Origin of the sequence: Streptomyces sp. NPDC058008, assembly GCF_042886395.1 — a bacterium.
In the GTDB taxonomy this organism is placed as follows: domain Bacteria; phylum Actinomycetota; class Actinomycetes; order Streptomycetales; family Streptomycetaceae; genus Streptomyces.
This window is the reverse complement of record NZ_JBHVQX010000022.1, coordinates 56,365-112,550: the sequence shown is the minus strand read 5'-3', so window position 1 is coordinate 112,550 and position 56,186 is coordinate 56,365. Positions and strand designations below refer to the sequence as shown.

Annotated in this window: 50 protein-coding genes and 1 pseudogene (1 of these 51 running past the window's edge); 23 read left to right on the top strand and 28 right to left on the bottom strand. The window is 72.3% G+C overall.

The window, feature by feature from the left end:
- The first annotated feature begins 181 nt into the window (after positions 1–181).
- The 4 genes from ACFVS9_RS22830 (at position 182) to ACFVS9_RS22815 (ending at position 4,162) form a co-directional block, all read left to right on the top strand.
- Positions 182–1,588, top strand: a complete 1,407-nt coding sequence (locus ACFVS9_RS22830; RefSeq protein ID WP_383114374.1) for a family 2B encapsulin nanocompartment shell protein — start codon at positions 182–184, stop codon at positions 1,586–1,588.
- Positions 1,589–1,685: 97 nt separating this feature from the next.
- Positions 1,686–2,729: a family 2 encapsulin nanocompartment cargo protein polyprenyl transferase gene (locus tag ACFVS9_RS22825; protein WP_383114373.1), complete on the top strand. Its 1,044-nt coding sequence runs from the start codon at positions 1,686–1,688 to the stop codon at positions 2,727–2,729.
- A 90-nt stretch (positions 2,730–2,819) separates the two neighbouring features.
- Positions 2,820–3,416, top strand: a complete 597-nt coding sequence (locus ACFVS9_RS22820) for a GNAT family N-acetyltransferase (RefSeq protein WP_383114372.1) — start codon at positions 2,820–2,822, stop codon at positions 3,414–3,416.
- Positions 3,417–3,493: 77 nt separating this feature from the next.
- Positions 3,494–4,162 (top strand): DUF6304 family protein, encoded by a 669-nt coding sequence (locus ACFVS9_RS22815; protein WP_383114371.1) that lies wholly within the window; start codon positions 3,494–3,496, stop codon positions 4,160–4,162.
- Positions 4,163–4,245: 83 nt separating this feature from the next.
- Here ACFVS9_RS22815 and snpA read toward each other — a convergent pair whose 3' ends face one another.
- Positions 4,246–4,923: a snapalysin gene (snpA, locus tag ACFVS9_RS22810; RefSeq protein ID WP_389934904.1), complete on the bottom strand. Its 678-nt coding sequence runs from the start codon at positions 4,921–4,923 to the stop codon at positions 4,246–4,248.
- 250 nt (positions 4,924–5,173) lie between these two features.
- Between snpA and ACFVS9_RS22805 the strand changes: the two genes are divergently transcribed.
- The 5 genes from ACFVS9_RS22805 (at position 5,174) to ACFVS9_RS22785 (ending at position 8,441) form a co-directional block, all read left to right on the top strand.
- Positions 5,174–6,127, top strand: coding sequence for a LysR substrate-binding domain-containing protein (locus tag ACFVS9_RS22805; protein WP_389934901.1), 954 nt, complete (start codon positions 5,174–5,176; stop codon positions 6,125–6,127).
- 304 nt (positions 6,128–6,431) lie between these two features.
- The gene (locus ACFVS9_RS22800; protein ID WP_389934898.1) at positions 6,432–6,815 is read left to right on the top strand and encodes a DUF952 domain-containing protein; all 384 of its coding nucleotides are present in this window, start codon (positions 6,432–6,434) and stop codon (positions 6,813–6,815) included.
- Positions 6,812–7,693 carry an SDR family oxidoreductase gene (locus ACFVS9_RS22795; RefSeq protein WP_389934895.1) on the top strand — a complete coding sequence of 294 codons (882 nt, stop codon included), beginning with the start codon at positions 6,812–6,814 and terminating at the stop codon, positions 7,691–7,693. The genes ACFVS9_RS22800 and ACFVS9_RS22795 overlap by 4 nt, the downstream gene beginning before the upstream one ends.
- A 203-nt stretch (positions 7,694–7,896) precedes the next feature.
- The gene (locus tag ACFVS9_RS22790; protein WP_389934892.1) at positions 7,897–8,145 is read left to right on the top strand and encodes an alpha/beta fold hydrolase; all 249 of its coding nucleotides are present in this window, start codon (positions 7,897–7,899) and stop codon (positions 8,143–8,145) included.
- 86 nt (positions 8,146–8,231) lie between these two features.
- Positions 8,232–8,441: a hypothetical protein gene (locus ACFVS9_RS22785; protein WP_389934889.1), complete on the top strand. Its 210-nt coding sequence runs from the start codon at positions 8,232–8,234 to the stop codon at positions 8,439–8,441.
- A gap of 374 nt (positions 8,442–8,815) precedes the next feature.
- Here ACFVS9_RS22785 and ACFVS9_RS22780 read toward each other — a convergent pair whose 3' ends face one another.
- On the bottom strand, positions 8,816–9,319 hold the full coding sequence (locus ACFVS9_RS22780) for a DUF2716 domain-containing protein (protein WP_389934887.1): 504 nt from the start codon (positions 9,317–9,319) through the stop codon (positions 8,816–8,818).
- A gap of 184 nt (positions 9,320–9,503) precedes the next feature.
- Here ACFVS9_RS22780 and ACFVS9_RS22775 point away from each other — a divergent pair.
- Positions 9,504–10,317, top strand: a pseudogene (locus ACFVS9_RS22775) (tyrosine-type recombinase/integrase); the annotation flags it as partial.
- Between the two features lie 7 nt (positions 10,318–10,324).
- On the opposite strand, the gene sodN reads toward ACFVS9_RS22775, so the two are convergent.
- Positions 10,325–10,720 (bottom strand): superoxide dismutase, Ni, encoded by a 396-nt coding sequence (gene sodN, locus ACFVS9_RS22770; protein WP_014154121.1) that lies wholly within the window; start codon positions 10,718–10,720, stop codon positions 10,325–10,327.
- Between the two features lie 180 nt (positions 10,721–10,900).
- Between sodN and sodX the strand changes: the two genes are divergently transcribed.
- Positions 10,901–11,338 carry a nickel-type superoxide dismutase maturation protease gene (sodX, locus tag ACFVS9_RS22765; protein WP_383114360.1) on the top strand — a complete coding sequence of 146 codons (438 nt, stop codon included), beginning with the start codon at positions 10,901–10,903 and terminating at the stop codon, positions 11,336–11,338.
- On the opposite strand, the gene ACFVS9_RS22760 is transcribed toward sodX, so the two are convergent.
- The gene (locus ACFVS9_RS22760; RefSeq protein ID WP_383114359.1) at positions 11,242–11,871 is read right to left on the bottom strand and encodes a CGNR zinc finger domain-containing protein; all 630 of its coding nucleotides are present in this window, start codon (positions 11,869–11,871) and stop codon (positions 11,242–11,244) included. The genes sodX and ACFVS9_RS22760 overlap by 97 nt on opposite strands.
- Positions 11,872–11,949: 78 nt before the next feature.
- Here ACFVS9_RS22760 and ACFVS9_RS22755 point away from each other — a divergent pair, with 78 nt between their 5' ends.
- Entirely contained in the window at positions 11,950–12,729 is a 780-nt protein-coding gene (locus tag ACFVS9_RS22755; RefSeq protein ID WP_389934882.1) for a class I SAM-dependent methyltransferase, read from the top strand.
- A gap of 103 nt (positions 12,730–12,832) precedes the next feature.
- Here the strand turns inward: ACFVS9_RS22755 and ACFVS9_RS22750 are convergent, their stop codons facing one another.
- From ACFVS9_RS22750 to ACFVS9_RS22740, 3 genes are read right to left on the bottom strand one after another with little or no spacing between them, the layout of a single operon-like run.
- A complete protein-coding gene (locus tag ACFVS9_RS22750) occupies positions 12,833–13,585 on the bottom strand; it encodes an amino acid ABC transporter ATP-binding protein (protein WP_383114387.1) in 753 nt (250 codons plus the stop codon).
- A 5-nt stretch (positions 13,586–13,590) separates the two neighbouring features.
- Positions 13,591–14,559 (bottom strand): amino acid ABC transporter permease, encoded by a 969-nt coding sequence (locus tag ACFVS9_RS22745; RefSeq protein WP_383114357.1) that lies wholly within the window; start codon positions 14,557–14,559, stop codon positions 13,591–13,593.
- A 27-nt stretch (positions 14,560–14,586) separates the two neighbouring features.
- Positions 14,587–15,546, bottom strand: coding sequence for an ABC transporter substrate-binding protein (locus ACFVS9_RS22740; RefSeq protein WP_383114356.1), 960 nt, complete (start codon positions 15,544–15,546; stop codon positions 14,587–14,589).
- Positions 15,547–16,067: 521 nt separating this feature from the next.
- Here ACFVS9_RS22740 and ACFVS9_RS22735 point away from each other — a divergent pair.
- On the top strand, positions 16,068–17,300 hold the full coding sequence (locus ACFVS9_RS22735; RefSeq protein WP_383114355.1) for an NADP-dependent malic enzyme: 1,233 nt from the start codon (positions 16,068–16,070) through the stop codon (positions 17,298–17,300).
- A 536-nt stretch (positions 17,301–17,836) separates the two neighbouring features.
- Positions 17,837–18,802, top strand: coding sequence for a zinc-binding dehydrogenase (locus ACFVS9_RS22730; protein ID WP_383114354.1), 966 nt, complete (start codon positions 17,837–17,839; stop codon positions 18,800–18,802).
- Between the two features lie 392 nt (positions 18,803–19,194).
- On the opposite strand, the gene ACFVS9_RS22725 is transcribed toward ACFVS9_RS22730, so the two are convergent.
- Positions 19,195–20,172: a PadR family transcriptional regulator gene (locus ACFVS9_RS22725; protein ID WP_389934877.1), complete on the bottom strand. Its 978-nt coding sequence runs from the start codon at positions 20,170–20,172 to the stop codon at positions 19,195–19,197.
- A gap of 1 nt (position 20,173) precedes the next feature.
- The gene (locus tag ACFVS9_RS22720) at positions 20,174–21,031 is read right to left on the bottom strand and encodes a DUF4097 family beta strand repeat-containing protein (protein WP_383114352.1); all 858 of its coding nucleotides are present in this window, start codon (positions 21,029–21,031) and stop codon (positions 20,174–20,176) included.
- A 166-nt stretch (positions 21,032–21,197) separates the two neighbouring features.
- On the opposite strand from ACFVS9_RS22720, the gene ACFVS9_RS22715 reads away from it, so the two are divergent.
- Positions 21,198–22,100 carry a hypothetical protein gene (locus ACFVS9_RS22715; RefSeq protein ID WP_389934873.1) on the top strand — a complete coding sequence of 301 codons (903 nt, stop codon included), beginning with the start codon at positions 21,198–21,200 and terminating at the stop codon, positions 22,098–22,100.
- Here ACFVS9_RS22715 and ACFVS9_RS22710 read toward each other — a convergent pair whose 3' ends face one another.
- The 6 genes from ACFVS9_RS22710 to ACFVS9_RS22685 all read right to left on the bottom strand — a co-directional run bounded on the left by ACFVS9_RS22710 (position 22,101) and on the right by ACFVS9_RS22685 (position 30,119).
- A complete protein-coding gene (locus ACFVS9_RS22710) occupies positions 22,101–22,283 on the bottom strand; it encodes a DUF6104 family protein (RefSeq protein WP_351167062.1) in 183 nt (60 codons plus the stop codon). It lies immediately after the preceding gene.
- A gap of 90 nt (positions 22,284–22,373) precedes the next feature.
- Positions 22,374–26,192, bottom strand: a complete 3,819-nt coding sequence (locus tag ACFVS9_RS22705) for a multifunctional oxoglutarate decarboxylase/oxoglutarate dehydrogenase thiamine pyrophosphate-binding subunit/dihydrolipoyllysine-residue succinyltransferase subunit (RefSeq protein WP_383114350.1) — start codon at positions 26,190–26,192, stop codon at positions 22,374–22,376.
- A gap of 258 nt (positions 26,193–26,450) precedes the next feature.
- The gene (locus ACFVS9_RS22700; RefSeq protein WP_383114349.1) at positions 26,451–27,527 is read right to left on the bottom strand and encodes an ATP-binding protein; all 1,077 of its coding nucleotides are present in this window, start codon (positions 27,525–27,527) and stop codon (positions 26,451–26,453) included.
- Positions 27,524–28,261, bottom strand: a complete 738-nt coding sequence (locus ACFVS9_RS22695; RefSeq protein WP_030079431.1) for a response regulator transcription factor — start codon at positions 28,259–28,261, stop codon at positions 27,524–27,526. The genes ACFVS9_RS22700 and ACFVS9_RS22695 overlap by 4 nt, the downstream gene beginning before the upstream one ends.
- Before the next feature lie 232 nt (positions 28,262–28,493).
- Positions 28,494–29,180 (bottom strand): spermidine synthase, encoded by a 687-nt coding sequence (locus tag ACFVS9_RS22690; RefSeq protein WP_389934868.1) that lies wholly within the window; start codon positions 29,178–29,180, stop codon positions 28,494–28,496.
- A gap of 99 nt (positions 29,181–29,279) precedes the next feature.
- Positions 29,280–30,119 (bottom strand): nucleotidyltransferase domain-containing protein, encoded by an 840-nt coding sequence (locus ACFVS9_RS22685; protein WP_389934865.1) that lies wholly within the window; start codon positions 30,117–30,119, stop codon positions 29,280–29,282.
- Between the two features lie 129 nt (positions 30,120–30,248).
- Here ACFVS9_RS22685 and lon point away from each other — a divergent pair, with 129 nt between their 5' ends.
- Positions 30,249–32,678, top strand: a complete 2,430-nt coding sequence (lon, locus tag ACFVS9_RS22680) for an endopeptidase La (protein WP_383114346.1) — start codon at positions 30,249–30,251, stop codon at positions 32,676–32,678.
- Between the two features lie 95 nt (positions 32,679–32,773).
- On the opposite strand, the gene ACFVS9_RS22675 is transcribed toward lon, so the two are convergent.
- Together ACFVS9_RS22675 and ACFVS9_RS22670 are read right to left on the bottom strand one after the other, a co-directional pair.
- The gene (locus ACFVS9_RS22675; protein ID WP_383114386.1) at positions 32,774–33,454 is read right to left on the bottom strand and encodes a polysaccharide deacetylase family protein; all 681 of its coding nucleotides are present in this window, start codon (positions 33,452–33,454) and stop codon (positions 32,774–32,776) included.
- 252 nt (positions 33,455–33,706) lie between these two features.
- Positions 33,707–34,549: a lysozyme gene (locus tag ACFVS9_RS22670; RefSeq protein ID WP_383114345.1), complete on the bottom strand. Its 843-nt coding sequence runs from the start codon at positions 34,547–34,549 to the stop codon at positions 33,707–33,709.
- A gap of 236 nt (positions 34,550–34,785) precedes the next feature.
- Here ACFVS9_RS22670 and ACFVS9_RS22665 point away from each other — a divergent pair, with 236 nt between their 5' ends.
- Positions 34,786–35,283 carry a MarR family winged helix-turn-helix transcriptional regulator gene (locus ACFVS9_RS22665; RefSeq protein WP_389934861.1) on the top strand — a complete coding sequence of 166 codons (498 nt, stop codon included), beginning with the start codon at positions 34,786–34,788 and terminating at the stop codon, positions 35,281–35,283.
- A 39-nt stretch (positions 35,284–35,322) separates the two neighbouring features.
- Here ACFVS9_RS22665 and ACFVS9_RS22660 read toward each other — a convergent pair whose 3' ends face one another.
- A complete protein-coding gene (locus ACFVS9_RS22660) occupies positions 35,323–36,108 on the bottom strand; it encodes a hypothetical protein (protein WP_389934859.1) in 786 nt (261 codons plus the stop codon).
- A 370-nt stretch (positions 36,109–36,478) separates the two neighbouring features.
- Here ACFVS9_RS22660 and ACFVS9_RS22655 point away from each other — a divergent pair, with 370 nt between their 5' ends.
- Genes ACFVS9_RS22655 through ACFVS9_RS22635 form a run of 5 tightly spaced genes read left to right on the top strand, consistent with a single transcriptional unit; the run spans position 36,479 to position 42,217 of the window.
- Complete coding sequence (locus ACFVS9_RS22655) at positions 36,479–39,421, top strand: nitrate- and nitrite sensing domain-containing protein (RefSeq protein WP_389934856.1); 2,943 nt, start codon at positions 36,479–36,481, stop codon at positions 39,419–39,421.
- Entirely contained in the window at positions 39,418–39,897 is a 480-nt protein-coding gene (locus ACFVS9_RS22650; RefSeq protein WP_383114341.1) for a roadblock/LC7 domain-containing protein, read from the top strand. Before ACFVS9_RS22655 ends, ACFVS9_RS22650 begins: the two co-directional genes overlap by 4 nt.
- Positions 39,894–40,307, top strand: a complete 414-nt coding sequence (locus tag ACFVS9_RS22645) for a DUF742 domain-containing protein (protein ID WP_383114340.1) — start codon at positions 39,894–39,896, stop codon at positions 40,305–40,307. The genes ACFVS9_RS22650 and ACFVS9_RS22645 overlap by 4 nt, the downstream gene beginning before the upstream one ends.
- Complete coding sequence (locus ACFVS9_RS22640) at positions 40,288–40,938, top strand: ATP/GTP-binding protein (protein ID WP_389934852.1); 651 nt, start codon at positions 40,288–40,290, stop codon at positions 40,936–40,938. The genes ACFVS9_RS22645 and ACFVS9_RS22640 overlap by 20 nt, the downstream gene beginning before the upstream one ends.
- Positions 40,939–40,975: 37 nt before the next feature.
- A complete protein-coding gene (locus tag ACFVS9_RS22635) occupies positions 40,976–42,217 on the top strand; it encodes a styrene monooxygenase/indole monooxygenase family protein (RefSeq protein WP_389934849.1) in 1,242 nt (413 codons plus the stop codon).
- Positions 42,218–42,278: 61 nt separating this feature from the next.
- Here ACFVS9_RS22635 and ACFVS9_RS22630 read toward each other — a convergent pair whose 3' ends face one another.
- The 5 genes from ACFVS9_RS22630 to ACFVS9_RS22610 form a co-directional block, all read right to left on the bottom strand.
- The gene (locus tag ACFVS9_RS22630; RefSeq protein ID WP_389934846.1) at positions 42,279–43,433 is read right to left on the bottom strand and encodes an NlpC/P60 family protein; all 1,155 of its coding nucleotides are present in this window, start codon (positions 43,431–43,433) and stop codon (positions 42,279–42,281) included.
- Between the two features lie 160 nt (positions 43,434–43,593).
- On the bottom strand, positions 43,594–46,173 hold the full coding sequence (locus ACFVS9_RS22625) for a PQQ-binding-like beta-propeller repeat protein (protein ID WP_389934842.1): 2,580 nt from the start codon (positions 46,171–46,173) through the stop codon (positions 43,594–43,596).
- A 71-nt stretch (positions 46,174–46,244) separates the two neighbouring features.
- Positions 46,245–46,520, bottom strand: coding sequence for a hypothetical protein (locus tag ACFVS9_RS22620; RefSeq protein WP_383114335.1), 276 nt, complete (start codon positions 46,518–46,520; stop codon positions 46,245–46,247).
- Between the two features lie 226 nt (positions 46,521–46,746).
- Positions 46,747–47,508 (bottom strand): TetR/AcrR family transcriptional regulator, encoded by a 762-nt coding sequence (locus ACFVS9_RS22615; protein WP_383114334.1) that lies wholly within the window; start codon positions 47,506–47,508, stop codon positions 46,747–46,749.
- Between the two features lie 41 nt (positions 47,509–47,549).
- Positions 47,550–48,485 carry a diiron oxygenase gene (locus ACFVS9_RS22610; RefSeq protein ID WP_383114333.1) on the bottom strand — a complete coding sequence of 312 codons (936 nt, stop codon included), beginning with the start codon at positions 48,483–48,485 and terminating at the stop codon, positions 47,550–47,552.
- 189 nt (positions 48,486–48,674) lie between these two features.
- On the opposite strand from ACFVS9_RS22610, the gene ACFVS9_RS22605 reads away from it, so the two are divergent.
- A complete protein-coding gene (locus ACFVS9_RS22605) occupies positions 48,675–49,784 on the top strand; it encodes a ferritin-like domain-containing protein (RefSeq protein WP_383114332.1) in 1,110 nt (369 codons plus the stop codon).
- A 79-nt stretch (positions 49,785–49,863) separates the two neighbouring features.
- Here the strand turns inward: ACFVS9_RS22605 and ACFVS9_RS22600 are convergent, their stop codons facing one another.
- The 5 genes from ACFVS9_RS22600 to ligD form a co-directional block, all read right to left on the bottom strand.
- Positions 49,864–51,321 carry a penicillin-binding transpeptidase domain-containing protein gene (locus ACFVS9_RS22600; protein WP_383114331.1) on the bottom strand — a complete coding sequence of 486 codons (1,458 nt, stop codon included), beginning with the start codon at positions 51,319–51,321 and terminating at the stop codon, positions 49,864–49,866.
- Positions 51,318–52,682, bottom strand: a complete 1,365-nt coding sequence (locus ACFVS9_RS22595) for an FtsW/RodA/SpoVE family cell cycle protein (RefSeq protein ID WP_389934836.1) — start codon at positions 52,680–52,682, stop codon at positions 51,318–51,320. Before ACFVS9_RS22595 ends, ACFVS9_RS22600 begins: the two co-directional genes overlap by 4 nt.
- A gap of 82 nt (positions 52,683–52,764) precedes the next feature.
- Positions 52,765–53,085, bottom strand: coding sequence for a zinc-ribbon domain-containing protein (locus tag ACFVS9_RS22590; RefSeq protein WP_383114329.1), 321 nt, complete (start codon positions 53,083–53,085; stop codon positions 52,765–52,767).
- Positions 53,082–55,211 carry a PBS lyase gene (locus ACFVS9_RS22585; RefSeq protein WP_389934833.1) on the bottom strand — a complete coding sequence of 710 codons (2,130 nt, stop codon included), beginning with the start codon at positions 55,209–55,211 and terminating at the stop codon, positions 53,082–53,084. Before ACFVS9_RS22585 ends, ACFVS9_RS22590 begins: the two co-directional genes overlap by 4 nt.
- Before the next feature lie 181 nt (positions 55,212–55,392).
- Positions 55,393–56,186: the 3' portion of a non-homologous end-joining DNA ligase gene (gene ligD / locus ACFVS9_RS22580; protein WP_383114327.1), read on the bottom strand. Its footprint extends 100 nt past the window's final position; only the last 794 of its 894 coding nucleotides appear in the window; the start codon falls outside the window, past its right edge; its stop codon occupies positions 55,393–55,395.

Sequence of the window (56,186 nt, the reverse complement as noted above, 5' to 3'; positions counted from 1 at the left end):
GTCCGACCGGCCCGCGCGGTGTTCCGACTCCGACCGGTCCACCCGGTGTGCGGACGCCCTGGTGCGGGCAACGTTCCCGTCCCAAGCTCGAATAGTCACACTCTTTTGTGTAATAGCGTGCCGTGTCCTCCGGCTGCAAGTCTGCTCCTCGCAGGCCAGCACATGATCGAGAGGATGTCGGATGTCCGTTGGTGAAGAGGTTCGCGACACGCAGCCGCCGCAGCAGCAGAGTCTCGGCACAGCGGCTGCGCGGAACCTCGCGACGACGACCAAGTCCGCCCCGCAAATGCAGGAGATCACCTCCCGGTGGCTGCTGCGCATGCTGCCGTGGGTACAGGTGCAGGGCGGCACGTACCGGGTGAACCGCCGGCTGAGCTACTCGGTCGGGGACGGCAGGGTGACCTTCGTCCAGACCGGTGACCGGGTATCGGTCATCCCCGCCGAGCTGGGCGAGCTTCCCGCCCTGCGCGACTTCGGTGACGAGGAGGTCCTGGCCGAGCTGGCGCGCCGGTGCGAGCAGCGCGAGGTCGCGGCCGGTGAGGTGCTCGTCGCGTCGGGGGAGGCCGCGGACCGCGTCCACCTGCTGGCACACGGCAAGATCGAGAAGATCGGGACCGGGCCGTACGGCGACGAGACGGTGCTGGGCGTCCTCGCCGACGGCTCCTACTTCGGGGACAGCGTGCTGGTCGACGGCGACGCGACCTGGGAGTACACGGCCCGCGCGGTGACCGCCTGCACCCTGCTCACCCTGAGCCGGTCGGACGTGCTGAACCTCGCCGCCCGCGCCGACTCGCTCCGCGACCACCTCGCCGGGCTCCTCGCCATCCCGCAGCAGCGCACCAACCCCTACGGCGAGGCGGCGATCGACCTCTCGGCGGGGCATGTGGGCGAGGCCGTCGTCCCACACACCTTCGTGGACTACGAGTCGGCGCCCCGCGAGTACGAACTGAGCGTCGCCCAGACCGTGCTGAAGGTCCACAGCAGGGTGGCCGACCTCTACAACCAGCCGATGAACCAGACCGAGCAGCAGTTGCGGCTCACGGTCGAGGCGCTGCGTGAGCGCCAGGAGCACGAGCTCGTCAACAACCGGGAGTTCGGACTCCTCCACAACTGCGACTACGGGCAGCGGCTCCAGCCCCACGACGGGGCGCCCAGCCCCGACGACATGGACGAACTCCTCTCACGACGGCGCGGATCGAAGCTCTTCCTCGCGCATCCGCGGGCCATCGCCGCGTTCGGCCGCGAGTGCAACAAGCGCGGCCTGGTGCCGGAGAGCGTCGAGGTCGGCGGACAGCACGTGCCCGCGTGGCGCGGGGTCCCGATCTTCCCGTGCAACAAGATCCCGGTCACGGACGCCCGCACCACGTCGATCATCTGCATGAGGACCGGTGAGGCGGACCAGGGCGTCATCGGGCTCCAGCAGAGCGGCATCCCGGACGAGATCGAGCCGAGCCTCTCGGTCCGCTTCATGGGCATCGACGAGCAGGCGATCATCTCCTACCTCGTCACGGCGTACTACTCCGCCGCCGTCCTCGTGCCCGACGCCCTCGGCGTCCTGGAGAACGTCGAGGTCAGCCGCTGGCGGTGACGCTCCCCCGGGGCCCGGCCGCCGACGCGGCCGGGCCCCGGCAGGCCAAGGCCGCGACCAAGGTGCCCCGTGGCACCCGGAAGGAGTGACCGTGACCATGACCAGTACGGATGCCGCGACGGAGGGGCACAAGGCCGCCGCGCTCCTGGAGCACACCCGTGACGCGGTCGATCCGCATCTGCGGGCAGCCGTGGGGACGCTGCCCGGAGCGATCCGCAGGGTCGCCATGTACCACTTCGGCTGGCAGAACGCCGACGGCACCCCCGCCTCCGGACAGGCGGGCAAGGCCATCAGACCGGCGCTCGTCCTGGCCGCCGCCCAGGCGCTGGGAGGGGACCCCGGCGCGGCGATGCGGGCGGCCGTCGCCGTGGAACTCGCGCACAACTTCAGCCTGCTCCACGACGACGTCATCGACGAGGACACCACCCGGCGCCACCGGCCCACGGCCTGGGCGGTGTTCGGTGTGCCGGACGCCGTCATCACCGGCGACGCCCTGCTCTCCCTCGCCCTGCGCCTCCTGTCGGACGACCCGCACCCGGCGTCCGCCCACGCGGCGGTGCGGCTCTCCACCTGCGTCGTCGAGCTGTGCGCCGGACAGCAGGCCGACTGCGCCCTGGAGGGCCGCGGCCCCGAGGACGTCACCCTGGACGAGTGCCTCGCCATGGCGATGGCGAAGACGGGCGCCCTGCTGGGCTGTGCCTGCGCCATGGGCGCCCTCTACGCGGGAGCCGACGAGAGCTCCGTCCGGGCCATGGACGGCTTCGGGAGGGAAGCGGGTCTCGCCTTCCAGCTCATCGACGACATGATCGGCATCTGGGGGGACACGGACCGTACGGGCAAACCGGTCGGGGCGGACCTGGCGGCCCACAAGAAGTCGCTGCCGGTGGTCGCGGCCCTCACCTCGGGCACCCCGGCCGCCGCCGAACTCGCCGCGCTCTACAACGGTTCCATGAACACCCGGGTGGAGGTGAGGAAGGCCGCGGACGCGGTCGACCGGGCCGGCGGACGCGACTGGGCCCAGACCGCGGCAGCGGACCGGATGGCCCGGGCCGTCCACCAGCTGTCCCGTGCCGTGCCCGAACCGGGCGACGCCGGGGACCTGCTGGCCCTGGCCGAATTCGTGACCCGCAGAACCCACTGAACCGTCCCGTCCGTGGCCCGCTCCGCGCGCCGACCCTAGGATTCCGTCGTTCGGTCGGGATCACCACGGGACGAAGGGGCGGGGCCGGTCATGGGCGTACGCGTACGGCAGGCGGACCAGCGGGACAGGGATCAGGTCGTACGGATCCTGGAGGAGGCGTTCCACCACGACCCCGTGAGCAGCTGGGTCTTCCCGGACGAGGAGCACCGGCGTGCGGTGCACGGGAAGTTCCTCGGCGTCTTCGCCGACATCACCCTGCGGGGAGGCCGGATCGACCTGCTGGAGGACGGCACGGCGACGGCGCTCTGGCTGTCCGTGCCGGCAGGGGTCCCGGAGGGGGCCGACGACACCCCCGCGCTCATGAGGGAGACCGCGGATCCCGGCAACGAACGGGCCGAACTCGTGGGGAGGCTGACCGGCGCGGTCCACCCCCACGACCGGGCGCACGAATACCTGCTGATGATCGGCGTCTCGCCGGAGCGCCAGGGGGAGGGGCTGGGCGAGGAGCTGATGAGGGGGGTTCTGGAGCGGTGCGACCGGGAGGGGACCCCCGCCTACCTGGAGGCGAGCAGCGCACGCAGCCGCGGACTCTACGAGCGGCTCGGGTTCACCTTCACGGGACGGACGGTCGAGCTTCCCGAGGGCCCCTCGATGTGGCCCATGTGGCGTGAACCCCGGGGCGGATGAGCGGAAACCGCCCCCGCGGGCACGGAAGGGGAGGGGGCCACGGGGCGGGCCCGGGGCACGGACTACAGTCCCTGCTCATGACAGATGAGTCGTGGGCAGGCTGGTACCGGGACCGCCGTGGTTCCGAGGCCGTCATTCTCACCACGGACGGACAGCAGCTCCGTATCCGCGTCCGGGGCACGGACTTCGAGGGCGGAAGCTTCGACGGCCTGGGACCCGCGGCCGACGGACCCGCCCCGGACGGGCTGTTCGACCTGGTGGACGGCGTGCTCGACGACTGCGTCCTGGAGTGGGACCTCCCGCTCCCGGTGCTGGCGTCGGGCACGGTCCGCCAGGCCACCCTCAGCTGCCTGCTGTCCCTGCGCAGGGCCGACCCCGACCTGTTCCTCGCCCTCCACCTGGACGGAGCGGTGTACGAGTCGAACCGCGCCGAGGGCGACTTCGCCGCCGCGCTGGCCACGGTCCAGCGCATCCTGCCACCGGACATCCGCCTGCAGACGTGCATCGCCTGCGCCTTCTCGGACTACTTCCCGGCCCCCGTCCGCGGTCTGTCCGGCGGCCTCGCCTGCTTCCGCGGCGCGAAGGACGCCTACCGCGACGTGGCGGGCGGGGACGGTGTCGCGGGCCTCTGGGACCGGCGCACCGGATTCGTCCAGGAGATATGGAGCTGCCGGGAGTTCGAACCGCGCCCGGCCTACGGCGCCGGCACGGGCCACCGGGGCGCCTTCCCGCTCGAACTGGCCTGAGCCGCCGCCCGGCCCCGCCCCGCACGTCGCGAGGGGCCGCTCCGCACCGGCGGAACGGCCCCCGTGTCGGTGCTGCGGTGGCGTCAGGAGGCGGCGCGGGCCAGGGCGGCCGCGAACCCGTTCTGCCAGAGGGTGTTCACCCGCGAGCGCTCGGTCGCGTTGGGGTAGGCGTTCGTGCAGGAGGTGCCGGGACCGCCGCCCGACATCAGCTCGGTGCACGGCCCGGTGTAGTGGTCGGGGAGCCCCAGCACGTGCCCGGTCTCGTGGGCGGTGACCCGGGTCGAGTTGTACTGCCGGTTCTGCGCGTAGTCGAGGAAGATGTAGCCGCTGCCGTGCCCGTTGGTGCTGGCGTACGAGCCCCGGGAGTCGTTGCCCTCGTAGTAGGCGAAGTCGGCGTTCGACCCCTCCTGGAGCTTGACGTTGCTGACCGAGCTGTTCCAGATGCTGGTGCTGCTCGCTATCTGGCTGCGGAAGCTCGGGGCGTTGGTGGTGCTGTAGACCACGGTCACCGCGGCCGCGCCCGGGTTCGCGGCCCGCTTCTCGGCGACCGACTTCATGACGGCCTCGAAGAAAGCCTTGTTCGCGGCGGCGTTCTCGCTCGAACCCTCGTACGCGGCGTAGCCGGCCTGCGCCGTGCTCGCGGGGGCCGTCGAGGCGGGCGCCGGGGCGGCCGCGACCACGGGGGCGGTGCCGAGCACGGCGGCGAGGCCGAGCCCGAGACCGGCCACGGCCGACATGACAGCTGTCCTGGGGTGTCTCATGGGGGGTGTCTCCTACCTGTCCGGATGAACCCCGTCCGGAGGCCGGACGGGGAACGGGTGGGGGTACGGAGAGAGTGTCGGGGCAGCCGGGCCCGCGGCGGATGATGTCAACCGGCGATAGCGCCGCCCTATCCCCGGCCCCCGTGCACGGAATCAGCACGTCCGGTCGCCCCGACACCCCTGAATCGGCCGGTTGGTGGGGGTTGGGGCATCTGGTGCTCGACATGCGAACACCCATACCCTCGCCGTCATGGAGCTCGAGGTGAGACACCTCAGGGCGCTCTGCGCCATCGCCGACACGGGCAGCCTGCACCAGGCCGCACGGCGGCTGGGCGTCAGCCAGCCCTCCCTGACCACCCAGCTCCAGCGGATCGAGAGGAGCCTGGGCGCGGAGCTGTTCCGCCGCGGGAGGACGGGCTGCCGCCCGACGCTCCTGGGACGCGCCGTGCTCAGCCGCGCCCGCCCCCTCGTGGACGGGATGTCGGCCCTGGTCGGCGCCGCGATGGCGGAGGCCGAGGCCGCCCGGGCCGGCAGCCCGGGCCTGCGGATCGGGTCCACCGCGAGCCGGGTCATCGGCGGCTGGCTGCGCGGACTGCGGGGGAGGCTGCCCGGCACCGACATCTCGCTCCGGGTGGACGTCTCGGCGCGGGCGCTGCTGGAGGCCGTCGCGGCCGGACGCCTCGACGTCGCCTTCGTGCACGAGGTGGAGGGCTGCCCCCTCACCGTTCCGGACGGCCTGGTCCAGCGCGTACTCCTGGACCGTGAACCGCAGTTCATCTCCCTGGCGCGGGACCATCCGGCGGCGGGTCTGCCGGAGGTGGACCTGGACGACCTGGCGGGTGACCGGTGGATGGTCGACCCCTCGGTGGACGGCGAATGGGACGGGGTGCGCCGCGTCCTCGGCGCAGCGGGGCTCGATCCGCCCGTCCTGCACGGCGACTACCTCACGGCGGCCTCCCTCGTCGTGCTCGGCGAGGCGGTCGCCCCCTGCCAGCCCACCTCGGGCCCCCGCGACGACATGGCGATCCGGCCCCTGCGCGGCGACCCCCTGGCCGTACGGCTGCTGCTGGTCTCACGGCCGGGCGCGGACATGGACGCCGTGTACGGCGAACTGGAGGCGGCCTACCGCGACGCGGCACGGCGGGCCGAGGAGTACCACCGGTGGCTGCTGCGCCACCGCAGCCCCCTCGCGCAGACGTGCTGAGCCGCGGAGTTCCCCGTCCCGCCGGGGGCGAGGTCCTCCTGCCCGCCACCGCGCCCGCGGGCACGGTCACCGCGTGAGGCGCCCGGGCAGCGGGCGGCACGGAATCCGCCGGACGCGCGGTCACCGGTGCGGCGCCGGAACGGGGTTGGGCGGTCACGGCCTTCCACCACGGCCACCACCCTACGGACACCCACCGGTGACCGGGCGACGGGCGAGGACGGCCTCACGGCGTCCGGTCATCGGCCCCGACGCGCGGACCGGGGCGAAGCTCCTCCGCGCCCCCGGCAGCCCTTAGCGTGGCCCGATGACCGAACAGCTGCTGCACCTTGCCGAAGAGCCCCTGTGGGAGGCCGCCCGCGCCGCGGGGACGTACGAGATGTCCACCCGTGGCCGCACCCTGCGGGAGGAGGGGTTCATCCACTGCTCGCTGCCCCATCAGCTTCCCGCCGTGGCACAGGCGTTGTACGGGTCCGACGACGCGGACCTGGTGGTCCTGGTGATCGACACCGGCCGTCTCACCGTGCCCGTCCGTCACGAGGCGATGAAGCCCGGCGGCGAGGAGTTCCCGCACATCTACGGACCGCTGCCGGTGGACGCGGTCGTGGAGGTGCGCCCCTTGGCCGCGTACACCGGGCCGGCGGCCCGTGCCGCGCGGACCGCCGCACCGGAGGAGGGCGAGGCCCGGTGATCAGCCCCCTCATCGCGGTGACCGGTGCGAGCGGCGCGGTCGGCGGACGGGTGGCCGCGCGGCTGGCCCGGACCGGCGTCCCCGTCCGGCTCCTCGGCCGGGACCCCTCACGGCTGCCCCGGCTGCCCGGCACCGCCGCCGCGCCCCCGGCCGCCTACGGTGACGGCGAGGCCATGCGCCGCGCACTCGACGGCGCGCACACCCTGTTCCTCGTCTCGGCGCACGAGAGCTCCGGCCGGGTGCTGGAGCACACCACGGCGGTGGACGCGGCCCTCGCCGCGGGCGTCGAGCGCATCGTGTACGTGTCGTTCCTCGGCGCGGCCCCGGACGCGACGTTCACGTTCGCCCGCGACCACTGGCACACCGAGGCGCACCTGCGGATGACGGGCGTGCGCCACACCTTCCTGCGGGACAGCTGGTACCTCGCGGGGATCCCCGCGATGACGGCACCCGACGGAGTCCTGCGGGGCCCCGGCGGGGAGGGGCGGGTTTCGGCCGTCTCGCACGAGGACATCGCGGACTCGGCGTCGGCCGTCCTGCTGGACGAGGGGACCGGCCACGACGGTGCGACGTACGACCTCACGGGCCCCGAGGCGTTCACCCTGGCGGAGGCGGCGGACGAGCTGAGCCGGTGCACGGGACGCCGGGTCCGGTACGTCCCGGAGACCGAGGAGGAGGCGTACGCCTCCCGTGCCTCGTACGGCGCCGAGGACTGGGAGGTGGCCGGCTGGGTGACGTCGTACCAGGCCATCGCGGCCGGCGAGCTGGAGACGGTCTCGGACGCCGTACCCCGGCTCACGGGCCGGCCCGCCCGGAGCCTGGCCGTCTACCTCCAGGAGAACCCGGAGAGCTACCGCCACCTGCTGCCCGGCTCCTGACCTCCGGTCACGGCGGCCGGGCGGGAGGGGGGTTGCCACACCCCGGGCCACGTCGGCGGTACGACGAACTACGTACTGGTGGCGGGCGAGTGGCTCGGGGCGTGGGTGGGGGACGACGTCGTCCCCCACCTCCGTGCGGCCGGTCAAGCGCCCACCCCCTCACCCCCTCACCCTCTCCGGCCTCGGCGAGAAGAACGGCCTTCGTGGCGGGGCAGCGGACCCACGCCCAGGACGTCGTCGACGAGGTGACGCGCCTGGACCCGCGCGATGTCGTCCTCGTCGGGCACGGCTACTCGGGCATCCCCGTGGGACAGGCGGCCGAGCGGATCGGCGACCGGCCGACCCGTGTGGTCCTCGCCGACTCCGACGTCCCCGTGGACGGCCGGTTGCAGGGGGCGCGAGGCGTTCGCGTCGGCGCTCGGGGAGAACGGCGGCTTCCGGGCACCCCCTGACCGCGGGGGACCACGCGGGCCACGGACCGACCGACGACCGGACCGCACGGAGCGCATGGATCGTCGCCGGTTCGACACCGCGCCCGGTGGCCTCCCTCACGGAACCGGCGCTCCTGGCCCGCCCGGTGGCCGGACTTCCCGCGACCTACGTCACGTGCCTGCTGGACGGCCCGGAACCGTCCGAGGAGGTCGCGGCACTGCTGACCGCCGAGAGCCGGCGGTACGCCGAGCTGGACACCGGCCACCGGCCCCTGTTCTCCGAGCCGGAGCGGCCGGTATGCGTCCTGCTCGGCTGACACCGCGCCCGGACGTCGGCGGACCGGGTGCGGACGGGGGCGACCCGACCGGCGAGGTCCGCGTTCGTTCGGGGTGGCCCCTGCGATCCGGGCCCGGGAGGCTGACGTCGGCGAGGGCACCGACAGCTTGTGGAGACGCAGATGTCCGGGCGGCGGGGGAGGCGCCGGGCGGGCGCGACGAGCCCTCCTCGTTCAGCCCGACCCACATCTCGGTCTGCAACCCGAGCATCTGACCGAGGTGACGAACTGGGTCTCGCAGTTACCCGCGGCTCACGTCGTGTGACGACTGATGCCCTCGCCGCCACGAGTAGCGAGGGCATCAGGATGCGCTGTGAGGTCTGACTCTCTGGGTGCCTGGGAAGTCGGGACCCGACTCAGGCGGTGCCGACTGCCCTGCCTGACCTACGGATCGGCTGTCCGAGAAGCTTCTCCACCTCCGCGGATGCGGCGTCGAGGAATTCCTGACCGAACAGACAGAGTGACTGTTCCCAGGGGTGCCCAAAACTGCCCGTCCGGAAGTCTTCCGAAAGGTAGATGTAGTAATCCCCATCGGGGTACGGGCTCAATGGCCAGGCCGGCTGCCTCGGGCCGCCGACGCCCAGCGGTGCGAAGCGATACGACGTGTGCTGCCAGTCGAGCGCGAGCAGTGTTCCGCTCGGGCCCATGCAGGACTTCAGCCCCTGCTCGACCACCTCGACCAAGCGGTCCAACCGCTCGTATTCAGGGTCGTCGTCAAGCGCGGCAAGGCTCCAGGTAACCGATGCGACGGGCTCCTTGATGGCTGGCCACTTGAGAGAACTCGTACTCGGCCGGAACGTGAACTCGTCGTAGAAGCGGTCCCAAACGCGCCGGTACTCGGTCTCAAGCAGCTCGACCACGGGACTCTCCATCATGGCCCGACCCTACCGAGTTGCCCGTGAGAGGTGAGGGATGGCCTGATAGCCCGCGATCTTCGCCGGTCGCCCGGACGGAGTCCCCCGGCAGGTCTTCATGTCTTGTCATGGGCAGCTCATGACGGCTCTCGATGCCCTGGACCACGCCTTCGCCTCAGAAGGTCCCTTCCAGCTCGGTCCGGGCAGTGTCCGGAACGTCCACGACGTCCTCGTGCGCGTCATGACGGCGGCCGTGGACGACAAGGTCATCGCCTCCAGCCCGTGCCGCCGGATCACCTTTCCGGTCATGCCGGACGAGGAGGCCACTCCGCCCACCGTCGCCCAGGCCGAGGCGATGGCGCGCGTGATGCCGCCCTACATCCGCGCGGCCGTCGTTGTGCTCGCCGGGTCAGGCTTGCGCATAGGTGAGTTTCTGGGCCTGAGGGTGTCGGACATCGACTTCAAGGCTGGCAGCATTCGCGTGGAGCGGCAGCGGCCCCAGTCGGGGAAGGTCGGCCCGCCGAAGACCGTCAAGTCCCGGCGCACGGTTCCGGTCGGGGAGATCGTCACCGACGCGCTCCTCGCGCATCTTGCCGCTCGTCCGTCCAGGGAGTGGGGCTGTTCGCCACGGAGGAGGGGGGAGCCGCTCAACTATCGGCGATGGAAGACCGAGTGGAACGGGGCTCGCAAGGTGCTCCAGGCGGCGGAGAACGAGGCGGCCGAGCATGAGGGCCGCAAGCCCGTCGAGCTGCCCGCACCTGGTCACGCACGACCTGCGGCACTTCTACGCGTCCGCGCTCATCGCCGGCGGTGCGAGCGTGATGCAGGTGCAGCTGGTTCTCGGCCACGCGTCCGCCGTCATCACGCTGCGGATCTACGCGCACCTGTGGCCGGGCGAAGAAGACCGCACCCGGGCCGTCACGGACGCCATGCTCGGCGGCCTGCGGACCGGGTGCGGACAGGTAGGCGATGCGACCCGCGTAATCGCAGGTCAGACGGCCTAGCCATAGATCAGGCCTTCTTGGTCTCCCAGAAGATCGTGTCGATCTGGGCGATCAGGTCCAGAGCCTTCTGGCCCGTGGCCGGGTCGTTCGAGCCCTTGGCCGCGGAGAGCGCCTTCAGGGTGTCGTTGACCAGCTGGTGCAGCTCCGGGTACTTCTCGAAGTGCGGGGGCTTGAAGTAGTCGCTCCAGAGCACCGAGACGTGGTGCTTCGCGAGCTCGGCACGCTGTTCCTTGATCAGAACGGCGCGGGTGCGGAAGTCCGCGTCCTCATTGGCCTGGTACTTCTCCTGGACGGCCTTGACGGACTCCGCCTCGATGCGGGCCTGGGCCGGGTCGTACACGCCGCAGGGCAGGTCGCAGTGGGCGCTGACCTTCACCTTGGGGGCAAACAGGCGGGAAAGCATGGAGCTGTCCTTCCTCGTGATCGTCTTCTCAGGTGGGACATTACTCCGTGGGAGGCCCCTTTTTGCGGCTGCCCCCTGGGGCTTAGGCCAAAAGTCCGGGGTGAGGATCGGACCGGTGGCCGAAAATACGGAGTGGTGCGCGCAGCCGTGTACCGGAGGATGGACCGGGAGGTGCCACAGATGCCGGAACCGGCACAGGAGCCGTGGAGCGGGAGGGCGGCGCGTAAGCCGTTCCAGGTGGTGGAGGTGACGGGGCCTTCGATGGTGCCCACGCTCTACCACGGGGATCTGCTGCTCGTGCAGCGCGGGGCGCCGGTGCGCCCGGGGGACGTGGTGATCCTGCGTCATCCCCTGCAGCAGGACCTGCTCGTCGTGAAGCGGGCCGCCGAACGTCGCGGCGGCGGATGGTGGGTGCTGGGCGACAACAGCTACGCGGGCGGGGACAGCACGGACTACGGGACGGTGCCCGAAGAGCTCGTGCTGGCCCGCGTACGGGCCCGCTACCGGCCGCTGAAGAAGGATCAGCGCTCGGTGTTCGCGCTGCTGGGCTGGGCGGTGTCCGCGGTGCGCCGCGTCTCGTCGGAGCGTTCCGACTCCAGGCGCTTGCGGGCCCGGTAGGCCGCCACGTTGGCCCGGGTCGCGCAGCGGTCCGAGCAGTAGCGCCGTGAGCGGTTGGTCGAGGTGTCGAGGTAGGCGTTGCGGCACGGCGCCGCCTCGCACAGGCCGAGCCGGTCCACGCCGTGCGAGGTGAGGTGGAAGGCGAGGCCCATCGCCGCGATCGCGGCGAAGCCCGCCGTCGCGTTGGACGGGTGGTCCGCGAGGTGCATGTGCCAGTCCGGCTTGCCGTCCTCGTCCCGGGTGTCGTGGCCGGAGATCTGCGGGCTCACGGGGAACTCCAGCAGGAGCGAGTTCAGCAGGTCGACCGCGAGGGTCTCGTCGCCGTCGTCGGCCGCCTCGAAGACCGCGCGCAGCCGCGCCCGCACCGACCGGAAGCGCGTCACGTCCGCGTCGGCCGCACGCCGGGCCGCCTGCGCGTTGGCACCGAACAGCTCACGGACGGACTCGACCGTGGTGAGGGAGTCCTTGCCGCGGGCCGGCTCCTCGGTGTTGACCAGACGCACGGCGTAATCCGAGTAATAGGCCAATTCCACTTGTAGTCCTTACGGCGTGGGTCTATGGTCGATGTGCCGACCAGTGTAATGGGTGGTCGTGCTCAATGGGTCTTACGAATGCGTGTACTGGTGGAGGTTCGAGTGACGGCGACGGGCACCGACTGGCAGTCCTGGCAGCAGAGCTGGGACCGGCAGCAGGAGTGGTACATGCCGGACCGCGAGGAGCGGTTCCGGGTGATGCTGGACATGGTCGAGGCCGTCGTGGGGCCCGAACCGAGTGTGCTGGACCTGGCGTGCGGTACGGGCAGTATCACGGACCGCCTCCTCCGGCGGTTCCCCCGCGCGACCAGTACCGGCGTGGACCTCGACCCCGCGCTGCTCGCCATCGCCCGCGGCACCTTCGAGGGCGACGACCGGGTCACCTTCGTGACCGCCGACCTGAAGGACGCGGGCTGGACCGGGCGGCTTCCGCACCGCTCGTACGACGCCGTGCTCACGGCGACCGCCCTGCACTGGCTGCACAGCGAGCCGCTCACCACGCTGTACGGGCAGATCGGCGGGATCGTGAGGGACGGCGGGGTCTTCATGAACGCGGACCACATGATCGACACCGACACCCCCCGCATCAACGCCGCCGAACGCGCCCTGCGGCACGCGGCCATGGACCGGGCCCGTGCCGCCGGGGCTCTGGACTGGGCGCAGTGGTGGGACCTCGCGGCGAAAAACCCGGTCCTCGCCGCGCCCACGGCGGAGCGGTTCGCCATCTACGGCGAGCACGCGGACGGGGACATGCCGTCCGTCCACTGGCACGCCCGCACCCTGCGCGAGGCCGGTTTCGCGGAGGCGCGCGCCGTCTGGGCCTCGCCGTCGGACAGCATGGTCCTCGCCGTGAAGTAGGGCGGGGCACGGAGGCCCGGGGCGGCCGCGGCCGAGGCGCGGAACGGCGGGGAGGGCGGTACGGATCAGTTCCGTACCGCCCTCCCCGCCGTCCCTGACGGTGTTACAGCACCTTCGAGAGGAAGGACTTCGTCCGGTCGTGCTGCGGGTTCGTCAGGACGTCGCGCGGGTGACCGGACTCGACCACGACACCGTCGTCCATGAAGACCAGCGCGTCCCCGACCTCGCGGGCGAAGCCCATCTCGTGGGTGACGACGATCATGGTCATGCCGTCCTCCGCGAGGCCGCGCATGACGTCCAGGACGTCACCGACCAGCTCGGGGTCGAGGGCCGACGTCGGCTCGTCGAAGAGCATCAGTTTCGGCTCCATGGCCAGGGCGCGGGCGATGGCCACCCGCTGCTGCTGACCGCCGGAGAGCTGCGACGGGTAGTTCTTCGCCTTGTCGGACAGGCCCACCCGGTCCAGCAGCCGTTCCGCGCGGGCCCGGGCGACGGCCTTCGCCTCGCCCTTGACCTGGATCGGGGCCTCCATGACGTTCTCCAGGGCCGTCATGTGCGGGAACAGGTTGAAGCGCTGGAAGACCATGCCGATGCCCCGGCGCTGGAGGGCGACCTCGCTGTCCCTGAGTTCGTAGAGCTTGCCGCCCTTCTGCCGGTAGCCGACCAGGTCGCCGTCGACGTACAGGCGTCCGGCGTTGATCTGCTCCAGATGGTTGATGCACCGCAGGAACGTCGACTTGCCGGAACCGGACGGGCCGATCAGGCAGAACACCTCACGCGGGGCGACCTCCAGGTCGATGCCCTTCAGGATGTGCGCGGGGCCGAAGGACTTGTGGACGCCCTCGGCCTTCACCATGGCGGTCATGCGGAGACACCCCCCGAGGGACGGTTGCTGAAGGAGGCGAGGCCGGCCCTGACCCGCTGCCACGGGGTGAGCGGCAGGCTGCGCAGGGTGCCCCGGGCGTAGCGGCGCTCCAGGTAGTACTGGCCCACGCTGAACACACTGGTCATCACGATGTACCAGATGGAGGCCACGAAGAGCATCTCCATCACCGCGTACGAGGTCGAGCCGATCTGCGACGTGGAGCGCAGCAGTTCGTTGTACGTGACCGCGTAGACCAGCGACGAGGTCTTCAGCATGTTGATGAACTCGTTGCCGGTCGGCGGGATGATCACGCGCAGCGCCTGGGGGAGCACCACCCGGCGCATCGTCTTCGCCTGCGTCATGCCGAGCGCGTGCGAGGCCTCGGTCTGGCCCTCGTCCACCGACTGGATGCCCGCGCGGACGATCTCCGCCATGTACGCCGCCTCGTTGAGGGCGAGCCCCAGCAGGGCGCACATGAACGGCGTCATCACGTCGGTCATCTCGTCCTTGTAGATGAACGGGATGTTGAGGATCGGGAAGATCAGGGCCAGGTTGAACCAGAGCAGCAGCTGCACGTAGACCGGGGTGCCGCGGAAGAACCAGATGTACAGCCAGGCGACCCAGCTGGTCACCGGGTTCCTGGAGAGCCGCATGACGGCGAGCACCACACCCAGGACCACGCCGAGGGCCATGGCCAGCACACTGATCATCAGCGTGCGGCCCGCCCCCGCCAGGACGGTGTCGTCGAACAGCTTGTCCTGGACGGCCTGCCACTGGATGTTGCCCTGGGAGAAGGCGTAGACCAGCGCCGCCAGGAGCGCGATCACGACCACGCCGCTGACCCAGCGGCCGACGTGCCGCACGGGGATGGCCTTGATGCTCTCCGGCGCGAAGGAGGAGGCCTCGGGGACGGGTACGTCGACGACCGACGGGCCGCCGGGCGCCTTGTCGAACTTGTCAGTCACGGTGACCGCCCTTCGGTGGTGCGCCGGTCACTTGCCGCCGTTGACGGCGGCCTTGTCGATCGCGCCGGTTCCGGCACCCCACTTGTCGAGGACCTTCTGGTACGAACCGTCGGCGATGATCGCGTCCACGGCCTCCCTGAGGGCGTCACGCAGCTCGGTGTTGTCCTTGTTCACGGCGATACCGAAGGGGCCGGCGTCGACCTGCTCGCCGACGACCTCGAAGTCCTTGCCGCCGTTGGCCTTGCGGGCCAGGTCGAGGGCGACCGGGTAGTCGTTGACACCGGCGACGGCGCCGCCCGACTTCACGCGGGTCTGGGCCTCGGTGTCGTTCTCGAAGGACTGGATGTCGACGGCCTTCCGGCCGCCGTCCGTGCAGGCCTTCGACTGCTTCTGCAGGGCCTTCTCGTACGTGGTGCCGCGCTGGACCGCCGCGCCCTTGCCGCACAGGTCCTCGATGGACTTGATGCCCTCGGGGTTGCCCTTCTTGGTGTAGACGGCGGTGCCGGCCAGGAAGTAGTCGACGAAGTCGACGCCCTTGCCCAGCTTCTTGCCGCTGTCGTCCAGGCCCTCCTGGCGCTGCTTGTTGTCCGTGATGGACGACATCGCTATGTCGTGGCGGCCGGTGTTGAGCGCGGTGATCAGACCGTCGAAGGAGCCCGAGGTGAACTCGAACCTCACACCCAGCTGCTTGCCGATGGCCGCCGCGAGGTCGGGGTCGACACCGACGATCTCGCCGTTCTCGACGGACTCCATCGGGGCGTACTCGGCGTTCGTGCCGACCTTGATGACGCCGGACTTCTGGTACTTCTCCGGAAGCTTGTCGAACAGCGGGGCGCTGTTCCCGCCCGTGCCGTCACCGGCCTTCGTGGAACCGCTGTCGGTCTGGTCGCCGCAGGCGGTCAGCAGCAGGGCGCCGGCGACCGCGACCGCGCAGACCGCGGCCGTCCGGGACTTCGCGGTCGTGCGACAGAGGGTGCTTGCGGTCATGATCGGATCCTCCGGCGGTGAGGGAATGCTGGTCAGGTGGGCACGCACGCACCTTCGAGTGTCGCCACCTCGTGTGATTAGGGCATCTTGCCATTCGGACTCACCCGATCAGGGGGCCGGTCATGTCAAAATCGGGTAACGGGCGACCCCCGAACCTCAACCGGCCGGTGCCGCAAGGCCGGACCATCTGCTGGAAAGCGCGCGGTGTTCCGGAGAATCTCCGGTGCGTCTCGTCCTACGGACGGCCTTCGTAGCTCTTAGTGGACTTGTCCAGATATTCAGCTATGAGTCATGTCACCGAGTCGATACCGACTCGTAAGAGGCCAGGTCCGTCCGGTAAGAAAGACCTTTACACCCCTCATCCGGGGCTCAGGGCGCGTGTGCGGCGCGCCCGCGCGTATGTGTATCCCCTGCCGGAGCGGTCCAACCGCTCAGCGCCGGGAACGTACGCGGTGCCCGCCCACCCCTCCTCAACCAGGAGTGGCCACCCTCAAATGATGAAGACTTAAGGGGTCAACACAATGGCAGCGGAGATCGTCAATCCTCGCAGCGACAGCACGACGCACGGCACGGCCGGTGCGGCAGGACTCGGTGCGGACGAGCCCTTCGATCCGGCTTTCGCGCTCCACCGCGGCGGGAAGATGGCCGTGCAGGCCACCGTCCCGATCCGCGACAAGGACGACCTGTCCCTCGCGTACACGCCCGGCGTCGCCAAGGTGTGCAGCGCCATCGCCGAACAGCCCGAACTCGTCCACGACTACACCTGGAAGTCGCAGGTCGTGGCCGTCGTGACGGACGGCACCGCCGTCCTCGGCCTGGGGGACATCGGTCCCGAGGCCTCCCTCCCCGTGATGGAGGGCAAGGCGATCCTCTTCAAGCAGTTCGGCGGGGTCGACGCCGTGCCGATCGCGCTCGCCACGACCGACGCGGACGAGATCGTCGAGACCGTGGTGCGCCTCGCGCCGTCCTTCGGCGGGGTCAACCTGGAGGACATCTCGGCCCCCCGCTGCTTCGAGATCGAGCGCAAGCTCCAGGAGCGCCTGGACATCCCGGTCTTCCACGACGACCAGCACGGCACGGCCGTGGTGACCCTCGCCGCGCTGCGCAACGCGGCGAAGCTGTCCGGACGGACGCTCGGTGACCTGCGCGCCGTCATCTCCGGCGCCGGGGCGGCGGGCGTGGCCATCGCGAAGTTCCTGCTGGAGGCGGGCATCGGTGACGTCGCCGTCGCCGACCGCAGGGGCATCGTCAGCCGTGACCGGGACGACCTCACGGACGTCAAGCGCGAGCTGGCGGAGCTGACCAACCGTGCGGGCGTCACCGGCTCCCTGGAGACGGCCCTGGCCGGCGCCGACGTGTTCATCGGGGTCTCCGGCGGCACGGTCCCCGAGCCGGCCGTGGCCTCGATGGCACCCGGCGCGTTCGTGTTCGCCATGGCCAACCCGAACCCCGAGGTCCACCCCGACGTCGCGCACAAGTACGCGGCCGTCGTGGCAACCGGGCGGTCGGACTACCCCAACCAGATCAACAACGTGCTGGCGTTCCCCGGCATCTTCGCCGGTGCGCTCCAGGTGCGCGCCTCCCGGATCACCGAGGGCATGAAGATCGCGGCGGCGAACGCGCTGGCGGACGTCGTCGGCGACGAACTGGCCGCCGAGTACGTGATCCCGTCGCCGTTCGACGAGCGGGTCGCTCCGGCCGTCACGGCGGCGGTGGCCGCGGCCGCCCGCGCGGAGGGCGTCGCACGCCGCTGACGCCGGAGGGGGGCGGGACGGCGGACCGGCGGCCCGCCCGTTCCGGAACTGGCGGTCTGCCCCTTCCGGAACTGGCGGTCTGCCTCCTTCGGAACCGGCGGCCTGCCTCTTCCGGGACCGGCGGCCCGCCCCTTTCGGAACCGGGGCCCTGCCCCTTCCGGAACCGGCGGTCTGCCTCCTTCGGAACCGGCGGCCTGTCTCCTCCGGAATCGGGGCCCTGCCTCTCCGCAACCGGCGGTCTGCCCCTTCCGGGACCGGCGGCCTGTCTCCTCCGGAATCGGGGCCCTGCCTCTCCGCAACCGGCGGTCTGCCCCTTCCGGGACCGGCGGCCTGTCTCCTCCGGGACCGGCGGCCCGCCCCTTTCGGAACCGGGGCCCCGCCCCTGACCACGGGCCCGTCGAACGTCCCCGGACCAGGTCCGGGGACCGGCGGGCCCGTTCGCGCCTCCGGGGCCGATTGGCCCGTCGGCGGGCTGGGGTGTGTGTCACACCTCCGAACGGTTACGTCACGGCGCGTCACGGCCTAGGGTCGTGGCCATGTTCGCCGCCTACGCAGCCCGCATCGACCGTGACCGGCCCCTCGAAGGACTCGAACTGGGTGAACGCCCGGCGCCTGAGGCCCGGCCCGGGTGGACCACCGTCCAGGTCAGGGCCGCGTCACTCAACCACCACGACCTCTGGTCCCTGCGGGGCGTGGGCCTCGGCGAGGACAAGCTCCCCATGATCCTCGGCTGCGACGCCTCCGGTATCGACCAGGACGGCAACGAGGTGGTCCTGCACTCCGTCATCGGCCAGACGGGGCACGGCGTGGGCCCGGACGAGCCGCGCTCCATCCTCACCGAGCGCTACCAGGGCACCTTCGCCGAGCAGGTCACCGTCCCCAGCTGGAACGTCCTGCCCAAGCCGAAGGAACTCAGCTTCGAGCAGGCCGCCTGTCTGCCGACCGCCTGGCTGACGGCCTACCGGATGCTGTTCACCAACGCCGGTGTGCGGCCCGGCGACTCCGTCCTCGTACAGGGCGCGGGCGGCGGAGTGGCCACCGCCGCGATCGTGCTCGGCAAGGCGGCCGGGCTCCGCATGTTCGCCACCAGCCGCGACGCGGCCAAGCGTGCGCGGGCCGTCGAGCTCGGCGCGGTCGAGGCGTACGAGCCCGGCGCCCGGCTGCCCCGGCGTGTCGACGCGGTCATCGAGACCGTCGGGGCGGCGACCTGGTCCCACTCGGTCAAGTCGCTGCGGCCCGGGGGCACCCTCGTCATCTCCGGCGCCACCAGCGGGGAACGCCCCGCGCACGCCGAGCTGACGCGCATCTTCTTCCTGGAGCTCAAGGTCGTCGGCTCCACCATGGGCTCCCGGGACGAACTGGAGGACCTGCTGTCCTTCTGCGCCGCCACCGGGGTACGGCCCGTCATCGACGAGGTACTGCCGCTGGACCGCGCCCGTGAGGGCTTCGAGCGGCTCGCCTCCGGTGACCTCTTCGGGAAGATCGTCCTCACCACGTCGTGAGGACCCCGGCGGAACCGCGCACCCCGCCAGGGCCGTTGCCGCAGCCCTGACGGCCGGAGGACGCACCCGCCGTGCTCCGGCGCCCTCGCACCGGCCGGGACCGCGCGGCTGAACGGCCGGCCCGTCGCCACCACCGCCGAGGCACCGGAAACGGAGCACCGGCCGGAAGGGCGAGCGAGGGGCCGGCAACGGATTCACACGGGCCGCCGTCCGTGAGGGCGAGGCGCTCGGCTCGGGGGTCGCGACGGCGGTGAACCACCTCCACGGCACCGGCTGGATCCCTCCCACCGGACGTCCGGGGAAGAGCGCGCCCACCGGACGTCCGGTGGGAGAGCGCCGCGCGCCGCCCGGCCTCAAGTCGTCCCGAAAAGGCCGGCCGCGCGCGGGTGGGCTCAGGACGCGGCGGAGGTGTCCGTCGCCCCGTCGTCCGTCCCCCGCAGCAGCGAGTCGATGTGGCCGGCAGCCGTGGCCAGGTGGCCGCGGGCCTGTGCGAGCTGCGTCTCGGTGACGCCGTGGTCCCGGGCCACGTCACGGACGTCATCGCGGAAACGGTCCAGCAGGCGGTCCAGATCGCGCGCCGGGTCACCCGTGGCGGCGGTGTCCGCGGCCCACTCGATGTCGGGCTCCTCAGGGGCCGGACGGCTGTACGAGGGCCAGCTGCCGGTCCTGGCGAAGCCGCCGAGCTGGCCGGTGATCTCGGCCAGTCCGTCCCGCACCCCTGCGGGCCAGTCGCCCTTCGCGAAGTGCTCCTGGACCTGACGCGCGGCGGTCTGCATCTGCTCCCGCGCCCGCTCGTGCGCCTCCTGTGCCTGCCGACGGGCCCGCGCGGCGTCCTCCCGTGCCCGGCGCGACTCGTCCTTCGCCCTGCGGGCCTGCTCCTTCCACTCCTGCTTCGCCTTGCGCAGCTCCTCCTTCGCCGTCTGCCACGCCTCCTTGTCCCCGAGCCCGGCGTCCCGGCCGCTCCGGGCGCCGCCGGAGGCCTGCCGGGACTCGGACGCCGCCGCACGCATCTCGCTGCGGAGCTGGCCGGCCGCACCCCGCACGTCGTCGCGGATCTCGGCGGCCAGCTCGGAGACCGACTCACGGATCTCCAGCTCCAGATCGGCCAGCTCCCCGCCGCGGCCCGCCAGTTCGGCCCGCCCGGCGTCGGTGATGGAGTAGACCTTGCGTCCGCCCTCGGTGGCATGGGTGACCAGGCCCTCGGCCTCCAGCTTGGCCAGCCGCGGATAGACGGTGCCGGCCGACGGGGCGTACAGCCCCTGGAAGCGTTCCTCCAGGAGGCGGATCACCTCGTAGCCGTGGCGGGGGGCCTCCTCCAGCAGCTTGAGGAGATACAGGCGCAAGCGGCCATGGGCGAATACGGGGGCCATGTCAGAGCACCTTTCCGGTCGGCTCGGCATCCTGCGCGGGGTCCTGGGCGGGTGGCCGGCGCAACAGGGCGATCGACCCCGAGACCGTGGTCGCCCTCAGCTTCCCGGTGCCCGCGCCCAGCGTGCCCGTGATCTTCTTGGCGCCCCACTGGCCTCCGACGCGCAGGTCCTCGAAGGCGTTGGAGACCGTGCCGCTCGCGGTGTTCGCCTCGACCTTCGCGTCCGCGGGGTGCGGGAGGCGGATCGCGATCTCGCCGGAGACCGAGGTCAGCCGGATGTCCGTCGGCTTCGGCGAGGTGTCCAGGTCGAGCACCATGTGGCCGGTGACGGACTCGGCCCGGACCGAGGTGCCCGCCCCCTCGACGACCGTGAGGTCGCCCGACACGGACTGGAAGCGGAGATCACCGGTGACGGTCTGGGCCTCCAGGCTCCCGGACACGGTCTCGGCCCGGACGACCCCGGACAGCCCCACCAGGGTGCTGTCGCCGGAGATGCCCCGCAGCTCGGTGCGGCCCCGGATGCCCGAGACCACCGCCTCTGCGCCGATCGCGCCGACCTCCACCGCCGCACCGGCCGGCACGGCCAGCGAGACCGCGGCACTGCGGCGCGGACTCCTGCGGTCCAGCCAGCCGAGGAGGCCCTGCCAGGGCAGATCCTCGTAGGCGACGGTGAGGGTGCCGCCCTCCAGGGTCACGATCAGCGGCGGTCCGTCGATCGCGGACACCTCCAGCCGGGCGGCCGGTTCGTCGGTTCCGACGACATTGATCATGCCGTCCACGATGCGCACGTTCAGCGCCGTCACGGGTTCGTCGAACGTGAGCTTCTGGGGTGTGGCGACGGTCCACGTCGACTCGGGCATGGATCTGACCTCCATGGGGTGGCGTGACGCAACATATCGCGTCTTCTGGGAACACGATATATCGCGGGTTCGAGAAGTCAAGGGCGAATCGAAAGGGTGCTCGTGAGGAGGCGGACGAATGCCGTGAACAGGTCATCCGGTCGCACCTTGCCCTAGCGTGTGGAGCATGACCGCGACATCCGTGGGCGCCCTGCTGCTCTGCCGGGCGGACCCCGAGACCGTACGGCCCGTGGCGCACCTCCTGCGGGAGCGCATGCTGCTCGTGCCCGCCGGGGCCGGCTGGAGCGTGCTCGTGCCCGAGGGCAAGCCCTGGCGCAAGGACGGCCACGAAGGCGCCGGAGCCGCGCCCGACGGGGGACGGGCCGGCGGACGGGCGGGAGCCGCACCGGCCGACGCGGGCACGGAGCCCGTCGACCGGGTCGTCGGCGGCTGGGCGACCGCCCTCGCGGTGGGATCCACCTGGCCGGTGCTCGCCCTGTGGTGGGACGGCGACCGGTCCGGCTACACCCTCGCCTCGGGATTCCGCCGCCCGGTCGGCTACACCTGGCTCGCGGACGGCACCCCGGCCGCGGAGGAGGAGGCCATGCGGACGTCCGCCGTCCGGCTGGGGCTCGACCCCGTCCTGGACGTCCAGGAGATGGAGGCCCTCACCCGTGCGGACCCGGATTCGGACGCGGACGCCAGACTGCGCGGCCTGCTCGCCGTGCTGGCCCGGGCCGGGGTGGAGATGCCGCCGGGGCTCACGCCCGGCGAGCACGCCGACCGGCTCCGGTCCGTCGCCGGGATCCACCCGGAGGCCGAACAGATCGAATGGGCCGGCTGGCGCGACGCCGTGCGGGTGGAACTCGACGCCGTCGAGAGCGGAACCCTCGGCCCCTGGATGCTCGGCCCGAAGGCCCGCGCGATCGCCACGGCACAGATCGCGGCGGGCGTCCCGCTCGCCCTGTGGGGCGCCCGGCGGCGCAGCGGCGGATGGATCGCCGCGGGCCTCGTCCTGTTCGCGCAGGGCCTGCTGGGGATCGCCTACGACCGCTTCAGGAGGGCGGGCGGGGGCGACCCCGGACGGTGACTACGCGTCCTCGTCCTCGTCGTCCAGCCGCGCCAGCCAGGTCGCGAGGCGCTCGACGGGAACCTCGAAGTCGGGGTTGAGGTCGACGAACGTACGGAGCTGCTCGGCGAGCCACTCGAAGGTGACCTCCTCCTCGCCGCGCCGCTTCTCCAGTTCCTCGATGCCACGGTCCGTGAAGTACATACGACCAGAATAACGAGGCGGGAAAGCCGCAGGGCCCGGCCCCGCGAAGATCTCGCGGGACCGGGCCCCAGGGGCGTGCACAGCGGCTGATCAGGCCTCGAAGACCTCGGAGACCAGCTGGGCCTGCTCGGCCTGGTGGCGCTTGGCCGAGCCGACCGCCGGGGACGAGCCGTGCGGACGCGAGATGCGGCGCAGGCGCTCGCCGTGCGGCACATCGGCACCGACGGCCAGGTCCAGGTGGTCGATCAGGTTGAGCGCGATGAACGGCCACGCACCCTGGTTCGCCGGCTCCTCCTGCGCCCAGAGGTACTTCTCGGCGTTCGGGTACTTGGCGATCTCGGCCTGGATCTCCGCACCCGGCAGCGGGTACAGGCGCTCCAGGCGGATGATCGCGGTCTCCGTGTCACCGCGCTTCTCGCGCTCGGCGTCCAGGTCGTAGTAGAGCTTGCCCGAGACGAAGACGACCTTGCGGACCGCTTCGGCCTTGACCGACTCGTCGCCGATCACCGGACGGAAGCCGCCGGTGGTGAACTCCTCGGCCTTCGACGCGGCCGCCTTGAGACGCAGCATCGACTTCGGGGTGAAGACGATCAGCGGCTTGTGGTGCGGGTTGTGCACCTGCCACCGCAGGAGGTGGAAGTAGTTCGACGGGAGGGTGGGCATCGCGACCGTCATGTTGTCCTGCGCGCACATCTGCAGGAAACGCTCCGGGCGGGCGGACGAGTGGTCCGGGCCCTGGCCCTCGTAGCCGTGCGGCAGCAGCAGGGTGACGCCGGACGTCTGGCCCCACTTCTGCTCGGCGGAGGAGATGAACTCGTCGACGACGGTCTGGGCGCCGTTGACGAAGTCACCGAACTGCGCCTCCCAGATGACCAGCGACTCCGGGCGGGCCAGCGAGTAGCCGTACTCGAAGCCCATCGCCGCGTACTCGCTGAGCAGCGAGTCGTAGACGTTGTAACGGGCCTGGTCGTCGGAGAGGTAGAGCAGCGGGGTGTAGTCCTCGCCGGTCTTCTGGTCGACGAGCACGGCGTGGCGCTGGCCGAACGTGCCGCGGCGGGTGTCCTGGCCGGCGAGCCGGACCGGGGTGCCCTCCATCAGCAGGGAGCCGATGGCGAGGGTCTCGCCCATGCCCCAGTCGATCGTGCCGTTCTCCACCGAGGCCGCGCGGCGCTGCATCTGCGGGAGCAGACGCGGGTGCACGGTGATGTCGTCGGGGATGTTGACCTGCGACTCGGCGATCAGCTTCACGACCTCCGAGGAGATCGCGGTGCCCACCGAGACCGGGAACTCCGCCTGGACGTCCGGGACATGCGGCTGGGCCGGCGCCGAGGTGGCCTCGCGGACCTCCGCGAAGACCTTCTCCAGCTGGCCCTGGAAGTCCTGGAGGGCCTGCTCGGCCTCTTCCAGCGTGATGTCCCCGCGACCGATGAGGGACTCGGTGTAGAGCTTGCGCACCGAGCGCTTCTTGTCGATCAGCGTGTACATCTGCGGGTTGGTGAACTCCGGGTTGTCGCCCTCGTTGTGACCGCGGCGGCGGTAGCAGATGAGGTCGATCACGACGTCCTTGTTGAACGTCTGCCGGTACTCGAAGGCCAGCCGCGCGACGCGGACCACGGCCTCCGGGTCGTCGCCGTTGACGTGGATGATCGGCGCCTCGATCATGCGCGCCACGTCCGTGGCGTACATCGAGGAGCGCGAGGACTCCGGGGCGGCGGTGAAACCGACCTGGTTGTTGATCACCACGTGCACGGTGCCGCCGGTGCGGTAGCCGCGCAGCTGCGACATGTTGAGCGTCTCGGCGACGACGCCCTGGCCCGCGAAGGCCGCGTCGCCGTGGAGCGCGACGGGCAGGACCGTGAAGTCCGTGCCGCCCTTGTTGATGATGTCCTGCTTGGCGCGCGCGATGCCCTCGAGGACCGGGTCGACGGCCTCCAGGTGCGAGGGGTTGGCGGCCAGCGAGACCTTGATCTGCTCGCCGTCCAGACCGGTGAACGTGCCCTCGGCGCCCAGGTGGTACTTCACGTCGCCGGAGCCGTGCATCGACCGCGGGTCGAGGTTGCCCTCGAACTCCCGGAAGATCTGGGCGTACGACTTGCCCACGATGTTCGCCAGGACGTTCAGCCGGCCGCGGTGGGCCATGCCGATGACGACCTCGTCGAGGCGGGCCTCGGCGGCGGAGTCGATGACCGCGTCGAGCAGCGGGATGACGGACTCGCCGCCCTCCAGCGAGAAGCGCTTCTGGCCGACGTACTTGGTCTGAAGGAAGGTCTCGAACGCCTCGGCGGCGTTGAGGCGGCGCAGGATCCGCAGCTGCTCCTCGCGCTCCGGGGCCGGGCGCGGACGCTCCACCCGGTCCTGGAGCCACTTGCGCTCCTTCGGCTCCTGGATGTGCATGAACTCGATGCCGGTGGTGCGGCAGTACGACTCACGCAGGACGCCGAGGATGTCGCGGAGCTTCATCATCGTCTTGCCGGCGAACCCGCCGACCGCGAAGTCGCGCTCCAGGTCCCACAGGGTGAGGCCGTGCTCGGTGATGTCCAGGTCGGGGTGCTTGCGCTGGCGGTACTCCAGCGGGTCGGTGTCGGCCATCACGTGACCGCGGACCCGGTAGGAGTGGATCAGCTCGAAGACCCGCGCGGCCTTGGTGACGTCGTCGTCGTGCGAGGCGTCGATGTCCTTGAGCCAGCGGACCGGCTCGTAGGGGATGCGCAGCGCCTTGAAGATCTCGTCGTAGAAGTCGTTCTCGCCGAGCAGCAGCTGGGACAGGACCCGCAGGAACTCGCCGGACGCCGCGCCCTGGATGACCCGGTGGTCGTACGTCGAGGTCAGGGTCATGACCTTCGAGATGCCCAGCTTGTTCAGGGTGTCCTGCGAGGTGCCCTGGAACTCCGCCGGGTAGTCCATCGCGCCGACGCCCATGATGAGGCCCTGTCCGGGCATCAGGCGGGGCACCGAGTGGACGGTGCCGATGCCGCCGGGGTTGGTCAGCGAAGCCGTCACACCGGTGAAGTCGTCCATGCCGAGCTTGCCGACGCGGGCCCGGCGGACGATGTCCTCGTAGGCCTGCCAGAACTCGAAGAAGTTGAGCGTCTCGGCCTTCTTGATGGCCGCGACGACGAGCTGGCGGTCGCCGTTCGGCTTGACCAGGTCGATGGCCAGGCCGAGGTTGACGTGCTCGGGCTTGACCAGGGTCGGCTTGCCGTCCTTCACCGCGAAGGAGTGATTCATCGACGGCATGGCCTTGAGGGCCTGCACCATCGCGTACCCGATGAGGTGCGTGAAGGAGATCTTCCCGCCACGGGCGCGCTTCAGGTGGTTGTTGATGACGATGCGGTTGTCGAAGAGCAGCTTCACCGGCACGGCGCGGACCGACGTGGCCGTCGGCAGCTCCAGGGAGGCGTTCATGTTCTTCGCGACGGCGGCCGACGGGCCGCGCAGCGTCACGTACTCGGGGCCCGCGGGGGCCTCGGCCGGGGCGTCCGCCTTCGCGGGCGCCGGCGCGGCCTTCGCCGGTGCGGCCTTGGCGGGGGCGGCGGGAGCCTTCACGGGAGCCGCCGGAGCGGCCGCCGCGGGCTTCGCCGGGGCGGCGGGGGGCGCGGCCGGAGCCGGTGCCGCCGCCTGTGCCGGAGCGGTGCTGCTGACGGTGCTCGCAGCGGTGGCGGCCGGGGCCGGGGTCACCGCTCCCGCGGAGGCGGGGACGGGCTTGTCCGCCGTGCCGGACGTGCCCGGCTTGTAGTCGGCGAAGAAGTCCCACCAGGCACGGTCGACCGAATTGGGGTCCTGGAGGTACTGCTGGTAGATCTCGTCGACGAGCCACTCATTGGGGCCGAACGCGGCGGCCGGGTTGGACCCGGAGCCCGCTTCCTGATCGGTCGAGATGCTCGAGTTACTGGGGGACTGAGACGACACGGCGGCAACCGCCCTCTTCCGCTTCACAAGGTGATGGACAGCGGAAATCAAGGCTACGCCCCCCGAGCCGTAACGTGCAGGCCGGGCCGGTCTTCGTCGTGCACATCACATCGGAAGACGGGTTTCGGCGCATGAAATGGCGGGAAACAAGCAGGGTTCCACTGCCCTTCGGTACGCGAGGCCGGTGCTACGGCCCCCTGGACCGTATCTCTTTCCCGTGCGGGAGGAGAAACGGGTCCCTCCGCTTCGAACGCATCGTCAGCCGTGCATGGGTGCGTTCCCCGGAAGAGTGACCTGGATGCGGCAGCCGCGGGCGGATTCGGCCACTCCGATGCGCCCGCCGTGCAGATCCACCGCCCAGCGCGCGATGGCGAGCCCGAGACCCGTACCGCCGTCACTGCCGGGACCGTGCGGGGACGGCGCCTGGCCGCGGTTGAAGCGCTCGAAGACCCGGTGCCGCTCCGCCTCGGGGATGCCGGGCCCCTCGTCGATGATCTCCAGCTCCAGCGACTCGGGGTACTCCCCGCGCCGTGCCAGCACCGTGACGCGGCCGTGCGGCGGGCTGTGCTTCACGGCGTTGTCGATCAGGTTGGCGACCACCTGGTGCAGGCGCTCCGCGTCCGCGTGCGCCGTCAGCTCGGGCGGCGACACGTCGAGGTGCAGATGGACGTCGGTACGGGAGTGGTTGCCCGAACCGGAGGAGAGCCGGCGCTGGGACGCGGCGAGGTTGGCCTCCTTCAGCACGCCCGACAGGTACGGCCAGACCTCGAAGCGGCGCGCCTTGATCGCCAGCACGCCGTTGTCCAGCCGGGAGAGGTCCAGCAGGGTCTCCACCAGCCTGCCCAGCCGCTCGGTCTGTTTCAGCGCCGTACGCATCGTCTCCGGATCGGCGGCGGACACCCCGTCCACCACGTTCTCCAGGACGGCTCTGAGCGCCGCGATCGGTGTGCGCAGCTCATGGGAGACGTTGGCCACCAGCTCCTTGCGGTGCCGGTCCTCCGCCTCCAGGTCGTCCGCCATGCGGTTGATCGTCTGCGCCAGGTCGCCGAGCTCGTCACGCCGCCCGGCACCGCTCACCCGTCCGGTGTAGTCGCCGTGCGAGATCGACCGTGCGACGGCCCGCATCTCGTCGAGCGGCGCCGTCAGGCCGTGGGCCACGAACTGGGTGATCAGGAGGGTGGCGATCACCGAGAAGACCGTGATGAACCGGAATTCGGTCCTGGTCCGAAGGGCGACGATCAGCAGTCCGGTCGTGATGAACACCGAGACCACCACGAGCGTGCCCAGCTTGGCCTTGATCGAGAAGGGCCGCAGTCCGGAGCCGGGCCGGGTCATGGCGCGGGAGTCTCCAGGGCGTAGCCGACACCGTGCACGGTACGGATCCGCTCGGCGCCGATCTTCCGGCGCAGGGCCTTGATGTGGCTGTCGACCGTCCGGGTCCCGGAGGCGTCGGCCCAGTCCCAGACCTCGGCCAGCAGCTGCTCCCTGGACAGCACCGCACGCGGTGTGTTGGCCAGGCAGACCAGCAGGTCGAACTCGGTCGGGGTGAGGTGGACGTCCTCGGCGCGCACCCGGACACGGCGCTGCGCGTGGTCGATCTCCAGCTCGCCGAGGCGCAGGATCCCGCTGCGCGGTGTGACCGCGGCCAGCGCGGCCCGCTCGACCCGGCGCAGCAGGACGTGGACCCTGGCCGCCAGTTCCCGCATGGAGAACGGCTTGGTCATGTAGTCGTCGGCGCCGACGCCGAGCCCGACCAGCATGTCGGTCTCGTCGTCGCGTGCGGTGAGCATCAGCACCGGCACGGGGCGCTGGGCCTGCACGCGGCGGCAGACCTCCAGGCCGTCGAAGCCGGGGAGCATGATGTCGAGCACCATCAGGTCGGGCTGCCAGGCCTCGGCCGCGTCCACGGCCGCCGGCCCGTCCAGTGCGGTCTGCACCAGGAAGCCCTCGGCCCGCAGCCGGGCGGAAATGGCGTCGACGATCGTCGCGTCGTCCTCGACCACCAGCACCCGGCGCTGAGCCCCGGGGGTGGCCGCGACGCCGTTGTGGGTGGTGTGTGTCTGTTCCATCGCCCCGCCCCTGCCCGTTCTCGCGGAGGGCATTCCCCCGGAGGCACGGTTATCGCTTGTGGATGTCGTCGGTGATCCCTTGTGACGGTCAGCAGCGTAGAGGCTGAGGACGCCTCCCGGCTACGCAGGGTGTTGTCCGTCGTGAAGGTGTTACCCACGGAAAGGGGGTGGACCGGCCGACTCCTGCTGCCCGATCCCCGGCGGGACCGGGCTCCGGGCGAGGTCCGGGGATTCACTCCCGCGCGAGTGCGAGATGGACCACGTCCGGTACACCTCGGGCAACGGCTACTTCTTCGGTCGTTACTGCGCGGAATCCGGCATTCCGCAAGGCTGACCCGAAGCCGGGGGACGGCTGCGCGGACCACACGGCGAGCACTCCGCCCGGCGTCAGACGGGCGTGGCAGGCCGCGAGACCGGCCGGCGAGTAGAGGCTCTCGTTGTCCTGGGTGACGGTCCAGTCGGGTCCGTTGTCGATGTCCAGGCACAGTGCGTCGTAACGCTCCGTGGTCGTGTGCAGGTGTGCGACGAGATCCGTACGCAGTACGCCGGTACGCGGATCGCGGAGGGCGGCCCCGGAGATCCGGCCGAGGGGCCCGTCCAGATGCCAGTCCACGATGGCCTGTTCCCGCTCGACGACCGTGATCCGGCCCCAGCGCGGCTGGGAGACCGCCCGTACCAGCGAGAACCCGACGCCCAGGCCGCCGATCAGCACCGAGGGGGCCGGCCTGCCGGAGGGCAGGGCGGCGAGCGCCGCGTCGATCAGCAGGCGCTCGGACCGGCCGTCGGAGGTGTCCATCAGGAAGCATCCGTTGGCGATGATCTCGAAGTCGTCGCCGCGCCCGCGCAGGACGACTTCACCGAACGGACCCTCGCGCCGGTCGAGGACGACGGGGCGGTGGGTGTCTGCTGCGGGCGGCATGGGTGTGGTCTCCGGTCTCCGTCGGGCGGTTCTGGCTCTGGTCCCCGGCGCGCATCCTTCCTCGTCGCGGACCGCGGCGGCCAGCTGTTTTCCCCCGCCTCACCCTCCGGGGCGCGGTGCCTTCGTCCCGTGGGCGGCGGTGTATTCGGCGGCAAGCCAGGGGCCGAGGTCATCGATCAGCGCCGTCAGCACGCCCGGTTCCCGCGACGGGGTGCGTGCGACGGCGGCGGCGGCCCTGACCTGCGCCGCGCGCTCCGGGTGGTGCGGGTAGTGGCGGGCGAACAGTTCGGCGGACCGGCCCAGATCACTCGTCCAGCCGCCCCAGTGCGGCATGACCAGCGTGAACGCGGTCCGCACGAGGTGGCGGGCGATGCCCCTGCTCAGCCGCAGGCGCGCCTCGCCGGACGTGGCTCCGGCGGCGCGGTCGCGCCAGCGGGGGAGCGCGAGCGCCAGATCGCCGTTCGTCTCGCGGGCGAGCAGCGACGTGGGGCGGTAGCGGGGCAGGCGGACGGCCAGGTCCTCGCCCAGCAGCGGGGTGCAGAGGCAGGCGAGGAGGAAACCCGCGTCGTGCCGGTCCGCCTCGCCGAGCAGGGTCTCCACGGAGAAGAGGAGTACGCCGACGCCGTCGATCACCGGGAAGGCGGAGTCCAGGGCGGCGGCGGCTCCGTCGGCAGCCGCCCGGTCCCGCGCCGTGGGTCCCTCGCGCAGGGCCACCAGCAGATCCAGGTCGGACACCCCGGGAATGGCGGTGCCCCTCGGGACGCTGCCGTACAGGTAGGCGCTGTGCAGCCGTGCGGGGCCGAACGCCTCGGCGACGCGCACGCGGGCCGCCCCGACCACCGGGGCGAACTCCGTCCGGACGCGCTCGACGGAGCCTTCGCGGCGGATCGTGCCGTCCGCCGCGAGCCCCTTGTCCTCGGTGGCCGCCGTTTCGTCCATGGGCGGATCCTCGCAGGTGGCAGCCGGTCCGGTCCGCTGATCGCTCAGAGCGAACGGACCCCGGGGAACATTCATCGACTCACAAGCATTGAGCCCACATAGCTCAACTTGCCTGCCGAAGGGAAGATCATGACTGCGGGATCCCACACGTCCGAGGCGTCCACGCCGATCGACCTGCCCGTGCTGCCGCTCGACGACGAGGTCGTACTGCCGGGCATGGTGGTGCCGCTCGACCTGTCCGACGCCGAGGTGCGCGCCGCCGTGGAGGCCGCCCAGGCCGTCGCGCGGCCCGGGGGCGGCAAGCCCGAGGTGCTGCTCGTGCCGCGCATCGACGGCAACTACACCGGGACCGGTGTCCTGGGCACCGTCGAGCAGGTCGGACGGCTGTCGGACGGCGACCCCGGCGCCCTCATCAGGGCCCGTGACCGGGTGCGGATCGGCGCCGGGACCAGCGGGCCCGGCAACGCGCTGTGGGTGGAGGGCACCCGGATCGAGGTGTCGCCGCCCGACCCGCTGCCCGGCTCGGCCGCCGAACTGGCCAAGGAGTACAAGGCCCTGGCGACCAGCTGGCTGAAGAAGCGCGGGGCCTGGCAGGTCGTCGACCGGGTCCAGCAGATCGAGGACATCTCGGCCCTCGCCGACAACTCCGGTTACTCGCCCTTCCTCACCACCGCCCAGAAGGTCCAGCTGCTGGAGACCGCCGACGCGGTCGCCCGTCTGAAGCTGGCCATCCAGTGGCTGGGTGAACACCTCGCCGAGCAGGACGTCGCCGAGTCCATCGCCAAGGACGTCCAGGAGGGCGTCGACAAGCAGCAGCGCGAATTCCTGCTGAGGCGCCAGCTCGACGCCGTGCGCAAGGAACTCTCCGAGCTCAACGGCGACCCCGAGGACGAGTCCGACGACTACCGCACGCGCGTCGAGGCCGCCGACCTCCCCGGGAACGTCCGCGAGGCCGCTCTCAAGGAGGTCGAGAAGCTGGAGCGCGCCTCCGACCAGAGCCCCGAGGGCTCCTGGATCCGCACCTGGCTGGACACGGTCCTGGAGCTGCCCTGGACCGAGCGGACCGAGGACGCGTACGACATCCGCGCCGCGCGGGAGATCCTCGACGCCGAACACGCGGGCCTCCAGGACGTGAAGGAGCGCATCACCGAGTACCTCGCGGTGCGCAAGCGCCGTGCCGACCGGGGGCTCGGGGTGGTCGGCGGCCGACGCGGCGGCGCGGTGCTGGCGCTGGTCGGTCCGCCCGGCGTGGGCAAGACCTCGCTCGGCGAGTCCGTGGCGCACGCCATGGGCCGCACGTTCGTCCGGGTCGCCCTCGGCGGCGTCCGGGACGAGGCGGAGATCCGGGGCCACCGGCGTACGTACGTCGGCGCGCTCCCGGGACGCATCGTGCGGGCCGTCAAGGAGGCCGGTTCGATGAACCCGGTGATCCTGCTCGACGAGATCGACAAGGTCGGCTCCGACTTCCGGGGCGACCCGGCCGCCGCCCTGCTCGAAGTGCTCGACCCGGCGCAGAACCACACCTTCCGCGACCACTACCTGGAGGTCGAACTCGACCTCAGCGACGTCGTGTTCCTGGCCACGGCGAACGTCCTCGACTCCATCCCCGAGGCCCTGCTGGACCGCATGGAGCTGGTCACGCTGGACGGGTACACCGAGGACGAGAAGGTCGTCATCGCCCGCGACCACCTGCTCCCGCGCCAGCTGGAGCGGGCCGGTCTGGAGAAGGACGAGGTCGGCCTGGACGAGTCCGCGCTGCGCAAGCTGGCGGGCGAGTACACCCGGGAGGCCGGGGTGCGGAACCTGGAGCGGGCCGTCGCACGGCTGCTCCGCAAGGTCGCGGCCCAGCACGAACTGGGTGAGCGGGAGCTGCCGTTCACGGTGTCCGAGCAGGACCTGCGGGGCCTGATCGGACGTCCCCACCACGTGCCGGAGTCCGCCCAGGACCCCGCAGGGCGCCGTACCGCGGTGCCGGGTGTGGCCACCGGGCTCGCGGTGACCGGAGCGGGCGGCGACGTGCTGTTCGTCGAGGCGTCGCTGGCCGATCCGGAGACCGGGGCGTCCGGGCTCACGCTGACCGGTCAGCTCGGCGACGTGATGAAAGAGTCCGCGCAGATCGCCCTGAGCTTCCTGCGCTCGCACGGGGCCGAGCTGGAGCTCCCCGTCGCGGACCTCAAGGACCGGGGCGTGCACATCCACTTCCCGGCGGGCGCGGTCCCGAAGGACGGCCCGAGCGCCGGTATCACCCTGACGACCGCGCTGGCCTCGCTGCTCTCCGGACGGCTGGTCCGCACGGACGTGGCGATGACCGGCGAGGTGTCGCTGACCGGGCGGGTGCTGCCGATCGGCGGCCTGAAGCAGAAGCTGCTGGCCGCCCACCGCGCGGGCGTCACCACCGTGGTGATCCCCCAGCGCAACGAGGCCGACCTGGACGACGTCCCGGCCGAGGTCCTGGAGACCCTGGAGGTCCACCCGGTGACCGATGTCCGCCAGGTGCTGGAGATCGCGCTGGCCCCCGCCTCGGCCAGGGAGCCGGAAAGGATCCCGGCCGCCGCGTAGGTGTCACGTGGTGACGGACGCGGCATCACGCCGACGGCCGGTACGGACGGCCCGCCCTCCTCGCGGAGGGCGGGCCGTTCCGCGTGCCGGGCCGGTCAGGGGCGGTAGACCGTGCCGGGCTCGGGCTCGGCGGGGGCCATCAGCTGAGGGACGGTCACGAAGGTGAAGCCCCGCTCCTTCAGCGTGTCGATGATGCCCGGCACGGCCGGGACCGTGCCCTTGTAGATGTCGTGCAGCAGGATGATCCCGTCCCTGTCGGCCTGGTCGAGTATCCGCTTCCTGATCAGCGCGGAGTCGTTCGTGGAGTAGTCCTTGGCGGTCGCGCTCCACAGGATCTGCGAGAGGCCGAGCTCCTTGGAGATGCTGGAGACGGTGTCGTCCGTGCGGCCCTGCGGGGGCCGCATCAGCCGGGGCTTCTTCCCGGTGATCTTCTCGATCGCGAGCTGCGTCCTCTCCAGCTCGGTCCGTATCTCCGCGGGCTCCTTGTCCGTCAGGATCTCGTGGGACCAGGTGTGGTTGGCGACCTCGTGCCCCTCGGCCTCGATCCGCCGCACGGTGTCCGGGTGCTTCAGGACGTGGTTCTTGCCCAGCAGGAAGAACGTGGCGGGCACCTTCTTCTCCTTGAGCACGTCCAGGAGGTGCGGCGTGTCCTCGGCCGGCCCCGCGTCGAAGGTCAGGGCGATGCACTTGGCCTTGCGGCAGTCCACCTGGCCGAACGACCCCCCGGCGTCGGGGGCGGCGTCGGCCCGCGCGGATCCGGGAGCCGTGGTCTGCATCGCACAGCCGCCGAGCGTCAGTGTGAGCGCCGTCACCAGGGCGGCGGCCAACCCCGGGCCGGACCTCTTCGTCTTTCCGGGCACAGCAGGCACGACACGTCACTTTCCCAGGGATCGGCCGCACCGGCCGGTGCGGCACGCAGCGAATATACACAGCGCGTATACGCCGCATGCATAGTGGGGTGCTGCGCAGCACTGAGCCCCGGTGACCTGGGGTTCGTCACCGGGGCTCGACGTCGTGTCGTCCGTGGGTCAGCCGTTCGCGAGGGCCACCACGCGGTCGAGCGCGCCGTTGAAGTGGTTGTGGTCGCCGACCGTCGGACCCGACGACGTGTACTGCCACATCGTGTAGTAGCTCCAGCCGGCCGGGAGTTCACCGACCGTGGTGTTGTAACGGGCCACCCAGAGCGGGTTGGTGGCACCGAAGCCCGCGTTGTTGCCCGTGCAGTCCTTCCACCAGCTGGTCGCGGTGTAGATCACCGGGTCGCGCCCGGTGCGCGCCTTGTAGGTGTTCACGAACTCGCGGATCCAGGCGACCATGCCGGCCTGGGTCTTGCCGTAGCACTGCGCACCGTACGGATTCCACTCGATGTCCAGGACGCCGGGGAGCGTCCTGCCGTCCCTGGACCAGCCGCCGCCGTTGTCCACGAAGTAGTTCGCCTGGACGGCGCCGCTGGTCGTGTCCGGGGTGGCGAAGTGGTACGTGCCCCGGATCATCCCGACGTTGTAGGAGCCGGTGTACTGCTGCGTGAAGTACGTGTTCTTGTAGTACGTCCCCTCGGTGGCCTTCACGTAGGCCCACTTCACGCCGCTGTTCCACAGCGTCGACCAGGCGACGTCGCCCTGGTGGCTGCTGACGTCCACACCTTCGGTCTGGACGGCCCTGGTGCCGCCCGGGGTGCCGCCCTGGCCGTCGTGGGCGATCACGCCCTGGCCCATCCTCGCCGTCCCCCGTGCGGGGACATCGGCACCGGTGGCCGCGGAGGCCGGGCCGGGCAGGGTGAGCAGCAGGGTGAGGGCGGCGAGGAGCGTGCCCGCCGCGAAGAGGCGGGGGCGGCGGGGGGATGCTGTGGTTCCGGATCTGTGCACGGGCATTGCGTGCCTCCGAGGGCTCGGTGGGGGAGCTCATGGCCCAGGAGCGGGTGCGGGACACTCCTGCGATGCGTGCGCCGTGGTGTGGACATGCCATCCGTGGCACCCCTGAAGCTACGCACGTAGACCCGCCCTCCGGAAGGGGGTCCGGTCACTGCCGGAGGTCTACGCCTGCGAAATACTGGCCGAGCTGCGGCGATGGCCGGAGTTGAAAGAAACTTTCATCGGCGGGAAAGCGTATGAGGGGTGCTGACGTGCACGGGAGCGGAAGCGGCGGTGAAGCCGGCGGGGCGGGGAAAAGTGGTGTGGACCATGAGTTCCTCGCCCTGGAGCGGGAGTTGGCGGTCTTCCTGCGCCGGGCGCGGGCCAACTCGGGGGAGATGGCCCGGGAGGTGCACCCGGATCTCGAACCCGCGGCGTACGGGCTCCTCGTGCGGCTGGAGTCGGCGGGCCGCCAGCGCGCCACGGACCTCGCCGCCTACTTCGGGGTCGGCAAGGCGACGATGAGCCGCCAGCTGCGGGCCCTGGAGGACCTGGGCCTGGTGGCGCGGGAGACCGACCCCGCGGACGGCCGCGCCTGGCTCGTCCACCTCACGGGCGAGGGCCTCGCGCGCTACCGCAGCGTCCGTGACGCCCGCCGCGGCCGGTACGCCAGCAAGCTGGCGGGCTGGGACCGGGCCGAGATCGCCGAACTGGCCCGGCTGCTCCACCACTTCAACGAGCGAGCCGAGGACTGAGGGGGGCGGGCCCGGGCGTCCGGGGCGGCGGCGGGGCCGTCACAGCTCCACGAGGAGCGCCGTGGCGTCGTCGTGCGTCTTGCCGCGGCGCAGGTGCACGCGGTCGGTGTCGGCCCGCTCCAGCTCCCTGACCCGCGCGATGAGGCCCTGCGGCCCCTCCTTGCGCAGCAGGCCCAGGGCGGCGGTCCAGTCGCCCTCCCGGAACTTCTCCGTCCAGCGGCTCGCCCCGTCGGTCAGCGCCGCGAGTGCGCGGACCCGCGCCCGGGGGGTCTCGCCCGTCACCGCGCGTGAGGACACCTGGGGGTCCGCCGCCGCGGTGAAGAAGCCGCCCTCCCTGTTCCGCACCCGCGCGTCCGCGATCTCCTCGGAGGCCAGCGATCCCGGCGGCAGGCGGTCGATGCGGTCGTCGAGCAGCGGCCGGACCGTGCCGTCCGGTGCCTCGACGAGCAGGACCGAGTCGGAGAGCACCAGGTGTTCCACCCGCTCGTCGTCCCAACGCGCCAGCACCACCGTCGCCTGAGGCGTGCGCGGGTGAGAAAGGTCACACAGGGAACGGTGTGTGTCGGCGGTGCGTCGGATGGAGGCGGAGAGAATCTCGGCCAGCGTCAGATCCCGCCGCGAAGCGGACAGTTCGGCCAGTGCGCCGCCCAGCCGCGCGGTGAACCACGGGACCGAGTGCACACAGCCGTCGCTGCCCGCGGGAGGGGTGACGCCGTCCAGCAGGACGAGGGCGCCACCCTGGCCCGCAGCAGGGGCGGAGGTCGACACCCAGTCCTCGTTGGGGCGTTCGGGGCTGCCCGGCTCCGTGGCGAGTTCGATACGCATCCGGCCAGTCTGCACGATGTCTTCACCGGGCCCGCACGATCCCCGGGTCGGACCGTACCAGCAGGTCAGATGGCTGACGGAGAGCGGAACCCAGGCCCCGTGCATATGCGGGCGGGCATACTGCCAAAGCCTGGCCCGAAGTTCCACCCGGCGGTCCGTGCATGCCGGGCACCGCCCGTGGGGAGACTTGTTCGCCAACTCCGGAGTGCGGTTCACTCGTTCGAGTGGCGGAGCGGTTGATGCACGCCCCCCTCCCAAAAGCGCTGGAATGGTCGGAAGCCGTACGGCGCACACCAGGGCGGGGTGCCCATTCACGTGACCGTGCGTCACCTCTGCTTCAAGGGCGGACGAGTCAAGATTGCGAGCACCGGTGCAGAAGAAGCGGCCTCGGAGCAAGGACAGCACGCGCGAGGAGTCCGGGGCCACGCCCCAGGCGGCGGGTGCCTCCAAGCGGACCGTGAGGGTACGCAGCCGGCTCGTCGCCGGCGTTGCCGTCGTAGGGATCACCGTCATCGCGGCGGGTGCCCCGGCGGCCCTCGGCGCGTCCTCCGATCTCAACGAGTCCCAGCGGCTGGTCACGCTCGCCGAGCTGAACCAGCAGGCGATCACCCTCGCGCACTCCCTCGCGGACGAGCGCGACGTGGTCGTCGCCCACATCGCGGGCGGACGTGGGAGCGAGGACGGCAAGGACGGCACCACGAGCCCCGCCGACCGCGTCGACCAGCAGGTGGACGAGATCGGGGAGGCCGCCCCGGCGGCCCTGCGCAGGGACCTCGCCACCATCCCGTCGCTCCGCCGTACCGCCCTCACGGGCAAGGGCTCGGCGATGGAGGCGTACCAGGCCTACTCCGAGGTCATCGCCAAGCTCCACGGCCTCGCCGACGAGCTCGCCGAGAGGACCCCGCCGCGCGCCGCCGACGCGACCCGCGCCCCGCTCGCCCTGGGCGGTGCCGTCGAGCAGGCCTCGGCCACCCGCGGGCTCCTGCTGGCCGCGCTCGCCGTGCCCGGCACGAAGCCGCAGGGGCAGCAGACCGACCCGTTCACCGGGCTGCCGCTCCAGGACCAGGGCGACAGCGAGGACGACCGCGACCGCGACGAGCTGAGCGCGGCCGCGCAGCAGGCGCGGGTGCGCGAGCTCGCCTCGCTCGCCGAGTTCGACCAGGCCGCCGGGTCCACCGCGCGGAACAAGCTGGCCTCCACGGTCACCGGCTCCGAGGTCGCCGGCGCGGAGAAGTACCTCTCCCGCCTCACCGACCGCCCCGAGCTCTCCGACTCCGACCGGGAGGCCGACCCCAAGAAGGTCGAGGCGGCGCTCTCGGCCCGGATCGACCGCATGCGCGGGGTCGAGTCCGCGCTCGGCACCGAGCAGGTCAAGCGCCTGGAAGGGCTGCGCGACGACGACGTCACGGCGCTGGAGCTGCGGCTCGCCCTGCTCGGCGGCTGCTTCCTGGTCGCCGTCGGCGTCTCCACCGCCGTCGCCCGCACCCTGACCCAGCCGCTCGCCGTCCTGCGGATCGGGGCCGGCCGCATCGCCGCCGAGCCCGAGACCGCCGAGCCGGTCCGCTACACGGGGCGCAACGACGAGTTCGCCCAGGTCGTACGGTCCATCAACGCCCTGCACGGCAGGCTGCACGGACTGCGGAACGACACCGACGGGCGGCTCGCGGGCACGGAGCGCACGGAGGGCGAGCGCGGCGAACTGATCGCGGCCCGCGAGGCACTCACCCTCCAGCGGGCCGAACTCCAGGCCCAGGTGGCGGAACTCACCGGGCAGCTGGAGCGTCTGCGGAACACGGTGCACCACACCTTCGTCAACCTCTCGCTGCGCACCCTCGGACTCGTCGAGCGCCAGCTCGGCGTCATCGAGGGCATGGAGGAGCGCGAGCAGGACCCGGAGCGTCTGGCGACCCTCTTCAAGCTGGACCACATGGCCACGGTCATGCGGCGCCACAGCGAGAACATGCTGGTCCTCGCGGGAGCGGAACACCACCAGGGGCACGCGGGCCCGATCCCGCTCGTCGACGTACTGCGCGCCGCGGTCAGCGAGATCGAGCGGTACGAGCGCGTCACCATCCAGTCCCTGCCGCCGCACGCCCAGATCGCGGGCTTCGCCGCCGACGACGTGAGCCACCTCGTCGCCGAACTCCTGGAGAACGCGACCTCCTTCTCCCCGCCCGACTCCCATGTCGAGCTGTCGGGCTGGCTGCTGGAGTCCGGAGAGGTGATGCTCTCCGTGCAGGACGCGGGCATCGGCATGTCGGCGGTCCGTATGGGCGAGCTGAATGCCAGGCTGGCCGACCCGGCGTCCTTCGAGGCGGGCGAACAGGCCGCGGACGGTGCCGGGCTGGGTCTTCAGGTGACCTCGCTGCTGGCGGCGCGCCACGGCGTGAAGGTGGAGTTGCGCGAACCGAAGGGGAGCGGGGTGACCGCGGTCGTCGTCCTTCCGCAGGCCCTGCTGCCCAAGGCGCCGCCGGTGGCCTCCCCGCCGTCCGTGCCGCTGCCCGGGGACGCGCCCACGCTGAACCTCCCGGGGTCGGTCGCCGAGGCCAACTCCAACGCGCTGCCGCCCCGTTCGGCCGCCCCCGCCGCGGATCCGCTGATCGCGGCCGCCGAGCGCACCCTGGAGGCCACGGAGCCGCAGCCCGCGACGCCCCGGCCGACGGGACCGGAGGCGGCGGCACCGGAGGCCGCGGCACCCGAGGCCGCGAAGCCGCAGCCCGCGCCGGAGCGGCCCGAGGCGCCGGAGCCCGCGGCGCCCCACCCCGCGGTGCCCACACCCGGAGCGGACCCCGAAGCTCCCGCCGCCGGGCCCGGCAGCCGCGCGGAACCCGGCCCGGCGCCCCGCCAGGAGTCCGAGGCCGAGACCACCATGCAGGTCCGGCTCCCCGTGCCGAAGGACGCGCCGAGCCCGTACGCCATCGGGCCCGACCGGCACGAGCGCGCCGCCGACGCGAACCCCGCGACCGGTCCGGCGGCGGCCGCCGGAGCCGTTCCCGGCCCCCGGCAGCCGCCGGCCGGACTCGGCGAGGAGGTGCCCGACCCGGCACCCGTGCCCGAACGCATCACCGACAAGGGGCTGCCCAAGCGGACCCCGAAGGCCGTCGAACCGCCGTCCGCCCCGGCCACGGAGCGCACGGGCGGATTCGACAAGGAAGCCCTGCGCCGCAGGCTCGGCGGCTTCCACCAGGGGGCGAAGGACGGCCGCCGTGATGTCGAGGCGGAAATCGCCGACAGCGGCCCGCAGACCGACCACGACCGTAGCGACGTCCGTATCGATGAGACGGGGGACACAGTCGAGGAGGCACGCAGTTGACTGCGCCCAGCGCGTTCGGACTGAGCAGCGAGGCCCGGAACCTTCACTGGTTGCTGAGCAATCTCGTGGAGGAGGTGCCAGGGGTCCACTCGGTCACCGTCGTCTCGTCCGACGGGCTGATGCTGCTCTCCTCGGACCCCGGTCTCGCGCCGGCCGAGGCGGCGGGGCGGCGGACGGGCCCCAGGGGCTCCAGCGCCGACCTCGCCACCATCGTCTCCGGCATCGGGTCCCTCACGATCGGCGCCGCCAAGCTCATGGACGGCGGCGGCGTCAAACAGACGATGGTCGCGATGGACGAGGGCAGCGTCTTCGTCATGTCGATCAGCGACGGTTCCCTGCTCGGTGTGCACGCCACCCCCGACTGCGACATGAGCGTGATCGCCTACCACATGGCGCTCTTCGTCGGCCGCGCCGGACATGTACTCACCCCCGAACTCCGCAGTGAGCTGCGCAAATCGATGGAGAGCACCCAGTGACGTCAGCTGCTGAACCCGCACGAAAACTTCCCGTCAGGGGTGCGGACCGCAAGGCCGCACGCGTCCGTCCGTACTCCCTCACGGGCGGCCGCACGCGCTTCGGCCACGTCCTGCTGGTCGAGACGTTCGTCGCCGCGCTGGAGGCCCCCGAGGAGCGCCGGGAGCTCACCAACGGCCATCTCGCCTCGCGCGTCATGCCCGAGCTGCACGCCATCGTCGAACTCTGCCGCCGCATGCGTACGGTCGCCGAGATCTCGGCCCTCCTGAAGATGCCCCTCGGCGTGGTCCGGGTGCTGCTCAGCGACCTGGCCGACCAGGGAAAGATCCGCGTGTACGGCACCGGTCACGGCACCGGCCAGCCCGACCGCGCGCTGCTCGAAAGGGTTCTCAATGGACTCCGCCGTCTCTGAGGCGCCGCTCTTCACCCCGCGCCCGCGCGGGCCGCGGGACCGCCCCGCCGACTCGGTACAGGCCTGGCAGCTCGACCACACGCGCGCGCCGATCGCGACGAAGATCGTGGTCGCGGGCGGGTTCGGCGTGGGCAAGACGACCTTCGTCCGTTCGGTCTCCGAGATAACCCCGCTCCAGACCGAAGCGCTGATGACGCAGGCCAGCGAGGGGACCGACGACCTCACGGCCACACCGGACAAGGTCACCACGACCGTCGCGATGGACTTCGGCCGGCTGACCCTGGACGACGACCTCGTCCTGTACGTCTTCGGGACCCCCGGGCAGCAGCGCTTCTGGTTCATGTGGGACGACCTGGTGCGCGGTGCGATCGGCGCGGTCGTCCTGGCCGACACCCGGCGCCTCGCCGACTGCTTCGCCGCGCTCGACTACTTCGAGAGCTGCGGCCTGCCCTACATCGTCGCCGTCAACCACTTCGAGGGGACACCCGGTTTCGAGGAGGACGACGTCAGGGAGGCCCTGACCGTGGCGCCGCACGTGCCTGTCGTGATCATGGATGCGCGCGAGAGGATCACCGTCGTCGAGTCGCTGCTCGCCCTGGTCGGCCACGCGCTCGACGCCGCCCCCGAATGACGGCAGACGCACCCAGCACACGTAACGGAGAAGCGCGATGCGGAAGATACTCATAGTCGGAGCCGGCCAGTCCGGTCTCCAGCTGGCCCTCGGACTCCAGTCCCGCGGGTACGAAGTCACCCTGATGTCCAACCGCACCGCGGACGAGATCCGGTCCGGCCGGGTCATGTCGACGCAGTGCATGTTCCACACCGCCCTCCAGCACGAGCGCGACCTCCAGCTCAACTTCTGGGAGTCGCAGGCCCCGCGGATCGAGGGCCTCGGCGTCTCGGTCGCCGGGCCCGACTCCTCCCGCGCCATCGACTGGGTGGGCAAGCTGGACGGCTACGCCCAGTCGGTGGACCAGCGGGTGAAGATGGCCGGCTGGATGGAGACCTTCGCGCAGCGCGGCGGCCAGCTCGTCATCCACGGTGCCGCGGTCTCGGACCTCGACTACTTCTCCCGCACCTACGACCTGGTGATGGTCTCGGCCGGCAAGGGCGAACTCGTCTCCATGTTCGGCCGGGACGCCTCCCGTTCGCCGTACGACGCCCCGCAGCGCGCCCTGGCCGTCGCCTACGTCCACGGCCTGGGCCCGCGCCCGGAGCACCCGGACTTCGACGCGGTGCGCTGCAACCTGGTCCCCGGTGTCGGCGAGCTCTTCGTGATGCCCACCCTGACGATGTCGGGGCGCGCGGACATCCTGTTCTGGGAGGGCGTCCCGGGCGGCCCGCTCGACGCCTTCCAAGGCATCAAGGACCCCTCCGAGCACCTGGCCAGGACGCTGGAGCTCATGGAGAAGTACCTCCCGTGGGAGTACGCCCGCGCCACCAAGGTCGAGCTGACCGACGCCAACGCCACGCTGGCGGGCCGTTACGCCCCGACCGTGCGCAGGCCCGTCGGCCGGCTGCCCGGCGGCGGACTGGTCCTCGGCGTGGGGGACGTGGTCGTCGCCAACGACCCGGTCACCGGCCAGGGCTCCAACACCGCGTCCAAGTGCGCGCACTCCTACCTGGAGTCGATCACCGAGCACGGCGACCGGCCCTTCGACGAGGAGTGGATGGAGGCCACGTTCGAGCGGCACTGGGAGAACACCCGGCACGTCGTCAAGTGGACGAACGCGATGCTCGGCCCGCCGCCGGAGCACGTGCTGAACCTGATCGGCGCGGCCGGGCAGCTCCAGCCCGCCGCGGACCGCTTCGCCAACGGGTTCAACGACCCGGCGGACTTCGAGAACTTCTTCTACGAGCCGGACAGGACCAACGCGTACCTCGCGGAGATCTCGGGCGAGCGGGGCTGACACCCGCCACCAGGACCGGGCCGTCGCGTCACCGCCGGAGGCGGGGGCGGCGGCCCGGTCCTCACACCCGGGGGACGTCGTAGCCGGTGTCCGCTCCCGAGGCGGCGTCCCGGGGCAGTTCGGGCCGGGTGTACGCGCCCAGCGGCCGGCCGTCCGGGTCGGGGCGGACGGCTCCCAGCAGCGGGTTCGAGGCCAGCGGGGAGACCTTCACCGTGGCGCCGGGCCGGGGGGCCTGCACCACCAGGCCGTCGCCGATGTAGAGCGCGACGTGCGTCGCCCCGGGGAAGTACACCACCAGGTCGCCGGGGCGCATCGAGCCGACGGGCACCTTCGGCAGGGTGCGCCACTGCTCCTGCGAGGTGCGCGGGACGGCCAGGCCCGCGGCCGACCACGCCTGCGAGGTGAGTCCTGAGCAGTCGTAGGAATCCGGCCCCTCGGCGCCCCACGCGTACGGCTTGCCGATCTGCTCGACGGCGTAGCGGACGGCCGCGCCGCCCCGTTCGGTCGGCGGGCGGACCGAGCTGAGCGCCCCGGAGGCGGTGAGCTCGTGCTGGGCCTCGCCGACGTTCTTCTTCTCCAGTGCCGCCACCGCGGCGAGCTGCTCGGGGGAGAGGGAGGCCAGCATCGCCTCGATGCCCTTGAGCCGGGTCCCCACGGTGTCGCGCTGCTTCTGCCGCTGCGCGGCCAGGGCCCGCTGCCGCTCCTGTGCCGCCCGTGATCTGGCCGCCAGGACCTCGGCGTGCCTCTCCGCCCCCGTCAGGCGCTCGACCACGGCCGACCGGCCCGCCTGGGCGCGCTCGATGACGTGGCTCTGCTCCAGGGCGCGGGCCGGGTCGTCGGCGAGGAGCAGCCGCAGGTACACGGAGAAGTCGGTGCGCCCCTGGTACTGGTCACGTGCCAGCCGGCCGGCGTCCCGCCGTCCGGAGTCCAGGGCCGTCCGGGCCCGGGAGAGCTCGGTGCGCAGCTTCGCCGCCTCGGCGGCCCGCTTCTTCAGCTCCTCCTCGGTGCCCTTGTAGAGCTCGCCGGCCTCCTCGGCCTCCCGGTAGAGCGTCTGCAACTGCTTCAGCAGCCCGGCCACGCCCTGCGGGGCCGGGCCGGCGGCCGGTGGGGGCTCCGGCGCGGCTCCCGGGCCGGACGGCTCGGCGACGGCCGGGGAGGCGGCGACGACCGCGGCCAGCACCGCCGTGCAGAGGACGCGTGAGACTCGGCCCGACACGGATCACCTCCGGGGTCAGGGGCGATACCGATTAATCGGACTACCCCACAAATGCTCGGATCGCGTCCATCCGGTCACCCGGCCCCGGGCGATGCAAGGACCGCCCGGCGTGCCGCCCCGGGGCGTGCCCCGAACGGCGGAGGTGGGCGGTGCGGGGCGCTCACGCCACCGGGAAGGCGTAGAAGGCGCGCTCCCGCTGGACGACGGAGGTCTTCCCGGCGGCCAGCACCCGGTAGGGGGCGCTGACCGTGGCGCCGTCGGGGGCCTGGGCCCCGATGTCCTGGAACTTCCACAGCCGGCGCCCGTCCGCGGCGGCGAACGCGGTCACCTGCGAGGCGTCCGAGGCGAGCAGGGTCCTCCCGCCGCCGCTCAGCGTGAGCGCGGGGGCGTCGCCGCCGAGCGGGACCTCGGTGGACCGCCGCCAGAGCAGCTTCCCGGTCGCCCGCTCGACCGTGCCGACCTCCTGGTTCCGGTTCGTGACGTGGAGCAGAGGCCCGGCGGGGAGGGGGGTGCCGAAGACGGACGACGGGGTGCCGCCGAGTGTCCAGAGCGGTTTGCCCGTACCCGTCTCGAAGGCCTGGAGGCCGCCGCCCACCGCGCCGTAGAGCCGGCCCTCCTGGTCCCCGGCCGCAGCGGCGGCCGGAGCGACGGTGCCGAACTGCCGGTTCCACAGGAGCTTTCCGGTCGCCCGGTCGAAGCAGCGGAAGAACGCCCTGCCCTTGCCCGCCGTGACATCGGCGGGGGTGAGCGTGCCCGCGTCCTGGCGTACGACGACGTCGGCGTTCCGCACGGCGGTCAGCCGGTAGTCCGGGGTGCCGGGCGCCCGGCCCGCGGGAACGGCGACGCGCCAGAGCTCCTTGCGCAGCACGACGTCGTACGCGAAGAAGTAGGCCCGGACGGCCTGTGTGTCCTTGCCGGCCTTCTCGCCCTTCTTCGGCTTCGGCGCCTTCACGGTGACGGTGTGGGAGCCGGTGAACCAGAGGACGGACCCGGACCGGCCGGTGACCACGGCCGTCCTCATGCCCGGTACACCGCCGAACTGGTCCGCGTAGCGCACCCGGTGTGCGACCCGGCCGTCCTCCGGCGCCAGCCAGAGGAACTCGGTGGGGCCCGCCAGGAAGCAGAGGCCGTCCCCGGCCGTCAGGACCGTCCGGGCCCCGGCGGCGTCGGCACGCTCCCACACCTTCCGCCCCGTCCGCAGGTCGACGGCGGTCGCCCCGGCCGTGTCCGTCAGCACCAGCAGCCTGTCCTGCCAGACGCCCGCGGTGAGCGGGGCCGGTGCGGAGGCCGGGTGGGTGTACGTCCACCGGGGATCGGGGGCCCGGCCGGGAACGGCGGCGCGCGGCGCGGTGGCCGGCTTGGCGTCGGACGCGGTGGCGGTGGCCGAACCGTCGGACCCGAGGACCGACACGGCGGTCCCGCCCAGGACCATTCCGGCGGCGCCGGCCGCGACGGAGGCGAGCAGCGTCCGGCGCCCGGGCGGCGGGGCGGACGCGGCATGGCGCGCACCGGCGGGCGGCACCGGAGCGGGCAGCGCCGGAGGGAGCGCGGCGGGCGCGCCCCGCGGGGCGGCTGCGGAGGGATACACGTACGGGTAGGGCGGTGCCGGTGCCGGCTCCGGGTGGTGGGGGGCCGGCGTCGCCGCGCGGGGGAGGGCCGGCTGGGCCGTCGCCCGGTCGGAGCGCGGGGCGGGCGCGGCGGTCCCGAGGAACCGGGTGGTCCCGCCGCCGGCGCCGGAGGAGGGCAGGGCGGAGTCCGCACGCGGGTCCTGGGACACGGGCACCGCGTCCTCGGGCACCGGGTCCTGGACGTGCGCCACCGGCACCGCGTCCTGGACCCGGTCCGCCACCGGCTCCAGGGCCCGCACCCGCGCCGCCTGGTCCGTCACGGCGGCCGACAGCGGCCCGGGGAGCCAGCCGTTCCTGGCGAGGCCCGCCGCGCCCTCCAGCGCCAGTTCCGCGGCGACCGACCCCGCGGTGGGCCGGGCGGCCGGGTCCTTCGCCAGGCAGCCCGCGACCAGCTCGCGCAACTCGGCCGGTACGCCGCCGAGTTCGGCGGAACCGTGCGCGATCCGCTGCGCCGCCTCCGCCACGGGCCCGTCGGCGAGCGGAGTCGTCCCGGTCGCCGCGTACGCCAGCAGCAGCCCCAGGACGAACAGGTCGGACGCCGGGCCCGCGTCCTTGCCCTCGACCTGTTCGGGGGTGAGGTAGCCCAGTCTTACGGACAGCTGCCCGCCCTCCCTCGCCTCGGCGGACGCGGCCGCCCCCAGAGGCCCGAACGCGGTCAGCCGGGGGCCGTCCTCGGCCAGCAGCACCGTCTCCGGCGCCAGGCCCTGGAGCACGGCCCCGGTGGCGTGGACCCGGGAGAGCGTCTCGGCGAGGCCCGCGCCCAGTATCCGCACGGCACGCTCCGGCAGCGGACCGGCCAGGCCGATCGCGTCGGCGAGCGTCACCGCGGGCACGTAGGCGGTGGCCGTCCAGAGGCCGTCGTCGCCGGGGGAGTCGAGCGGCGGCTGCACCCAGCCCCCGGCGAGCCGTTCGGCGGTGCGGGCCTCGGACAGGAAGAGGCGCCGGAAGGCGGGTGCGGAGGCGAGGGCGGGCCGGGCGGCCGTCACGACGGCGAGGTCCTCGCGGTCCGCGCCCCGGGCGACGAAGTGCACGGCGCTCGCGCTCTCGCGGAGGCGTGCCAGCGCGGTGTACGGGCCGAAGCGGCGTGGATCGTCCTGACGTAGCGCCTCCATGGCGCACCCCCCTTGTGACCGAGCCCTCAGCACCTGACCGTCGATCTTACGGGCGCGGTCGCGGACGGGACTCAGGAACCGCTGCGGGGTCTGGTCCAGGGCCACTTGGGGGTGAAACGCTCACGGCCGCCGGGGGCGAACTCGTACACCCAGCCGCGCTGGATCCCGAGCCGCTTCGAGTAGCCCGCCGGGGTGCGCCGGTAGGCGTACACGGTGGCGGGGCCGCCGTCGGCGGCCGGCACCGGGACCTCGTACCACTTGGGCGGATGGCCGGTCGGGCCGAGCAGGACGGGCAGCACCCGGCCGTCCAGGGGGCCGCCGCGGAAGGGGGTGTTCTCGCTCTTCACCGGGCCAGTCTGACCCAGCGCCCCGGGTCCGGGTCCGACCGGGCCCGCCGGGCCGTGGCCGTACCCGGCGAAAGCCCCCGGACGGCCCCGGCACGGACCCGGATCCGGGCGGGAGGACCGGTGCACCCGCGCCGGTGGCGGCGGACCTGGGCCCGGCGGGTGGCCGGCGGTCCTGTCGGCGGCCGCCCGGGAGGCCCCCGGCCCGGGCCCGGACGGCCGGGGAGCCTCAGCCCGGTGGCAGCAGGTGCGCCGCGTGTCCGGCCACCGGGATGATCAGCGTCGCGAGCCGTCCGGCGGGGCCGTCGGCGGTCTCCTGGCCCAGCAGGTCCGCCACCACGGCCTCCGTCTCCGCGTCCGAGGCGGCGGTGGCCGCGAGCAGGGCCATCAGATGGTCGACCAGCCAGCCCCGCAGGTCGGCGGCCGGCGGCTGCTTCTCCTCGTCCAGCCAGATCAGGGACGCCGCCTCCACGGCCGCTATCCAGGTGCGCACCATCATCCGCAGGCGGGGTCCGGCGGGTGTCTGCCCCGGGCCGCCGCCCCGGCCGAGGTGGAGCAGGATCTGTTCCGCCGCCGACCGGCGCACACCGTCCACGATCGCCGTCGTGCGCGAGGTCTCGGCCACGCTGCCGCCGCGCAGCAACGCGCTGAAACCGGCGTCGTGCTGGTCGACGAAGCCGAGGTAGCGGTCCAGGACCCGGCTGACCCGCTCGGTGGGCGGGCCGGCGGCCGGTTCCGAGAAGCAGAGCGTCAGCTGCTCGGCGGCCGACCCGAGGGCCGCCTCGTACAACTGCTGCCTGCCGCCCGGGAAGTAGCGGTAGACCAGCGGACGCGAGACCCCGGCGGCAGCCGCGACCTCGTCGATCGACACGTCGTCCGGCGCCCGGTGGGCGAACAGCGTCAGTGCCGCACCGAGCAGTTGGGCGCGGCGCTCCTCGACACCGAGGCGTCGGTACGCGCGGGCCGGCGGTGCTGCGGAAGCGGGGGTCATACCCCGAAGCCTAAGCGCTCCCCCCGGAAGGGGGAGCGGCCTCAGGCCAGCAGACCGGAACTCTTCCACAGCCTGCGCCCCACCCCGTTGAGCACCCCGATGTCGTCGAAGAAGTCGGTCAGGCGCTTCGCCCCCGTCTGCATGACCTCCGCCCGGTGGCCGCTCGCCCTCACCTGCGCGACGGCCTCGTGCCGGTCCAGGCCGACGTTCTCGTACACCTGCGGGTTGACGAAGCAGACGGAGAAGACACGGGCCGCCTCCCCGCAGTTGAGCCGGGTCAGCCGGCGTTCCCAGAGGGGGGCGGTGACCATCTGGCGGCGCAGCTCCTCCCGGGCGTAGCGCACGTGCCTGGCCTCCTCGACGACGTGGATGCGGGTCACTCCGCGGACGAGCGGCTGGACGCGCTCGTCGGGGAAGGTGAGCCGCTGCATCCAGTCCAGGATCTCCTCGCCGAGCAGCGTCGCGGCGAACGAACCGGGGGTGGTGGAGATGGTCTTCAGCACCCGCGCCAGGTTGTGGTAGCGCCGGGGTACCGGATAGGCGGGCGCCCCGCCCCACTCGATCATGCGGGCGAACATCATGGAGTGCCGGCACTCGTCGGCGATCTCGGTGAGGGCGTAGCGGACGTGCTTGCTGGTCACGGACTTGTCGTAGATGTGCCGGACGAGCAGCTGCATCAGGATGATCTCGAACCAGATCCCGAGCGAGGCCAGCGACGCCGCCTCGTGGCGGGCCAGTTCCCTCCGCTGCTCCTCGGACATCCTCCGCCACAGCGGGGTGTCGTAGAGGGAGACCAGCTCGGGCGGCCAGAACCACTTGCCGTCCTCGGCGGGCGCGTCCCAGTCGAGCTCGGTGTCCGGGTCGAAGGAGTGCTTGGCCGAGGCTTCCAGCAGGCGGGCCGCGACCTGTTCGCGGTCCTTGAGCGGGCCCAGCGCATCGCGCAGCGCCTGGATGTCCTCGTCGGTCACTGTCGTCATGGCTGAAGGCACCTCGCACAGGGGTTACCGGCGGTCAGGATTACGGTCATGAATTATGAGACTGCTTGTCAGCAAGGCAGTCAATCCCCTGTGCGCGACTTGTTGACCGCGCGTCTACCAACGTGTGAACCTGCCAACTGACGCCAGCACCACGGAATGCACCATCCTCGCCAGGCGAAGGAGCTGTCCGTGTCGACACACGACCTCTACACCACCCCGCCCCCCTCCCCTTCGTGGCAGGTGCCCGCCAACGGGGCGGCCCGGTTCAGCTGGGACTACGACGACGGCCGTGAGCGCCTCCTCGCCCTCTACCAGAAGGGCAAGGACAAGCAGTGGGACGGCAACAAGCGCATCGACTGGAGCCTGGAGGTCGACCCCGCCGACCCGCTCGGAACCCCGGACGAGGCCCTCACCCTCCACGGAACACCGCACTGGGCGAAGATGACCGAGCGGGACCGCGGCGACCTGCGCCGGCACTACACCTCCTGGCAGTTCAGCCAGTTCCTGCACGGTGAACAGGGCGCCATGGTCTGCGCCGCCCGGATCGTGGAGTCGGTCCCCGACCTGGACGCGAAGTTCTACTCCGCGACCCAGACCATGGACGAGGCGCGGCACGCCGAGATCTACGCCCGCTTCCTGCACGAGAAGGTCGGGATGCTCTACCCCGTCAACGACAACCTCCAGGGGCTGCTCGGCGACACCCTGCGCGACTCCCGCTGGGACATGCCCTACCTCGGCATGCAGGTCCTCATCGAAGGGCTCGCGCTCGCCGCGTTCGGCATGATCCGCGACACGACGACCCGGCCGCTGCCCAAGCAGATACTGGCCTACGTCATGCAGGACGAGGCCCGTCACGTCGCCTTCGGGCGGATGGCGCTGCGGGACTACTACAAGCAGCTCGGCGAGGCCGAACTCCGCGAGCGCGAGGAGTTCGTCATCGAGGGCTGCTACCTGATGCGCGACCGGCTCAGCGGCGTCGAGGTCCTGGAGAACTTCGGCATCGGCAGGCAGGAGGCCAAGGAGCTCTCCGAGCACTCGGAGTACCTCCAGCTCTTCCGCAAGCTGCTGTTCAGCCGGATCGTCCCCTGCGTCAAGGACATCGGCCTCTGGGGCGAACGGCTCCAGAAGGCCTACGTCGACATGGGCGTGTTCGAGCTCGGTGACTCCAGCCTGGACCTGCTGATGGCCCAGGACGAGGAGATCGCCGAGCAACTGGACCGGGACCGCTTCGCGGCGGAGGAGCGGGCACGGGTCGCGGAGGTCGCCGAGGCCATCGCGGACGGCGGCGCCGAAGGCTGAGCGCCGGGCCGCCCGGAGCGCTGCGCGCCGCCGGACCGCGGGGAGCGTGAGCGCCGAGCGCCCGGCCTCACGCACCCCCTCAGCGCCTCAGTGCCGCCTCCATCACCGCGCGGGCGACGGGCGCCGCGTTGCCGCCCCCGCTGACGTCCGCCCGGTTCGCCTCCGCGTCCTCCACGACCACCGCGACGGCCACCGCGGGGCGGCCGGAGTCCGGGGCCTGCGCCCAGGCGATGAACCAGGCGTACGGCGTACCGGAGTTGTCGACCCCGTGCTGGGCGGTTCCCGTCTTCCCGCCGACCGTCACGCCGTCGATCGCCGCGTTCGTGCCGGTGCCGTGCTCCACGACGTCGGTCATCATCCGCTGGAGCTGCCGGGCCGTCCCCGGCTCCATCGCCTTGCGGTAGGAATCGGAGCCCTGCCGGCGGACCGTGCGGCCGTCGTGGGTGGTCACCCGGTCCACCAGGTGGGGGCGCCGCAGGTCGCCGCCGTTGGCGACCGCCGCGGCCACCATCGCCATCTGGAGCGGGGTGGCGGACGTGTCGAACTGGCCGATCGAGGACTGGGCCAGCTGGTCGTCGCTCATGTCCGTGTCGAAGTTGCTGCGGGCCACCCGCGACGGGATCCCCAGACCGTCGTCGTTGAAGCCGAAGCCGCCCACCGCCCTCAGCATCCCGTCGAGCCCCACCTCGACGCCGAGATGGGCCATCACGGTGTTGCAGGAGACCCGGATCGCCTCCGCCAGGGACGCCTTCTCGCAGCCCCGCGCCTCGTTGGGGAGCACGGTCGAGGTGCCCGGCAGGACGTACGGGGACGGGGTGTCCGTCGCCGCGTCCGGATCGGTGACCACACGGGCGTCCAGGGCCGCCGCCGCCGTCACGATCTTGAACGCGGAACCGGGCGGATACGTCTGCCGGATGGCCCGGTTGAGCATCGGCCTGCTCGGCGCGCGGTTCAGCCGCGCCCACGCGTCGGTGACGGCCGAGCCGGTGCCGGAGAGCAGCTCGGGGTCGTAGGAGGGGGAGGAGACCAGCGCCAGGATCCGGCCGGTGGCCGGGTCGAGCGCGGCGACCGCGCCGCGTCGGCCGTCCAGGCCGTCGTACGCGGCCCGTTGCGTCGCGTCGTCGATGGTGGTGACGACGTCGCCGCCCGGCTGCCTCTCGCGCGTGAGGTCGCCCCAGAGCGGCAGCGGGTCCAGCAGCGGGTCCGTGCCGGAGAGGACGCCGTCCTCGGCGTTCTCCAGCAGGGTGGTGCCGTACGTCTGCGAGGCGTAGCCGGTGACCGGCGCGTACAGCGGGCCGTGGCGGTAGGTGCGCTCGTACGCGAGCTGCTCGCCGGTGTCCTTCGACCCGGTGACGGACTCGTCGCCGACCAGGATGTCGCCGCGCGGCTGGTCGTAACGGGCGATGACGGTGCGGCGGTTGGCGGGGTTGGAGTCGAGCCCGTCGGCCTCGAAGACCTGGACGCGGGCGGCGTTCGCCAGCAGGGCGAGGAGCAGGAGCAGGCAGAATCCGGCGGCGCGCCGGATGTACGGGATCACCGTTCCTCCCCGGCCGGGGAGGCCCCGCCGGGCGGGTCGGGGGTGCGGGCGACGTCGCTGACCCGGATGAGCAGCGCCACGATGATCCAGTTGGTGACGACGGACGAACCGCCCTGGGCCAGGAACGGCATCGCCATCCCGGTCAGCGGGATCAGCCCCATCACCCCGCCCGCGATCACGAAGACCTGGAGCGCCAGGATCGAGGCGAGCCCGATCGACAGCAGCCGCCCGAAGGGGTCCCGCAGGGCCAGGCCGGCCCGGAAGCCGCGGGCCACCATCAGCGCGTACAGCAGGAAGATCGCGGTGAGCCCGGCCAGCCCGAGCTCCTCGCCCGCGGTGGCCAGGATGAAGTCGGACTTGGCGGCGAAGCCGATGAGGACGGAGTGGCCGAGCCCGAGGCCGGTGCCGAACATGCCGCCCGCGGCGAAGGCGAAGAGGGACTGCGCGAGCTGACTGGGACCCTGGCCCGCCTTGATCGTGGCGTACGGGTCCAGCCAGTCCTCCACCCGGCTGTGCACGTGCGGTTCGAACGAGCCGACGACGAAGGCGCCCGCGGCGGCGAGCAGCAGCCCCACGGCGATCCACCCGGTCCTGCCGGTGGCCACGTAGAGCAGGATCACGAAGAGGCCGAAGAAGAGCAGCGAGGTGCCGAGGTCCCGTTCGATGACGAGGACGCCGACGCTGAGCAGCCAGATCGCGACGATGGGGCCCAGGACCCGGCCGGTGGGGAACTGGAGCTTCCAGATCCGGCGCCCGGTGTACGCCAGCGCGTTGCGGTTCGCCGCGAGGTAGGCGGCGAAGAAGACCGCCAGCAGGATCTTGGCGAACTCGCCCGGCTGGAAGGAGAGTCCGCCGACCCGGATCCAGATCTTGGCCCCGTTCACGGCGGGGAAGAAGATCGGCACGATCATCAGCGCGAGCGCCGCGGCGACCGAGAGGTAGGCGTAGCGCTGGAGCACCCGGTGGTCGCGCAGCAGGACGACGACGGCGATGAAGAGGGCGACCCCGAGCGTGGACCAGACCAGCTGCGTCGGCGCCGCCCGGTCGCCCGGGGTCTCCAGGTCGAGGCGGTAGATCAGCACCAGGCCCAGCCCGTTGAGCAGGACCGCGATGGGCAGCAGCAGCGGATCGGCGAACGGCGCGCGGAAGCGGACCGCGAGATGGGCGAGCAGGGCCAGCAGACCGAGACCGGCGCCGTACCCGGCGACATCGGGGGGCACGGCGTCGTTCCGGGCCAGGCCGACGGCCGCGTAGCCGTAGACGGAGATGAGCACGGCCCCGATCAGGAGCGAGAGCTCGACCCCGCGCCGCTTGGGGAGGCGAAGCGCGGGCGGGCGTGCGTCCGCCGTCGTTGCGGTCATGCCCCGCAACGTAGCAAGAGGCGAGTGTTATTTCCCTTATGTCAGCCTCGTGCCACTCCCCGGTGGACGCTCGCGCGGCGGTTCAGTGCTGGTAGGGGTTCCGGCCGCCGGGAGGCGCGTAACCGGGCTGCTGCTGCGCCGCGCCGTACGGATGGCCGTCCTGCCCGCCCTGGGCCTGCGCCAGCAGGTGGTCGGCCTCCTCCTTCGGTATCCGCCGCTCCCCGCCGCAGAAGGTGCACTGCGTCGCGTACTTCGTGGAGAACGGGAACAGCGGTACGAAGAACAGCGTGAACTTGGTGACCCGCTTGCGCAGGGTGTGTGCCGCGGGGTTGCCGCACCAGCCGCACACCATCGTCAGGACCGCCAACTGGTGGAGATAGCCCCGCGTGCCGAAGATGATCATGATCTGTTCCCTTTCCCCGTGTGTCCCGTGAGCGCCCGCCGGCAGAGCGCCAGCAGCTTCTCGTCCTCGTACGTGTCGTGACTGCCGTACCCGCCGTCCATCGCGTTGTGGCGGCGCACGGAGAGGAGTTCGGCACGCAGTACCTGTGCCGCGTCCGACCCTGCACCAGCGGGGCCCATCCGCGCCAGGCATTCCGCGACCCGGACTCTGACGTGACGGTTGCGCTCCCACGCCGACAGGAGCACCGGCACCGCCTCTCCGGCGCGTCCCGAGACCTCCCACAGGGCGATCGCGGCGTCGACCCGCAGCCACAGCTCGTCGTGCGCCAGCAGGGCCCGCAGCCCCGGCGCCATCACCTCGGCCCGCCGCCCCAGCCCGCCCAGCGCGCTCGCCGCGGCCCGGCGGTCGTGCACCCGCTCCGCCCCCAGGCCCTCGGCCAGCACCGGGAGCACCGCCCCGGCGTCCCCCGTGACCGCCCACAGCGCCTCGGCGGCCTCCGTCGCCGCCGCCGTCCCCGGCCCGCGGATCAGCCGCCGCAGTTCCGGAACGGCGCGGTGCGCAGCCGGCCCGAACGACCGCAGCGCCCGCAGGGCCGCCGTACGCAGCCACTCGCCCCGGTACTCGGGCGCCCCCCGCAGCACCCGCAGCACCTCCGGGGCGGCCTCGCCCGCCCGCAGCACCGTGAGCCCGGCCAGCAGCGGGCTCGCCCGGTCGTACGCGCCCTCGTCCAGGCCGACCTCGCCGAGCCTGCGCCGCAGCGTCCCGGCGAGCGGGGCCGCCGCGTCGCCCAGGCAGCGGATCGCGAAGCCCACGTCGTGCGGGACCTCCGGCCGCTCCAGGGCCGCCGCCAGCGCGGGCAGCACCCGGGGATCGCCCAGTCCGGCCAGTGCCTTCACCGAGGAGCCCAGGCCGGGCGGCCCGCTCGCCCAGTCCTTCACCCACGCCCCGGGATCCCCCGCGACCCGGTCGGCGAGGGCGTCGGCCGCCGGTGCCGCCAGGCCGAACAGCTCCTCCAGCACGTGCGAGGCGGCGTCCGCGAGCCGGGGCTCCGGATCCGTGAGCTGTACCCCGACCAGCGCCACCAGGTCCTCGTACGAACCGCGCCAGGCCCGCATCAGCCCGCCGCTCATCCGTACGGCGTCGATCCGCTGCCAGGGGTCCGGGCTGCGGAGCTGGTCCATCAGCAGCGCCGTACGGTCGTCCACCCGGTCGTCCAGGCCGCTGTGCAGCGTCCGCAGGAGGTCGGCGGCCCACGGGGTGCTGCGGACGGCGGGCTCCTGAGCCGACAGCTCCCGCAGCCGGCCCGCCGGCGTCGGCGCGGCGGCCCGGTCCGCCGGGGCGTCCTCACCACCGGGCGCCCTCACGGCGGGCGGCTCCGGCCGCCGGGGCCGGGAGCGCAGCTCCCGCAGCAGCCCCGACACCACCCGCACGACATCGCCGGGCAGCGCCGCCGGGGCGCACCGGGCGAGCTGGGCCAGGGCCGCCAGCCGCAGCCCCGGCGGATACGCCTCCGCGGCGAGCCGGCTCAGCCAGTCCGCCGCCTGCCCCGCCAGCGGCCGGTGGCGCAGGGCTATCCGCCCGGCGGCCTCGACGAGCGCCAGCCGCACCTCGTCGTCCGCCTCCACGGGCAGCCGCTCCCGCAGCAGCGAGAGCACCCTTCCCGGCCGGCCGTGCAGCGTCGCCAGTGCCAGTGGCGCGGCGAGCCGCACCCCCGGGTCCTCGTCGGCGACCAGGTCCAGGAACACCGAGGACCCGGCGGACACGGCCGCCGCGGCCATCGCGTAGTTCGCCACGCCCTCGATCTCGTCCTCGTCGAGCTCGTCCAGCTCGCTCTCGTCGTCCTCGTCCAGATCGATGCCGCCGATGCTGGTGAGCAGCTCGACGATGCCTCCCCGGTCCCGTATGCCCGGATCGACGGCCAGCTCGAAGAGGAACGGGATGCACGCCAGCGTGCACGCGTACACGTCGCCCTGGTGGTGCACCGCGCCGTACATCCCGTCGAGGGCGCTCTCCCGCTCCGCCGGATCGGCGGAGGCGAGCCCGTACAGGAGCCCCGGCACGTCGTCGGCCGGGCCGTAGGCATGCTCCATCGAGGCCCAGTCGACCTCGTCGATCCCCGTGAACACGCCACACCCTCCCCGTGACTTCCCTCTGCGCGCGGACGCGGCACGAACCGTGCCCGCGAAGCAGCGTCTGCGCAGAGTGTGCACCACGGCCGGGACGATCCACCCTCCACTTGCGGCCTTTCCTCGCCTCACCGGCCGGTGCTGTGAAGGTGCTGTGCGCGCCCCGTCCTGCCCGCGCCCCTCACTCCCCGGGCAGGGCGCGGGCCTGCCGGGGGTCGGTCAGCGGGCCGAGCAGGTCCCCGTGCCGCTCCAGCCGGGCCGCCATGTCGCCCGCCAGGAAGAGGAGTTCACCCGGCTCCCGGCACGCCTCGACCTCGTCCCAGGTGACGGGCGCGGAGACGGTCGGGCTGCCCTTCGCGCGCAGGGTGTACGGGGCCGCCGTGGTCTTCGCCGCGGCGTTCTGGCTGAAATCCACGAACACCTTCCCCGGGCGCAGCGCACGCGTCATCCGGTGCACGGCGAGCTCGGGCAGCGCGCGGCCGATGTCCACGGCCAGCCTTCTCGCGTAGGCCGTCACCTCCTCGGAGGGGGTGGGCTCCAGGGGGACGAGCAGGTGCAGCCCCTTGGAGCCGGAGGTCTTCGCGTACGAGGACAGCCCGTCCTCCGCGAGCCGCTCCCGCAGCCGGAGGGCGACCGCGCAGCACTCGACGACGCCCGCCGGCGGCCCGGGGTCCAGGTCGAGGACCATCCGGTCGGCCACGGCCGGGGAGTCCCGCCGCCACTGGTGGGTGTGGAACTCCACCACCAGGTTCGCCGCCCACATCAGCGACGGCAGGTCCTGGACCAGCACCTGCCGGGCGCCGGGGTCGTCGCCGCGGGGGACCGGGGCGGTGCGCACCCAGTCGGGTGTACCCGGTGGCGGATTCTTGGTGAAGAAACGCAGTCCCTCCGGACCGTCCGGATACCGGAGGAAGGACAGCGGGCGGTCCCGCAGGTGCGGCAGCATCGCACCCGCCGCCGTGGCCGCGTAGTAGT

Excerpts from the sequence above, each read along its gene's own strand:
- sodX (WP_383114360.1), top strand. The coding sequence starts at position 10,901 with ATGCCGGAACCGGCACAGGAGCCGTGGAGCGGGAGGGCGGCGCGTAAG.
- ACFVS9_RS22830 (WP_383114374.1), top strand. The coding sequence starts at position 182 with ATGTCCGTTGGTGAAGAGGTTCGCGACACGCAGCCGCCGCAGCAGCAG.
- ACFVS9_RS22660 (WP_389934859.1), bottom strand. The coding sequence starts at position 36,108 with ATGCGTATCGAACTCGCCACGGAGCCGGGCAGCCCCGAACGCCCCAAC.
- ACFVS9_RS22710 (WP_351167062.1), bottom strand. The coding sequence starts at position 22,283 with ATGTACTTCACGGACCGTGGCATCGAGGAACTGGAGAAGCGGCGCGGC.
- lon (WP_383114346.1), top strand. The coding sequence starts at position 30,249 with ATGACTGCGGGATCCCACACGTCCGAGGCGTCCACGCCGATCGACCTG.
- ACFVS9_RS22675 (WP_383114386.1), bottom strand. The coding sequence starts at position 33,454 with ATGCAGACCACGGCTCCCGGATCCGCGCGGGCCGACGCCGCCCCCGAC.
- ACFVS9_RS22640 (WP_389934852.1), top strand. The coding sequence starts at position 40,288 with ATGGACTCCGCCGTCTCTGAGGCGCCGCTCTTCACCCCGCGCCCGCGC.
- ACFVS9_RS22685 (WP_389934865.1), bottom strand. The coding sequence starts at position 30,119 with ATGGACGAAACGGCGGCCACCGAGGACAAGGGGCTCGCGGCGGACGGC.
- ACFVS9_RS22825 (WP_383114373.1), top strand. The coding sequence starts at position 1,686 with ATGACCAGTACGGATGCCGCGACGGAGGGGCACAAGGCCGCCGCGCTC.
- ACFVS9_RS22740 (WP_383114356.1), bottom strand. The coding sequence starts at position 15,546 with ATGACCGCAAGCACCCTCTGTCGCACGACCGCGAAGTCCCGGACGGCC.
- ACFVS9_RS22715 (WP_389934873.1), top strand. The coding sequence starts at position 21,198 with ATGACCGCGACATCCGTGGGCGCCCTGCTGCTCTGCCGGGCGGACCCC.
- ACFVS9_RS22690 (WP_389934868.1), bottom strand. The coding sequence starts at position 29,180 with ATGCCGCCCGCAGCAGACACCCACCGCCCCGTCGTCCTCGACCGGCGC.
- ACFVS9_RS22670 (WP_383114345.1), bottom strand. The coding sequence starts at position 34,549 with ATGCCCGTGCACAGATCCGGAACCACAGCATCCCCCCGCCGCCCCCGC.
- ACFVS9_RS22725 (WP_389934877.1), bottom strand. The coding sequence starts at position 20,172 with ATGGCCCCCGTATTCGCCCATGGCCGCTTGCGCCTGTATCTCCTCAAG.
- ACFVS9_RS22595 (WP_389934836.1), bottom strand. The coding sequence starts at position 52,682 with ATGACCGCAACGACGGCGGACGCACGCCCGCCCGCGCTTCGCCTCCCC.
- ACFVS9_RS22735 (WP_383114355.1), top strand. The coding sequence starts at position 16,068 with ATGGCAGCGGAGATCGTCAATCCTCGCAGCGACAGCACGACGCACGGC.
- ACFVS9_RS22700 (WP_383114349.1), bottom strand. The coding sequence starts at position 27,527 with ATGACCCGGCCCGGCTCCGGACTGCGGCCCTTCTCGATCAAGGCCAAG.
- ACFVS9_RS22815 (WP_383114371.1), top strand. The coding sequence starts at position 3,494 with ATGACAGATGAGTCGTGGGCAGGCTGGTACCGGGACCGCCGTGGTTCC.
- ACFVS9_RS22755 (WP_389934882.1), top strand. The coding sequence starts at position 11,950 with ATGCGTGTACTGGTGGAGGTTCGAGTGACGGCGACGGGCACCGACTGG.
- ACFVS9_RS22625 (WP_389934842.1), bottom strand. The coding sequence starts at position 46,173 with ATGGAGGCGCTACGTCAGGACGATCCACGCCGCTTCGGCCCGTACACC.
- ACFVS9_RS22805 (WP_389934901.1), top strand. The coding sequence starts at position 5,174 with ATGGAGCTCGAGGTGAGACACCTCAGGGCGCTCTGCGCCATCGCCGAC.
- ACFVS9_RS22615 (WP_383114334.1), bottom strand. The coding sequence starts at position 47,508 with ATGACCCCCGCTTCCGCAGCACCGCCGGCCCGCGCGTACCGACGCCTC.
- ACFVS9_RS22635 (WP_389934849.1), top strand. The coding sequence starts at position 40,976 with ATGCGGAAGATACTCATAGTCGGAGCCGGCCAGTCCGGTCTCCAGCTG.
- ACFVS9_RS22750 (WP_383114387.1), bottom strand. The coding sequence starts at position 13,585 with ATGGTGAAGGCCGAGGGCGTCCACAAGTCCTTCGGCCCCGCGCACATC.
- ACFVS9_RS22720 (WP_383114352.1), bottom strand. The coding sequence starts at position 21,031 with ATGCCCGAGTCGACGTGGACCGTCGCCACACCCCAGAAGCTCACGTTC.
- sodN (WP_014154121.1), bottom strand. The coding sequence starts at position 10,720 with ATGCTTTCCCGCCTGTTTGCCCCCAAGGTGAAGGTCAGCGCCCACTGC.
- snpA (WP_389934904.1), bottom strand. The coding sequence starts at position 4,923 with ATGAGACACCCCAGGACAGCTGTCATGTCGGCCGTGGCCGGTCTCGGG.
- ACFVS9_RS22800 (WP_389934898.1), top strand. The coding sequence starts at position 6,432 with ATGACCGAACAGCTGCTGCACCTTGCCGAAGAGCCCCTGTGGGAGGCC.
- ACFVS9_RS22590 (WP_383114329.1), bottom strand. The coding sequence starts at position 53,085 with ATGATCATCTTCGGCACGCGGGGCTATCTCCACCAGTTGGCGGTCCTG.
- ACFVS9_RS22730 (WP_383114354.1), top strand. The coding sequence starts at position 17,837 with ATGTTCGCCGCCTACGCAGCCCGCATCGACCGTGACCGGCCCCTCGAA.
- ACFVS9_RS22695 (WP_030079431.1), bottom strand. The coding sequence starts at position 28,261 with ATGGAACAGACACACACCACCCACAACGGCGTCGCGGCCACCCCCGGG.
- ACFVS9_RS22665 (WP_389934861.1), top strand. The coding sequence starts at position 34,786 with ATGAGGGGTGCTGACGTGCACGGGAGCGGAAGCGGCGGTGAAGCCGGC.
- ACFVS9_RS22610 (WP_383114333.1), bottom strand. The coding sequence starts at position 48,485 with ATGACGACAGTGACCGACGAGGACATCCAGGCGCTGCGCGATGCGCTG.
- ACFVS9_RS22820 (WP_383114372.1), top strand. The coding sequence starts at position 2,820 with ATGGGCGTACGCGTACGGCAGGCGGACCAGCGGGACAGGGATCAGGTC.